Annotated in this window: 54 protein-coding genes and 1 other RNA gene (2 of these 55 running past the window's edge); 18 read left to right on the top strand and 37 right to left on the bottom strand. The window is 70.0% G+C overall.

Features of this window, described 5'->3' with window-relative positions:
• Together BM041_RS01865 and BM041_RS01860 are read left to right on the top strand one after the other, a co-directional pair.
• Positions 1–1,562, top strand: the 3' portion of a protein-coding gene (locus tag BM041_RS01865) for an RHS repeat domain-containing protein (protein WP_092954667.1). It extends 1,321 nt beyond the left edge of the window; the window shows 1,562 of its 2,883 coding nt (coding positions 1,322–2,883); its start codon lies off the left edge, out of view; the stop codon is at positions 1,560–1,562.
• Between the two features lie 153 nt (positions 1,563–1,715).
• Positions 1,716–1,931: a hypothetical protein gene (locus BM041_RS01860; protein WP_092954664.1), complete on the top strand. Its 216-nt coding sequence runs from the start codon at positions 1,716–1,718 to the stop codon at positions 1,929–1,931.
• Here the strand turns inward: BM041_RS01860 and BM041_RS01855 are convergent.
• Positions 1,918–3,006 carry a glycosyltransferase family 4 protein gene (locus BM041_RS01855; RefSeq protein WP_092954661.1) on the bottom strand — a complete coding sequence of 363 codons (1,089 nt, stop codon included), beginning with the start codon at positions 3,004–3,006 and terminating at the stop codon, positions 1,918–1,920. The two genes, BM041_RS01860 and BM041_RS01855, sit on opposite strands and share 14 nt — an antisense overlap.
• Positions 3,007–3,198: 192 nt before the next feature.
• On the opposite strand from BM041_RS01855, the gene BM041_RS01850 reads away from it, so the two are divergent.
• Together BM041_RS01850 and BM041_RS01845 are read left to right on the top strand one after the other, a co-directional pair.
• Positions 3,199–4,611, top strand: coding sequence for a leucyl aminopeptidase family protein (locus BM041_RS01850; RefSeq protein ID WP_092954658.1), 1,413 nt, complete (start codon positions 3,199–3,201; stop codon positions 4,609–4,611).
• Positions 4,612–4,789: 178 nt separating this feature from the next.
• Positions 4,790–5,188, top strand: coding sequence for a MarR family transcriptional regulator (locus tag BM041_RS01845; protein ID WP_092954655.1), 399 nt, complete (start codon positions 4,790–4,792; stop codon positions 5,186–5,188).
• A gap of 46 nt (positions 5,189–5,234) precedes the next feature.
• On the opposite strand, the gene BM041_RS01840 is transcribed toward BM041_RS01845, so the two are convergent.
• The 8 genes from BM041_RS01840 to BM041_RS01805 form a co-directional block, all read right to left on the bottom strand.
• On the bottom strand, positions 5,235–6,167 hold the full coding sequence (locus BM041_RS01840; protein WP_092954653.1) for a 2-hydroxyacid dehydrogenase: 933 nt from the start codon (positions 6,165–6,167) through the stop codon (positions 5,235–5,237).
• Positions 6,167–6,628 carry a hypothetical protein gene (locus tag BM041_RS01835; protein ID WP_092954651.1) on the bottom strand — a complete coding sequence of 154 codons (462 nt, stop codon included), beginning with the start codon at positions 6,626–6,628 and terminating at the stop codon, positions 6,167–6,169. Before BM041_RS01835 ends, BM041_RS01840 begins: the two co-directional genes overlap by 1 nt.
• On the bottom strand, positions 6,625–8,238 hold the full coding sequence (locus tag BM041_RS01830; protein ID WP_245761882.1) for an ABC transporter ATP-binding protein: 1,614 nt from the start codon (positions 8,236–8,238) through the stop codon (positions 6,625–6,627). The genes BM041_RS01835 and BM041_RS01830 overlap by 4 nt, the downstream gene beginning before the upstream one ends.
• Entirely contained in the window at positions 8,235–9,269 is a 1,035-nt protein-coding gene (locus tag BM041_RS01825; RefSeq protein ID WP_139225930.1) for an ABC transporter permease, read from the bottom strand. Before BM041_RS01825 ends, BM041_RS01830 begins: the two co-directional genes overlap by 4 nt.
• Positions 9,270–9,486: 217 nt before the next feature.
• Positions 9,487–10,608: a microcin C ABC transporter permease YejB gene (locus BM041_RS01820; RefSeq protein ID WP_092954645.1), complete on the bottom strand. Its 1,122-nt coding sequence runs from the start codon at positions 10,606–10,608 to the stop codon at positions 9,487–9,489.
• A gap of 15 nt (positions 10,609–10,623) precedes the next feature.
• Positions 10,624–12,480, bottom strand: a complete 1,857-nt coding sequence (locus tag BM041_RS01815) for an extracellular solute-binding protein (RefSeq protein ID WP_092954642.1) — start codon at positions 12,478–12,480, stop codon at positions 10,624–10,626.
• A gap of 68 nt (positions 12,481–12,548) precedes the next feature.
• On the bottom strand, positions 12,549–13,328 hold the full coding sequence (gene hisN, locus BM041_RS01810) for a histidinol-phosphatase (RefSeq protein WP_092957334.1): 780 nt from the start codon (positions 13,326–13,328) through the stop codon (positions 12,549–12,551).
• The gene (locus BM041_RS01805) at positions 13,325–13,861 is read right to left on the bottom strand and encodes a c-type cytochrome (RefSeq protein WP_092954639.1); all 537 of its coding nucleotides are present in this window, start codon (positions 13,859–13,861) and stop codon (positions 13,325–13,327) included. Before BM041_RS01805 ends, hisN begins: the two co-directional genes overlap by 4 nt.
• A 222-nt stretch (positions 13,862–14,083) precedes the next feature.
• On the opposite strand from BM041_RS01805, the gene BM041_RS01800 reads away from it, so the two are divergent.
• Complete coding sequence (locus tag BM041_RS01800) at positions 14,084–14,947, top strand: prephenate dehydratase (protein WP_092954636.1); 864 nt, start codon at positions 14,084–14,086, stop codon at positions 14,945–14,947.
• A gap of 30 nt (positions 14,948–14,977) precedes the next feature.
• Here the strand turns inward: BM041_RS01800 and BM041_RS30370 are convergent, their stop codons facing one another.
• From BM041_RS30370 to nudC, 3 genes are read right to left on the bottom strand one after another with little or no spacing between them, the layout of a single operon-like run.
• Positions 14,978–16,369 (bottom strand): hypothetical protein, encoded by a 1,392-nt coding sequence (locus BM041_RS30370; protein WP_175533666.1) that lies wholly within the window; start codon positions 16,367–16,369, stop codon positions 14,978–14,980.
• Positions 16,370–16,372: 3 nt separating this feature from the next.
• A complete protein-coding gene (locus tag BM041_RS01790) occupies positions 16,373–16,660 on the bottom strand; it encodes a hypothetical protein (RefSeq protein ID WP_092954633.1) in 288 nt (95 codons plus the stop codon).
• Complete coding sequence (gene nudC, locus BM041_RS01785) at positions 16,657–17,586, bottom strand: NAD(+) diphosphatase (RefSeq protein ID WP_092954630.1); 930 nt, start codon at positions 17,584–17,586, stop codon at positions 16,657–16,659. The genes BM041_RS01790 and nudC overlap by 4 nt, the downstream gene beginning before the upstream one ends.
• Positions 17,587–17,688: 102 nt before the next feature.
• On the opposite strand from nudC, the gene ffs reads away from it, so the two are divergent.
• From ffs to recR, 4 genes are all read left to right on the top strand, one after another.
• Positions 17,689–17,779, top strand: an RNA gene (ffs, locus tag BM041_RS01780) — signal recognition particle sRNA small type.
• A 49-nt stretch (positions 17,780–17,828) separates the two neighbouring features.
• A complete protein-coding gene (locus BM041_RS01775; RefSeq protein ID WP_092954627.1) occupies positions 17,829–19,766 on the top strand; it encodes a DNA polymerase III subunit gamma/tau in 1,938 nt (645 codons plus the stop codon).
• Positions 19,767–19,774: 8 nt separating this feature from the next.
• A complete protein-coding gene (locus tag BM041_RS01770) occupies positions 19,775–20,101 on the top strand; it encodes a YbaB/EbfC family nucleoid-associated protein (RefSeq protein ID WP_092954624.1) in 327 nt (108 codons plus the stop codon).
• 83 nt (positions 20,102–20,184) lie between these two features.
• A complete protein-coding gene (gene recR, locus BM041_RS01765; RefSeq protein ID WP_092954621.1) occupies positions 20,185–20,784 on the top strand; it encodes a recombination mediator RecR in 600 nt (199 codons plus the stop codon).
• Between the two features lie 226 nt (positions 20,785–21,010).
• Here the strand turns inward: recR and BM041_RS01760 are convergent, their stop codons facing one another.
• Positions 21,011–21,340, bottom strand: a complete 330-nt coding sequence (locus BM041_RS01760; RefSeq protein WP_092954618.1) for an NIPSNAP family protein — start codon at positions 21,338–21,340, stop codon at positions 21,011–21,013.
• A gap of 171 nt (positions 21,341–21,511) precedes the next feature.
• On the opposite strand from BM041_RS01760, the gene phnC reads away from it, so the two are divergent.
• From phnC to BM041_RS01735, 5 genes are all read left to right on the top strand, one after another.
• Complete coding sequence (phnC, locus tag BM041_RS01755; protein WP_092954616.1) at positions 21,512–22,339, top strand: phosphonate ABC transporter ATP-binding protein; 828 nt, start codon at positions 21,512–21,514, stop codon at positions 22,337–22,339.
• Positions 22,340–22,482: 143 nt separating this feature from the next.
• Positions 22,483–23,448, top strand: a complete 966-nt coding sequence (gene phnD / locus BM041_RS01750) for a phosphate/phosphite/phosphonate ABC transporter substrate-binding protein (protein WP_092954613.1) — start codon at positions 22,483–22,485, stop codon at positions 23,446–23,448.
• 2 nt (positions 23,449–23,450) lie between these two features.
• Positions 23,451–24,362 carry a phosphonate ABC transporter, permease protein PhnE gene (gene phnE / locus BM041_RS01745; RefSeq protein WP_245761881.1) on the top strand — a complete coding sequence of 304 codons (912 nt, stop codon included), beginning with the start codon at positions 23,451–23,453 and terminating at the stop codon, positions 24,360–24,362.
• 5 nt (positions 24,363–24,367) lie between these two features.
• Positions 24,368–25,231: a phosphonate ABC transporter, permease protein PhnE gene (gene phnE / locus BM041_RS01740; protein ID WP_092954607.1), complete on the top strand. Its 864-nt coding sequence runs from the start codon at positions 24,368–24,370 to the stop codon at positions 25,229–25,231.
• 47 nt (positions 25,232–25,278) lie between these two features.
• The gene (locus BM041_RS01735) at positions 25,279–25,557 is read left to right on the top strand and encodes a hypothetical protein (RefSeq protein ID WP_217648581.1); all 279 of its coding nucleotides are present in this window, start codon (positions 25,279–25,281) and stop codon (positions 25,555–25,557) included.
• Here BM041_RS01735 and BM041_RS01730 read toward each other — a convergent pair.
• Both BM041_RS01730 and BM041_RS01725 read right to left on the bottom strand, forming a co-directional pair.
• Positions 25,550–26,680: an ATP-grasp domain-containing protein gene (locus BM041_RS01730; protein WP_139225929.1), complete on the bottom strand. Its 1,131-nt coding sequence runs from the start codon at positions 26,678–26,680 to the stop codon at positions 25,550–25,552. The two genes, BM041_RS01735 and BM041_RS01730, sit on opposite strands and share 8 nt — an antisense overlap.
• Positions 26,677–28,056 carry a cytochrome P450 gene (locus BM041_RS01725; RefSeq protein WP_092954602.1) on the bottom strand — a complete coding sequence of 460 codons (1,380 nt, stop codon included), beginning with the start codon at positions 28,054–28,056 and terminating at the stop codon, positions 26,677–26,679. Before BM041_RS01725 ends, BM041_RS01730 begins: the two co-directional genes overlap by 4 nt.
• Positions 28,057–28,128: 72 nt before the next feature.
• Here BM041_RS01725 and BM041_RS01720 point away from each other — a divergent pair, with 72 nt between their 5' ends.
• Complete coding sequence (locus BM041_RS01720; protein ID WP_092954599.1) at positions 28,129–28,875, top strand: hypothetical protein; 747 nt, start codon at positions 28,129–28,131, stop codon at positions 28,873–28,875.
• A gap of 5 nt (positions 28,876–28,880) precedes the next feature.
• Positions 28,881–30,365 (top strand): 1-hydroxycarotenoid 3,4-desaturase CrtD, encoded by a 1,485-nt coding sequence (crtD, locus tag BM041_RS01715; RefSeq protein ID WP_092954596.1) that lies wholly within the window; start codon positions 28,881–28,883, stop codon positions 30,363–30,365.
• Here crtD and BM041_RS01710 read toward each other — a convergent pair.
• The 13 genes from BM041_RS01710 to BM041_RS01650 form a co-directional block, all read right to left on the bottom strand.
• The gene (locus BM041_RS01710; RefSeq protein WP_092954593.1) at positions 30,355–31,899 is read right to left on the bottom strand and encodes a phytoene desaturase; all 1,545 of its coding nucleotides are present in this window, start codon (positions 31,897–31,899) and stop codon (positions 30,355–30,357) included. The genes crtD and BM041_RS01710 overlap by 11 nt on opposite strands.
• A 22-nt stretch (positions 31,900–31,921) precedes the next feature.
• A complete protein-coding gene (locus BM041_RS01705) occupies positions 31,922–32,359 on the bottom strand; it encodes a YqaA family protein (protein ID WP_092954590.1) in 438 nt (145 codons plus the stop codon).
• Positions 32,360–32,488: 129 nt separating this feature from the next.
• Positions 32,489–33,556, bottom strand: a complete 1,068-nt coding sequence (gene pufC / locus BM041_RS01700; protein WP_092954587.1) for a photosynthetic reaction center cytochrome PufC — start codon at positions 33,554–33,556, stop codon at positions 32,489–32,491.
• The gene (pufM, locus tag BM041_RS01695) at positions 33,553–34,533 is read right to left on the bottom strand and encodes a photosynthetic reaction center subunit M (protein WP_092954584.1); all 981 of its coding nucleotides are present in this window, start codon (positions 34,531–34,533) and stop codon (positions 33,553–33,555) included. Before pufM ends, pufC begins: the two co-directional genes overlap by 4 nt.
• 18 nt (positions 34,534–34,551) lie before the next feature.
• Positions 34,552–35,376: a photosynthetic reaction center subunit L gene (gene pufL / locus BM041_RS01690; protein WP_092954581.1), complete on the bottom strand. Its 825-nt coding sequence runs from the start codon at positions 35,374–35,376 to the stop codon at positions 34,552–34,554.
• A gap of 120 nt (positions 35,377–35,496) precedes the next feature.
• The gene (gene pufA, locus BM041_RS01685; RefSeq protein ID WP_092954578.1) at positions 35,497–35,676 is read right to left on the bottom strand and encodes a light-harvesting antenna LH1, alpha subunit; all 180 of its coding nucleotides are present in this window, start codon (positions 35,674–35,676) and stop codon (positions 35,497–35,499) included.
• Positions 35,677–35,742: 66 nt separating this feature from the next.
• Positions 35,743–35,922: a hypothetical protein gene (locus tag BM041_RS01680; protein ID WP_217648580.1), complete on the bottom strand. Its 180-nt coding sequence runs from the start codon at positions 35,920–35,922 to the stop codon at positions 35,743–35,745.
• Between the two features lie 163 nt (positions 35,923–36,085).
• Positions 36,086–37,609 (bottom strand): chlorophyllide a reductase subunit Z, encoded by a 1,524-nt coding sequence (gene bchZ, locus BM041_RS01675; protein WP_092954572.1) that lies wholly within the window; start codon positions 37,607–37,609, stop codon positions 36,086–36,088.
• A gap of 163 nt (positions 37,610–37,772) precedes the next feature.
• The gene (gene bchY, locus BM041_RS01670; RefSeq protein ID WP_456303951.1) at positions 37,773–39,275 is read right to left on the bottom strand and encodes a chlorophyllide a reductase subunit Y; all 1,503 of its coding nucleotides are present in this window, start codon (positions 39,273–39,275) and stop codon (positions 37,773–37,775) included.
• A gap of 27 nt (positions 39,276–39,302) precedes the next feature.
• Positions 39,303–40,322: a chlorophyllide a reductase iron protein subunit X gene (locus BM041_RS01665; RefSeq protein ID WP_175533665.1), complete on the bottom strand. Its 1,020-nt coding sequence runs from the start codon at positions 40,320–40,322 to the stop codon at positions 39,303–39,305.
• Positions 40,319–41,257 (bottom strand): chlorophyll synthesis pathway protein BchC, encoded by a 939-nt coding sequence (gene bchC / locus BM041_RS01660; protein ID WP_092954567.1) that lies wholly within the window; start codon positions 41,255–41,257, stop codon positions 40,319–40,321. The genes BM041_RS01665 and bchC overlap by 4 nt, the downstream gene beginning before the upstream one ends.
• 102 nt (positions 41,258–41,359) lie before the next feature.
• Positions 41,360–42,508, bottom strand: coding sequence for a methyltransferase (locus BM041_RS01655; RefSeq protein WP_217648579.1), 1,149 nt, complete (start codon positions 42,506–42,508; stop codon positions 41,360–41,362).
• Positions 42,509–42,522: 14 nt separating this feature from the next.
• A complete protein-coding gene (locus BM041_RS01650) occupies positions 42,523–43,386 on the bottom strand; it encodes a polyprenyl synthetase family protein (RefSeq protein ID WP_092954561.1) in 864 nt (287 codons plus the stop codon).
• Positions 43,387–43,596: 210 nt separating this feature from the next.
• On the opposite strand from BM041_RS01650, the gene BM041_RS01645 reads away from it, so the two are divergent.
• Positions 43,597–44,937 (top strand): NAD(P)/FAD-dependent oxidoreductase, encoded by a 1,341-nt coding sequence (locus BM041_RS01645; RefSeq protein WP_092954558.1) that lies wholly within the window; start codon positions 43,597–43,599, stop codon positions 44,935–44,937.
• A 116-nt stretch (positions 44,938–45,053) separates the two neighbouring features.
• Complete coding sequence (locus tag BM041_RS01640; RefSeq protein WP_092954555.1) at positions 45,054–45,845, top strand: DUF2189 domain-containing protein; 792 nt, start codon at positions 45,054–45,056, stop codon at positions 45,843–45,845.
• Positions 45,846–45,849: 4 nt separating this feature from the next.
• On the opposite strand, the gene bchJ is transcribed toward BM041_RS01640, so the two are convergent.
• The 9 genes from bchJ to acsF form a co-directional block, all read right to left on the bottom strand.
• Positions 45,850–46,452, bottom strand: coding sequence for a bacteriochlorophyll 4-vinyl reductase (gene bchJ / locus BM041_RS01635; protein ID WP_092954552.1), 603 nt, complete (start codon positions 46,450–46,452; stop codon positions 45,850–45,852).
• A 4-nt stretch (positions 46,453–46,456) separates the two neighbouring features.
• On the bottom strand, positions 46,457–48,151 hold the full coding sequence (gene bchE, locus BM041_RS01630) for a magnesium-protoporphyrin IX monomethyl ester anaerobic oxidative cyclase (RefSeq protein ID WP_092954549.1): 1,695 nt from the start codon (positions 48,149–48,151) through the stop codon (positions 46,457–46,459).
• Between the two features lie 95 nt (positions 48,152–48,246).
• A complete protein-coding gene (locus BM041_RS01625; RefSeq protein ID WP_092954547.1) occupies positions 48,247–49,266 on the bottom strand; it encodes a phytoene/squalene synthase family protein in 1,020 nt (339 codons plus the stop codon).
• A 64-nt stretch (positions 49,267–49,330) separates the two neighbouring features.
• Positions 49,331–50,200 carry an alpha/beta fold hydrolase BchO gene (gene bchO / locus BM041_RS01620; RefSeq protein ID WP_092954544.1) on the bottom strand — a complete coding sequence of 290 codons (870 nt, stop codon included), beginning with the start codon at positions 50,198–50,200 and terminating at the stop codon, positions 49,331–49,333.
• A gap of 6 nt (positions 50,201–50,206) precedes the next feature.
• Positions 50,207–51,985: a magnesium chelatase subunit D gene (locus BM041_RS01615; protein WP_092954541.1), complete on the bottom strand. Its 1,779-nt coding sequence runs from the start codon at positions 51,983–51,985 to the stop codon at positions 50,207–50,209.
• Positions 51,982–53,094, bottom strand: a complete 1,113-nt coding sequence (gene bchI, locus BM041_RS01610; RefSeq protein WP_408735392.1) for a magnesium chelatase ATPase subunit I — start codon at positions 53,092–53,094, stop codon at positions 51,982–51,984. Before bchI ends, BM041_RS01615 begins: the two co-directional genes overlap by 4 nt.
• A complete protein-coding gene (gene hemA, locus BM041_RS01605) occupies positions 53,094–54,305 on the bottom strand; it encodes a 5-aminolevulinate synthase (protein WP_092954538.1) in 1,212 nt (403 codons plus the stop codon). The genes bchI and hemA overlap by 1 nt, the downstream gene beginning before the upstream one ends.
• A gap of 103 nt (positions 54,306–54,408) precedes the next feature.
• Positions 54,409–55,212 carry a putative photosynthetic complex assembly protein PuhE gene (gene puhE / locus BM041_RS01600; RefSeq protein WP_092954535.1) on the bottom strand — a complete coding sequence of 268 codons (804 nt, stop codon included), beginning with the start codon at positions 55,210–55,212 and terminating at the stop codon, positions 54,409–54,411.
• 15 nt (positions 55,213–55,227) lie between these two features.
• Positions 55,228–56,265, bottom strand: partial view of a magnesium-protoporphyrin IX monomethyl ester (oxidative) cyclase gene (gene acsF / locus BM041_RS01595; RefSeq protein WP_245761880.1) — the 3' portion only. Its footprint extends 69 nt past the window's final position; only the last 1,038 of its 1,107 coding nucleotides appear in the window; its start codon lies off the right edge, out of view; its stop codon occupies positions 55,228–55,230.

Here is a 56,265-nt window from a genome sequence, read left to right as displayed (position 1 = left end):
GGTGGGGCACCGTCGGCGGGCAGCCCAGCGGACGCGCCGGCTTCGGCAGCGAATACGACTACATCTGGAACGGCAGCGAATGGGACGATTTCGGCGTCGGTGGCGTCCACCAGGCGAACTACACCATCAACACGCTGCACGCCTTCACCTTCACTGCCAACAGCGGCGACCGCTACACGGGCTGGCTCGTTGAAGACAGCGCGCGCTACGCGGTCGGCAACATGATCGCGACCAGCCAGGGCAGCTATCGCATCACCTGGGAAGGCGACTGGGGCGGCACCCAGGGGCGCGGCAGCATCTGGACCGACAGCTATTTCGACGCGGCATCGGGCCGCAGCTTCGGCACCTATACCTGGACGGCGGGCGGCGGGCGGCCCAGCGGCCAGGCCGGCTTCGGCAGCGAATACGACTACATCTGGACCGGCACCGAATGGGATGATTTCGGCGTCGGCGGCGTCCACCAATCCACCTTCACCATCAACACGCTGCACGCCTTCACCTTCACCGCCAGCAGCGGCGATCGCTACTCCGGGTGGCTGATCGAGGACAGCACGCGCTACGCCGTCGGCGACACCATCACCACCAGCCAGGGCAGCTACCGCATCACCTTCGAAGGCGACTGGGGCGGCACCCAGGGGCGCGGCAGCATCTGGACCGACAGCTACTTCGACGCCGGTACCGGCCGCAGCTTCGCGACCTATTTCTGGGGCACGCTGGGCGCGCAACCCAGCGGCCGCAGCGGCTTCGGCAGCGAATACGACTACATCTGGGATGGCGACGAATGGGATGATTTCGGCGTCGGCGGCATCCACCAGGCCAACGTCACGGTCAACACGCTGTTCGGCTGGACCTTCACCGCCAACAGCGGCGACCGCTACACCGGATGGCTGATCCAGGACGACACCCGCTACGCCGTCGGCGACACCATCGCCACCAGCCAGGGCAGCTACCGGATCACCCATGAAGGCCCCTGGGGCGGCACCGCAGGGAAGAACACGATCTGGACTACCAGCTACTTCGATGCCGGCAGCAACCAGACCTTCGAGACCTATTTCTGGAATACGATCGGCGGCCAGCCCAGCGGGCGCGGCGGCTTCGGCAGCGAATACGACTATGTCTGGGATGGCCGGGAATGGGATGATTTCGGCGTCGGCGGTGTCCATCAGGTCCGGGTGGAGCGCGCGGTCATGGTCAGCTGGATCTTCCGCGCCACCAGCGGCGATGCCTATACCGGCCTGCTGCTGGAGGATGCGGAAACCTACGCTCCCGGCGATACCATCGTCCGCCCCAACGGCACCTACACCATCCAGTCGGAGACCGACACGAACCGCACCGACTACGGCATCGGCACCATCTGGACGGCCGCCTATTACGATGCCGGTTCGGCCACCTGGCTGACCACCCACTACTACGGCTTCTACGACGGCCTGCCGAGCGGTCGCAGCGGCTTCGGCAGCGAATACGACTTCGCCTGGGATGGCGACGAATGGGATGATTTCGGCGTGGCCGGCCTGCACCAGGCGGATGTGGAGCGGGCCTCCGCACCGGAGGTGCTGGGATAAGGTACCGGAGGTGCTGGGATAAGGTACCGGAGGTACTGGCGTAGGCGACCGGCGGCGCCGGGATGGGACAACGGCGGCGCGGCGGCTTCGGCCTTCCGCTTGCCCGGCTGCACGCCATGCGCCAGAACGGCGCATCGCATCGGAAGGCCAGGCATGATCACGGCAGTGCGGATTCTGTGCTTCCTCGGCTTCACCTTCGTCGGGCTGCTGATGCTGGACGCGTCCTTCTGGCGGGCGCTGTTCGGCACGCTGGCGCTGGTGGCGCTGCGGGTCACGCCCGTGCAGCATTCCGTCATCTATGGCATTGGCGCCGTCATCTTCGGCCTCGGCATCCTCCAGTGGAGCAGCGGCATCGTCATCCCGCGCTGAGGGCGGGGCGGATCCCCGCCAGCAGCCGGTCCACCTCCGCCGCCCAGTCCGGCCCGCCGGCAGCGCGCGCTTCCGCGCCAAGGCGCGCCAGCGCGCCGGGTTCAGCCAGGTGCCGCAGGGCATCGGCAAAGGCCGCCGCCGTCACCGCCGTCGCCAGGACGCCCCCATGGCCTTCGCGGACCTGCTCGGCCAGCCCGCCCACCGGTGTCGCCACCACCGGAACGCCGAGCGCGAGCGCCTGCGGGGCGATGCCGGATTGGCTGGCCTCCCGATAGGGCAGCACGACAGCGTCGGCCTCGGCCAGCAGGGCCGCAATGGCGTCCTCCGCCACCCAGCGATGCTCGACCGTGACGCCGGGCAGCGCGGAAAGGCCGGGCGCGCAGGATTCGGCATCCCCCTCCCCCACCACCCGCAGCGTCGCCTCGGGATGCGTGGCGTGGAAGGCGCGGAACGCGTCGCGCAACAGGTCGAGGCCCTTATAGGCCCGCAGACGACCGAAGAAGAGCAGGCGGAGGCCGGCACCGGCCGGGCGTGGCATCGCCACGCCGCCCTGGACCAGCGCGGGCAGCGCCATGCGGACCACGGGCAGGCCCGGCGCGACCCGCGCCAGCGTCGCCGCCACGGCGTCGGAGAGGGCAACCGCGGCGCGGGCGGCGCCCAATTCGCGCCGCAGGCGCCATCCCCAGGCGAAGGCCGGGTCGCCGGGATGGGGCGCGGCGTCATGCACCACGGGGATGAAGGGAATGCCCGCCTTCGCCAGGGCCGGCGCCACCAGCGGCGTCCAGGTGTGGGTCATGCCCGAGAGCACGAGATCCGCGCCCCGCGCCTGCTCCACCAGCCGCCGCGCGAGGCCCGGCACGCGCAGGAGCCCGGTGGCGAATCCGCCGAGGCCGCGATAGGTCTCCACCATGTCGATCGGCGCGCCCAGGGCGCGGAATCCCTCCACCAACTCACCCTGCGCGGACACCGACAGGCTGAGCCCGATGCCGGGCCGGCCCGCCAGTTCACGGGCGAGGCCGAGCGAGAATTGCGCGCCACCGCCGCGCCGCCCCCAATACCAAAGCAGGATCCGCATACCCCGCCCTACCATCCAGGTGGACACCCTGAAAGGGCGCCGGATCGCCGCCACCGACCCCATCACCACCGGCTGTATCGCAACCGTGATCGCACCATCATGGGTTGCAATCATCCAAGCTGTTAACACATCGTTCAGGCTCCATCGGGGAATCTGGACAATCCTGGCGGCCAGGCCGCCATCGGAGACGCGATGCTAGATTGTCTGATCCCGGGCGACGCACCGGCCCTGCCGCTGCACCTGGTGACACGGGGCGGCCTGGCGGGGCTGCTGCAACGCCTGCCGCCCAGCCAGGCGGCCTTCCTGCGCGCCAGCGGCTTCACCGCCAAGGCGCAGGAATGGCGCCTGCTGCCCAGTCTGTCGGCGACCGGCGGGTCCGGGATCGACGGTGCTGTGGCAGGGCTGGGCGATGATGCGGCCTCCCACGCGGCCTCCCCTTGGGCCTATGGCGGCTTGCCGATGGCCCTGCCGGAGGGGACGGATTGGCGCCTGGAGGGCGAGGCCGAGGCAGCGCCCGCGGTGCTGGGCTGGTGCCTTGGCGCCTATCGCTACAGCCGGTTCAAGGCGCCATCCCGGCAGCCCGCGCGGCTGGCGACGCCGCCGGGCACGGAGACGGCGCTGGCGGAAGCACGCGCCATCTGCCGGGGCCGGGACCTGATCAATACCCCCGCCGGGCATCTGGGGCCGGAGGAACTGGCCGCCGCGATCGGCGACCTGGCGGCGGCGCATGGCGCGACCTTCGAGGTGATCGAGGGCGCGGCGCTGGCGGAAGGCTTCCCCGCCGTGGCTGCCGTCGGCCAGGGCAGCCCACGCGCGCCGCGGGTGGCGGTGCTGCGCTGGCAGGGGCCGGATGCCGCGGCGGATGCACCGCTGCTGGCGCTCTGCGGCAAGGGCGTGTGCTTCGACACGGGCGGGCTCGACCTGAAGCCGGCCGCCTCGATGTTGCGGATGAAGAAGGACATGGGCGGCGCCGCCACCATGATCGCGCTGGCGGAGATGCTGATGGCGTCGGGCGCGCCGATCCGGCTGCTGCTGCTGGTGGGGGCGGTGGAGAATTCGGTCTCCGGCGCTGCCTTCCGGCCGATGGATGTCATCGCGACTCGAAAGGGGCTGACGGTCGAGATCGGCAACACCGACGCGGAAGGGCGGTTGGTGCTGGCGGACCTGCTGGCCTTTGCGGCGGAACAGGCACCAGCCCTGGTTCTGGACGCGGCAACCCTGACGGGAGCAGCGCGCGTCGCACTCGGCCCTGATTTGCCGGCACTTTTCTCCGATGACGCGCAGGTGGCGAAAACCATTCTTCGTTTCGGCTTGGACGTGCATGATCCTTTGTGGCAGCTGCCATTACATAGAAGTTACGTTTCTTGGCTGGACAGCAACGTCGCCGATATCAACAACGTTGCCTCGAAGCCGATGGCGGGTGCGGTGGTGGCCGCGCTGTTCCTCCGTCGCTTCGTACCGGACGACCTGCGATGGGCCCATGTCGACCTCTATGCCTGGAACGATCAGACACGCGCCGGGCGGCCGGAAGGCGGGGAAATCCAGACCGCGCGCGCGCTTAGCCGCGCCGTGACAGCCCTTCTTCTTCACCGCGACAACCCTTGACGGTAACGAAATCGAGATGAAACGGGAACTTTCTGCCTCAAAACGCTCTCAGAAGAGCATACAGCGGCAGCACCTTTCACAGAGCGATTCATCGGAAGGGCGCGCCACGGGCCGCCAGGGCGCCCCGTCCAAGGCGGCGCCCGGTAGCCGAAAGCGCGCCGAGGAAGGATTTGAGACCATGGCAACGCAATCATCCCCCGACCAGCTTGTCGGCATTCTTCGCGACACCGTCGTCGCCCTCGTCCGCCGGGATGGGCCAGACCTGTCCGCCCGACAGCTTGGCGTGTTCCTGACGGTCTATCTCACCGACGGCCCGCACACCGTCCGCGGGCTGGCGGCGGAACTCAACGTCTCGAAGCCCGCCATCACGCGGGCGCTGGACCGGCTGGGCGAGCTCGACCTGGCCCGCCGCAAGGTGGACCCGATGGACCGCCGCAGCGTGCTCGTGCAGCGCACGCTGAAGGGCGCGTCCTTCCTGCGGGACATGCGGAGCATCATGGCGCAGGCCGAGCAGACGGCACGCGAAAGCGCACCCGCCGGCGAAGCCGCCGCGACCGAAGCCCGCCGCGCCGGCTGATCCCGCGTGCCGCTCCCCCAGGGGGGCGGCGCCCGGCTTTCCCGGGTCAGTAGCCCGCGCTGAAATCCACCAGGTTCATCAGCGCCTCGCCGGCCCGGGCGCGACGGAGGTTCTCCACGACCTGGGGCGCGGCGCTTTCGGGGATGGTGATGCTCGCGGCATGCGGCGTCATCACCACCTTCGGATGCGACCAGTAGGCGTGATCCGCCGGCAGAGGCTCGGGCTGGAAGACGTCCAGCGCCGCCGCAGCCACCTGCCCCGTTTCCAGCGCCGCCAGCAGATCCGCATCCACCACATGCCCGCCGCGGGCACCGTTGATGAGGAAGGCGCCCTTCGGCAGCCGGGAGAGCAGGGCCGCATCGACGATGCCGCGCGTCTCCGGCGTCAGCGGCAGCAGGCAGACGAGGATGTTCGACTGCGCGGCCATGGCGGCAAGCCCGTCCGCGCCATGGAAGGTCTGCACGCCATCGACCACCTTCGGCCGGCGCGTCCAGCCCATGACCGGAAAGCCGAGGCGCGTGAGCAGCCCCGCGGCATGGCTGCCGAGCTCACCGAGGCCGAGGATGCCGATGCGCGTCTCGGCCGTGACCGGCGCGGGCAGTTCCTCCCAGCGCTTCGCGGCCTGGAGCGCGCGATAATCCAGGTCCTGGCGGTGGAAGCGCAGGACATTCAGCAGCACCCATTCGCCCATCTGCGTGGTCAACATTCGATCCACCAGGCGGGCCACCGGAATGCCCGGCGGCGGCCCCGGCGGGCGCAGCAGGTGATCCACGCCCGCGCCCATGGAGACGATGAGCTTCAGGTTGGGGTAGCGGCGCAGCTCCGCCATGTCATGCGCCGTCCAGACCACCGCGGCCTCGATCTCGGCGGGGTCGCCAGCATCGGGGAACAGGCGGATGGTCAAGCCCGGGTCCACGGCCAGCAGCGCGCGGCGCCACCAATCCATCGTCGCGGCCTTGGTGGAAAGCAGCACAGCCATCACGCGGTTTCCCTGGTCAGCAGGCGCACGAAGACGCGCCAGTCATCCCGCCTGGTGGCGGCGAACTTTCTTCCGTCCGGCACCTCGGCATAGAGGCTGAGCACGCCCTTCGCCCAGAGCGCGTCGAAATTCTCCTCCGACAGGATCGCAAGCGCGGTGGTGCGTTCGAAGACGCCGTCGCGGATGCGCGGCTGCACCTTGAAGATCCACCAGTAGCAGCCGACGGCCAGGATCGCGGCGCCGAGATACCAGTGCACCAGCGCCGTCCCGGCGAAGGACGCCGTCAGGATTGTGGCGGCGGGCCAGATGTTCTCCCCGTAGAAATAGACGGGGCTGCCCGGCGAATTCATCTTGCGGATATGGACGCCGAGCTTGACCGCCTGGCTGTCCAGCAGCGCGCGCAGCAGGATCAGCGGCGGGCGGGGATCGACATCCTCCGCCGGCTCCTTGGCTTCACTCATGTCCGGACGTGGCCCTCTCCCCCGGCGGCGCTCAGGTCGAAGGCCGCCGCCATCAGGGCGCGCGTGTAGGCTTCCCGGGGCGCGGCGACAACCGCCTCCGCCTCCCCTTCCTCCACCACGCGCCCATCCTTCAGCACCACGATCCGATGCGCGAGCGCCCGGACCACGCGGAGGTCATGGGAGATGAAGAGATAGGCGAGGCGATGGCGCGCCTGCAGGTCCCGCAGCAACTCCACCACCTGCGCCTGGACGGAGACATCGAGCGCGCTCGTCGGCTCATCCAGCACCACCAGGCGGGGCTTCAGCACCAAAGCGCGCGCGATGGCGATGCGCTGGCGCTGGCCGCCGGAGAATTCATGCGGGTAGCGCTCGATCATGGAGGGGTCGAGGTTCACCTCCCGCAGCGCTTCCGCCACCCGTGCCGCCTGGTCGGCGGCGGAGAGGGTTTCGTGCACGCGCAGCCCCTCCCCCACGATCTCGCCGACCGTCATGCGGGGGGAGAGGCTGCCATAGGGGTCCTGGAAGACGATCTGCATCCGCCGCCGCAGCGGGCGCAGCGCGGCGCGATCGAGGCCCTGGATCTCCTTGCCCTCGAACCTGATCGGCCCCTCGGAGGTCTCCAGGCGCAGCATGGCCAGGCCGAGCGTTGTCTTGCCGCTGCCGGATTCGCCGACCAGGCCCAGCGTCTCCCCCTCCCGGATCGAGACGGAGACGCCGTCCACGGCCTTCACCGTGGCGACCGTCCGCCGCAGCACGCCGCGCTTGATGGGGAAGTGGACCTTGATGCCGTCGCCGCGAAGGATTTCCGGTGCAGCCGGCTGCACCGGCGCGGGCCGGCCGCGTGGCTCCGTCGCCAGCAGCATCTTCGTGTAGTCGTGCCGCGGATTGTCGAAGACCTCGGCAACCGGCCCGGCCTCCACCGCACGGCCATGGCGCATCACCACCACATCATCGGCGTGGCGGCGCACGATCTGCAGGTCATGCGTGATCAGCAGCAGCGCCATGGACAGGCGCTGCTTCAGGTCCCGCAGCAGTTCCAGGATCTGCGCCTGGATCGTCACGTCCAGCGCCGTCGTCGGCTCATCCGCGATCAGCAGCGCGGGGTCATTGGCCAGCGCGGCCGCGATCATCACGCGCTGGCGCTGGCCGCCGGAGAGCTGGTGCGGGAAGGCACCGAGCCGATCCGCGGCCTTGGGGAAGCCCGCGCGGGTCAGCAGTTCGATCACCCGCTGGTCCAGCGCGGTGCCGGAGAGGGGACGATGCAGCGTCACCGCCTCCGCCACCTGGCGGCCGACCGTGTGCAGGGGGTTCAGGGAGGTCATGGGTTCCTGGAACACCATGCCCGCCACGCCGCCCCGCAGCCGACGCAGCGCCTCGCCCTCCGCCGTCAGCACATCGGTGCCATCCAGCGTGATGCGCCCGCCGGGATTGCTGCCGCCGGGGCCGAGCAGCCGCAGGCAGGACAGCGCCGTGACGGATTTGCCGCTGCCGGATTCGCCGACCAGCGCCAGCGTTCGCCCGCGATGGACCTGGAAGGACACGCCCTCCACCACCGTCTTGCCGCGGAAGGCGACGGAGAGGTTTTCGACGTCGAGGATCGGTCCGCTCACCGCCCACCTCCCGGAAGCTTCCGCGGATCGAAGGCGTCGCGCACGGCCTCGCCCACGAAGATCAGCAAGGTCAGCACGCCGCCCAGCACGCAGAAGGCGGTGATGCCGAGCCAGGGGGCCTGGAGATTGTTCTTACCCTGCGACACCAGTTCCCCGAGGGATGCGCTGCCAGGCGGCAGGCCGAAGCCGAGGAAATCGAGGCTCGCCAGCACCGTCACCGACCCGGACAGGATGAAGGGCAGGAAGGTCAGCGTGGCGACCATCGCATTCGGCAGGATGTGGCGGACCATCAGCGCCGTGTCGGAAACACCCATCGCCCGCGCGGCGCGCACATAGTCCAGGTTCCGGCCACGCAGGAATTCCGCCCGCACCACGCCGGTCAGCCCCATCCAGCTGAACAGCAGCAGAAAGACCAGCAGGGTCCAGAAGCTCGGCTCGATCACGCTGGCCAGGATGATCAGCAGATACAGCTGCGGCATCCCTGACCAGACCTCGATGAATCGCTGGAAGCCGAGATCGACCCAACCCCCGTAATACCCCTGCACCGCCCCCGCCGCGATGCCGATGACGGAACTCACCAGGGTCAGCGTGAAGCCGAACAGCACGGAAATGCGGAAGCCGTAGATGACCCGCGCCATCACATCCCGCCCCTGGTCATCCGTGCCCAGCCAGTTCCGCGCCGAAGGCGGCGCCGGCGATGGCCTGCCGAGATCGCGCACCACCGTGTCATGGCGATACGGAATCGGCGGCCACACCGCCCATCCCCCGCGATCCGCGAATTCCTTCCGCAACTCCGGATCATGCCAGTCCATCGTCACCGGCAAGCCATCCGGCAGGACGTCTTCCTCCGCATAGCCGATCGCGACCGGGAACAACCACTTGCCGTCGACATGCGCGACCAGCGGCCGGTCATTCGCGATGAACTCGGCGAAGAGGGTCAGGAAGAACAGCAGGAGAAAGACCCAGAGCGACCAGAAGCCGCGTCGGTTCGCACGGAAGTTCGCCAGGCGGCGGCGTGTGATGGGGGTCATGCGCGGGTCGCCTCGCGGGGGCTCTGCCCCCGCACCCCCGCCGGGGGGCGTGGCCCCCCCCGGACCCCGCCGGAACTTTCAACGCCGGAGAAGAGGGGGGCACTTCGCCCCCCCTCTTCTCCGGCGTTCAAGGCCTGTGGTCCAGGAGGCCGCTGCCTCCTGGTGGGGGGTGCAGGGGGGCAAAGCCCCCCTGCGAAGCCACCCGCGCACACCCCCCTCACCGCCGCGCCTCGAAGTCGATGCGGGGGTCGATGATGGTGTACATGACGTCGCCGACGATCTGCATGAGCAGTCCGAGCAGGGTGAAGATGTAGAGCGTGGCGAACATGATGGGGTAGTCGCGGCGGATCGCGGCCTCGAAGCCCAGCAGGCCGAGCCCGTCCAGCGAGAAGACGATTTCCACCAGCAGGGCGCCGGTGAAGAGGATGCCGATGAAGGCCGCGGGGAAGCCCGCGATGATCAGCAGCATCGCGTTGCGGAAGACGTGGCCGTAGAGGACGCGGTTTTCCGTGTTGCCCTTGGCCCGCGCCGTGACGACGTATTGCTTGCCGATCTCGTCCAGGAAGCTGTTCTTCGTGAGCATGACGAGCCCCGCGAAGCCGCCGATGACCAGCGCCAGAGTCGGCAGCGCCATGTGCCATGCATAGTCCAGCGACCGCTGCCAGAAGGGCCAGGTTTCGGAGCCTGACGTCGCCAGCCCCCGCAGCGGGAACCACTGGAGAAAGGACCCGCCGGCGAAGAAGACGACGAGCATGATGGCGAACAGGAAGCCCGGGATGGCGTAGCCCACCAGCACGACGCCGGAGGTCCAGAGGTCGAAGCGCGAACCGTCCCTGACCGCCTTGCGGATGCCGAGGGGGATGGAGACGAGGTAGATGATCAGCGTGGACCAGAGGCCGAGGCTGATGGAGACGGGCATCTTCTCAACGATCAAATCCACCACCGGCCGGTCCCGGAACAGGCTGCGGCCGAAATCGAAGGTCAGGTAGCCCAGCATCATCTCCTGGAAGCGGACATGGGCGGGCTTGTCGAAGCCGAACATCTTCTCGATGTCCCGCACGATGGCGGGGTCCAGGCCCCGCGCGCCGCGATAATTGCCGACGGGGCCGCCCGAGCTTTCGCCGGAGGTCATGGAGGGTCCGGCGCTGCCGGGCTGCCGCGTCTCCCCGCCGCCTTCGCCGGTGAGGCGGCCGAGCACCTGGCCCTCCCCGCGCAGTTCCGCGAGCATCTGCTCCACGGGGCCGCCGGGGGCGAATTGCACGACGGCGAAGTTGATGACGATGATCCCGAACAGCGTCGGGATCACCAGCAGCAGCCGGCGAAGGATATAGGCGGCCATCAGGGGTTCTGGTTGCTACAGCGCGCGGCGCGCGTCGGGCAGCGCACGCTCCCGCTCCACATCCACCCACCACCAGTCGAGGGAGAGGTTGTAGCGCGGGTTCCGTTCCGGCCGCATCAGCTTGTCCCAGAAGGCGATGCGGAAGCTGCGGCTGTGCCAGTGGGGGATGACGTAGTTATGGGCCAGCAGCACGCGGTCCAGGGCGCGGGTGCGGGCCACCAGCTCCTCCCGGTCCGGCGCCGTGACGACGAGTTCGACGAGTTCGTCGATCGCGGGTTCGCAGATGCCGGCGACGTTCTGGCTGCCGGGCTCGCGCGCCTTCTCGCAGGTGAAGTAGTCCCGCTGCTCGTTCCCGGGGGACAGCGACTGGCCCATGCTGTCGATGGTCATGTCGTAGTCGAATTCGTCCATGCGCTTCTGGTACTGCGCGGGATCGACGGTGCGGACGCGCACCGCCATGCCAAGCCGTTCCAGCCACTGCACATAGGGCAGCGCCACGCGTTCGAAGGTGGCGCCCTGGAGCAGGATCTCGAACTCAAAGCGCTGGCCCTGGGCATTCACCAGGCGGCGGTCGCGCACCTGCCAGCCGGCGGATTGCAGCAGCGCCAGCGCGCGGCGCAGGCCATCGCGGTTGTTGCCGGAGCCGTCGGTGACGGGCAGGCGGTATTCGCTGGTGAAGACCTCCGCCGGCACGCGGCCGCGGAAGCGTTCCAGGATGGCGAGTTCCCGCCCCTGCGGCAGGGCGGAGGAGGCGAGTTCGGAGTTGGAGAAGAAGGAGCTGGTCCGCGCATAGGCGCCGAAGAAGACATTGGCGTTGAGCCATTCGAAGTCGAAGACTTCCACCAGGGCGCGGCGGACGCGGGCATCCTGGAAGATGGGCCGGCGGAGATTCACCGCCCAGGCCTGCATGCCGGTCGGCAGTTCGTGGCGGATCTCGTCCAGCTTCACCAGGCCGCGGCGGCGGGCGGGGAAGTCGTAGGCCGTGGCCCAGTCGCGGGCGACATTCTCCGTGCGGAAATCGATCTGGCCGGCCTTGAACGCTTCCAGGGAGACGGTGTTGTCGCGGAAATACTCGAAGCGGCGGACGTCGAAATTATGCTGGCCGCGCATGGAGGGAAGGCCCCTCGCCCACCAATCGGTGACGCGGCGATAGACGATGCTGCGCCCGGCCTCGAAACGCTCGATCCGGTAGGGGCCGGAGCCCAGCGGCGGGTCCAGCAGCGGCCGGGCGAAGTCCCGCCCCTGCCACCAATGCTGCGGCAGCACCACCATCTGGCCGAGGATCAGGGCCAGTTCGCGGTTCTGGTCGTCCTTGAAGCGGAAGGTGACCCGGCGTTCCGATTCGGCCACCACCTCCGTCACATCGGCGTAGTAGGCGCGGAAGCCCGGGCGGCCGTGCTGGCGCAGCGTGTTGAAGGTCCAGACCACGTCGGCGGCGGTGACGGGGCGGCCATCATGCCAGCGGGCGGCCGGGTTGAGGTCGAAGCTGACGCCCTTGCGATCCGCCGGCAGTTCCACCCATTGGGCGAGGTAGGGGTATTCGGTGCTGGCCTCGTCCGCGCTTTCCTTCAGCAGCGTGTCGTAGAGCAGGTTGAGGCCCACGGCCGCCGTGCCGCGGATGACGAAGCCGTTGAAGCTGTCGAAGGACCCCAGCGCCGTCAGCGCGACCTCACCCCCCTTGGGCGCATTGGGGTTCACCCAGGGAAAATGGGTGAAGTCGGCCGGCAGCGCGGGCTCCCCCAGCAGGGACAGCGCATGGGTGCGCACGGCCTGGCCCGGGGCGGCGCTGCCGCCGGCGGGGGTGGCGGCATGCGAAAGCCCGGGCGCAAGGCCCAGGGCGGCGGAGAGGGACATCAGGTCGCGGCGGCGCATGCCCACAGTTTGGGGGTTCGCCCTGTTCGCCGCAACGTCCGCCTTCGGCGGAAGCCGCGCGGCCAGCCTCAGCCGGCCAGAAGGCGGGAGATTTCCGGCAGCAGGGCGGCGTCACCCACCGCGAGGACGGTGCCATCGCTGTCGAGGCGGAGCGGCCGGCCCGCCCAATCCGTGCAACGGCCGCCCGCCCCCTCGATGACCGGCACCAGCGCAGCCCAGTCCCAGGGCTTCATGGTGGCATCCACCACCGCATCCACCAGGCCAAGCGCCAGCAGCCCATAGGCGTAGCAATCGCCCCCCCAGGTGGTGCGGCGCGCGGCGGCCTTGGCCGCGGCGAAGCGGGGGGCGGTGGCGGCGTCAAACATGTCGGGGGAAGTGCAGGAAAGCTCGGCCTCGGCCAGTGTGGCGCAGGGCCGGCAGCGCGGCGTGCCGCCGAAATCGGAGCGGAATTCGGTCGCCTGGCCGCTGATGCCGGTCCAGCGTTCGCGCGTGGCGGGCTGGTCGATCAGGCCGAGCACGGGGACGCCCTTGTGCAACAGCCCGATCAGCGTGCCGAACAGGGGACGGCCGGTGACGAAGGCGCGGGTGCCATCGATGGGGTCCAGCACCCAGACCCAGTCAGCGCCCGCATTGGTCTCCCCGTATTCCTCCCCGATCACGCCATGGTCGGGGTGGCGCTGGGCGATCAGGGCCCGGATGGTGCGTTCGGCGGCCTTGTCGGCCTCCGTCACCGGGCTGGCATCGCCCTTGGCTTCGACGAGGAGTTGGGACCGGAAGAGCGGGCGGATGACGGCACCGGCCGCATCCGCCGCCGCTTCGGCGGTTTCCCGGAAGGCTGCCGGGATCAGGGCAGCGGGACCGGGTTCGGCGAGAGGGTGCGGAGGAAGGCGATCAGGTCCGCGCGCTGCGCCGGGTTGCTGACGCCGGCGAAGGCCATGCGCGTGCCAGGCATGGCGGCGGAGGGGCGGGCGATGAAGGCGTTCAGGGCCTCGAAATCCCAGGGCTTGTCGGCCAGGGCGCGGTTCGCGGCGGAGTAGTTGAAGCCCGCGACCTGCGCATGGCCCTTGCCCACGATGCCGTAGAGGTTGGGGCCCACGCCGTTCGGGCCGCCCTGCACGAAATTGTGGCAGGAGGCGCAGAGGCGGCTGGCGAGCGCGCGGCCAGCATCGGCATTGGCGGCGGCCAGCAGCGGGCTGATCGGCTCCAGCGTCGGCGCGGCGGGCGCGGCGGCAGCGGCAGGCTGCGCGGCGGCCGGCGTGGCCAGCGCGCTGGTCTCCAGCTTGCGCGGATGCACGATCAGGTCGCCGATCAGACCGGTGACCATGAAGGCGATGCCGGCCGTCAGCACGGCGGCGGCAACCTTGTTGACTTCCAGACTCATCCTGGAATGGACCCTTCCGAAGCGCTTCACCAACCGGGGACGCCGCGGTGGAGCGGCGCCGCGAACCGGCGTGGACGATGCGATGCCCGATAACCGTTAAGACTGTGCGACGAGGCCGGGCTTGCACCCTGCCCGGCCTGCCGTAAAACCCGCCGGAACATATAGGCCGCCGCCGGCAACGACAACCCGGCTGGTCGCCCACAGGCAGGACAACGCCCTCACATGCCCAACAATTCCGCCGGTGTCATTGCCTTCCAGGGCCTGCCGGGCGCCTATTCGGACCTGTCCTGCCGCAAGGCCTATCCCGGCTGGACCACCCTGCCCTGCCCGTCCTTCGAAGCGGCCATGGATGCGGTGCGGGACGGCCGCGCGGGGCTGGCCATGCTGCCCTGCGAGAACTCGCTCGCCGGCCGGGTGCCGGATATCCACCGCCTGCTGCCCGACAGCGGCCTGCATGTGGTGGGGGAGCATTTCGAGCGCGTCGAGCATTGCCTGTTGGCCCCCAAGGGTGCCTCCATCGCGACGCTCAAGCGCGCGCACAGCCACCCGGTGGCGCTCGGCCAGGTGCTGAAGCTGATCAAGGAGCTGTCGCTGCAGCCGGTGATCGAGGCCGATACGGCGGGCGCGGCGGAACTGATCGCGCAGCGCGGCGGCGTGGAGGACGCGGCCATCGCCAGCGAACTGGCGGCGGAGATCTACGGGCTTGAGATCCTGCGGAAGAATGTGGAGGACGCGGCGCACAACACGACGCGCTTCTACGTCTGCCGTACCACGCCGCTGGAAGGGCCGTTCGAGGCCGGGGACTGGGTGACGAGCTTCGTCTTCCGCGTCCGCAACATCCCGGCCGCGCTCTACAAGGCACTGGGCGGCTTCGCGACGAATGGCGTGAACATGACCAAGCTGGAGAGCTACATGGTCGGCGGCGCCTTCACCGCGACGCAGTTCCTGGCCGATGTCGATGGCCGGCCGGACGACCCCGCCTTGGCGCGGGCGCTGGAGGAGCTGGCCTTCTTCTCCGCCGATGTGCGGGTGCTCGGCACCTATCGCGCGCATCCCTACCGGCTGGCGCAGCGCGAGGGGAACTGAGGGTTCGCTAGCCCGGCTCCGCCGGGTTCGCTAGCCCGGCTCCGCCGAGTTCGCTAGCCCGGCTCCGCCGGGGGGGGGGGCCGGCTCCCTGGCCAGGGTCAGCACCAGGTCGGGCCGGGTGGCGAGGATGGCGGCGGGGTCCACCGTCGCCAGCGCCTCGCTCACCACGCATTCCGCGACGAGGTGGCGGAGCCACCAGCCCGCGAAGGCGGGGCCGGCGCTGCCGCCGAGGCCCGCTTCCGTCATCACAACGACCCGCCAGGGCAGCGGCGCCCCGGGGCTCGCCCAGGCCTCCAGCCCCGGCAGGGGCTGCGCCATCGGGCGGGGGGGCGGCAGGTCATAGAAGATGTCGGCGGTCAGCGCCGGCTCCGTCTCCCGCATCGCGACACCCATGAAGGCGGGGCCTGCGGCCGGGCCGGATCCGTCCGCGACCTCCCGCCGCGGCAGGGCGGCGAGGTCGGCCCGGGCGAGGATCGCGGCGGCCCGGCCGATCTGCTCCGCGGCGTCCGGCCGCAGCACCCGCAGGACGGCGAGCAGCGTCTCCACCAGCGCGAGGCCACCCTCGATGGCGAGGCTCTCCCCGTCCTGCCGCCAGAGGGGGCCTGGATTTGGCAGCCGGGCGAAGGCCTGGCGCAGCGGCACCCAGCCGGCGGCGAGGACGGGCTCCGCGGCCGCGTCCCGCTCCAGCGGCGTCAGGGCCGGATCGGCCTGCGCGGCCAGGACGCTGGCACGGCGCGGCAGCAGGAGATGGAGCGTGGCGACGGGGCCGGCGGCGAGACCGCGGGCGATGCGGTGCAGGGCGCCGAGCGGTGCGGGCAAGGCGGGGTCGCCGGGCGCGGGGGCGGCCAGTGCCGGTGACACGGGCGCCGCCGGCGGCGGTGGCGCGGCGGGCGGGGCGGGTGGCGGCGGCGGCGGCGGCGCGACGGGCGGCGCGGGTGGTGGCGGCGGTGGCGCGACGGGCGGGGCGGGTGGTGGCGGCGGTGGCGCGACGGGCGGGGCGGGTGGTGGCGGCGGTGGCGCGACGGGCGGGGCGGGTGGCGGCGGCGGCGGCGGCGGCGCAGGAGGCGGCGAAGCCGCGCCCTCGGCCTCGGCTTCCAGCGCATCGCGCATGCGCCGCGTCATGGCCAGGGTGGTGGCGACGGGGCGGCCGGGCAGGACCGCGCGCACCCGCACCCGCCCCTCGAGGAAGTCGCGCGGCGCCAGCGGGATGGGGGAACGCAGGCGGAAGCCGGGATTGCCGTCATCACGCTGGATGTCGGCGGTGCATTCGGCCAGCACCTCCACCCCGCGCATCAGGCGGATGGTGGGGCGCGCCGCGGGGTCCTGCGGATCGGCCGCCCAGCCCACCACGATGCAGCCATCGCGCAGCGCATCCAGGAACCCGGCCAGGCCCCGGCTGGGCGGGGGAGCGGCGCCCGACATGCCTCAGAAGCCGGAGCGGCGAACCGGCTCCACGCCGCCGCCGCGCACGATGCCGCGCCGCGTCAGGCAATCCGCATAAGCACGGTTGACGATCTGCTCCCGCTCCCGCTCCACGCGATCACGGTTGTTGACGTTGTCGAGGTTCATGCGGCTGAACATCGCCTGCGCGCCGGGCGACCGCTCGGCTTCCGCGCGGCATTCGGCCATGGCCGGCGTCTCCGCGGGCCGGGGCGCCGGGCTGGCGCAGGCGGCCGCCAGCACCAGGGGCAGGGTGGCGAAAAGGGGCTTCATGCGCCGTGCTCCAGCCAATCCTCGATCAGGCGCCGCGCGATCGAATCGATGCGGGGCAGGGAGAAGCCATGCGCGGCGGCATCGCGCATCTCCTCCCGCGTGAACCAGCGGGCGTCCTGCAGTTCATCAGGGTCGATGGTGACGGTCTCCGACAGCCCCTCCGCATGGAAGCCCAGCATGATGGAGGCCGGGAAGGGCCAGGGCTGGGAGGAGTGGTAGCGGACATCGCCGACATCCACGCCGGTTTCCTCCTTCACCTCCCGCCGCACCGCCTCCTCCAGGCTCTCCCCCGGTTCCACGAAGCCGGCGAGCGTCGAATACATCTTCGAATTGGGGAAGCGGTGGGAATGGCCGAGCAGCGCCTTGTCGCCACGCACCACCAGCATGATCACGGCCGGGTCGGTGCGCGGGAAGTGCTGGGCGTTGCAGGCGGTGCAGACCATGACGTTGCCGGCGCTGCGCGGCGCGCATTCGGCCCCGCAGACGCCGCAGAAGCGATGGCGCGTGCGCCAATGCATCAGGCCGCGGGCATGGGCGAGGACCGAAGCCTCCCCGGCCGGGAGCAGCCCCGCGACCTGGCGGAGATCCGTGAAGCTGCCCATGCCGTCCGGCAGCAGGGGCAGCGGGTCCTCGGCGCCGGAGCAATCGACGGTGAAGACGGGGCGCTCCCCCCACATCCCCAGGAAGGCCCAGGGACCGCCGGCCATGCGCACGGCTTCCGCGGCGGCGCCGGTCAGCAGCACGGCTTCGGGCGTGCCGGCCTCCACGCCCTTCATCAGGCTGCGGCTGCGCCAGACGGGGGTGAAGAGGGTCTCGGGATCGGCGAGGGCCTGGGCGATCCAGTCCGCATCGTCGCGCCGGTGACCGGCGCGATCGAGGGGGCTGCCCGTATAGGCATTGGGACGGCTGGCGGGGACGGAGAGCATCGGCCGGACCCTGCCACGCGGCCCGCGGCGGGTCCAGGGAGGGAGTTCACGCAGTTGGGGGCATTGCCGGCGGGCGCCGGAGCCCCGATATTGGGGGTGGAAGGTCGGCGACGGACGTGCTCCTCGCCAACCCGGTCAGGTCCGGAAGGAAGCAGCCGTAACGAGTTCTCGCGCGGGTCGACCGCCGATCTTCCACCTGACCCTGGCCCTGCCTCCGGGCCCACGCTAACCCGGACAACCGCATGGCCAGCGATATCTTCGGCAACCCGCTACCGCCTGACGAGGATGAGGGGCTGCCGCCGCCCCCGCCGCAGGAAGGCCCGGGGCTGTTCGGGGAGCCCGATCCGCCGGCCGCCGCCGCGCCGCCACCGCCCCCCGCACCACCTGCCCCGGTCGCCGCTTCCGGCACGCCGTATCGAGTTCTCGCGCGGAAATACCGGCCGCAGAACTTCGCGGACCTCATCGGGCAGGAAGCGCTGGTAAAGACGTTGCGAAACGCCTTCGCGCAGGGGCGGGTGCACCACGCCTTCATGCTCACGGGCGTCCGCGGCGTAGGCAAGACGACGACGGCCCGCATCATCGCCCGCGCGCTGAACTGCATCGGCCCGGACGGCACGGGCGGGCCGACGCCGGAGCCCTGCGGGGTCTGCGCGGAATGCCGCGCCATCCTGGCGGACCGGCACCCCGACGTGCAGGAACTGGACGCCGCCAGCAACAACGGCATCGACGATGTGCGGGAGCTGCGCGAACGCCTGCGCTTCCGCCCCGCCCAGGGCCGCTTCAAGGTCATCATCCTGGACGAGGTCCACATGATGTCCACGGCCGCCTTCAACGCCCTGCTGAAGACGCTGGAGGAACCGCCGCCGGACGTGAAGTTCATGCTGGCGACGACGGAATTGCGGAAGGTGCCGACCACCATCCTCTCCCGCTGCCAGACCTTCCACCTGCGCCGCGTGCCGCAGGACCAGCTGCTGGCGCATTTCGAGCGCATCTGCGCGGCCGAGGAGGTGCCGGCGGAGGGCGAGGCGCTGGCCATGGTGGCGCGCGCGGCCGATGGATCGGTGCGGGATGGGCTCTCCATCCTCGACCAGGCGATCGCCATGGCGGGCGGCGGCGGCGTGACGGCCGAGGCCGTGGTGGACATGCTGGGCCTCGCCGAGCGGGGGCTCGCCGTCTCGCTCATGGAAGCGCTGATGGCGGGGGATGCGGCGACCGCGCTCGGCCTGTCGGAACAGGCCCATGCGCGGGGCACGGACCCCGGCGTGGTGCTGTCCGACCTGCTGGAGCTGACGCATCTGCTGAGCCGGATGAAATCCGTGCCCGCACTCCGCAAGGATCCGGCGCTGCCGGAGGCAGAGCGGGTGCGCGGTGCGCAGCTGGCCGATCGCCTCTCCATCCCGGTGCTGGCGCGCTGCTGGCAGATGCTGCTGAAGGGGTTGCAGGAGGTCGCGCAGGATGGCGTGGACCGGCGCGCGGCGGCGGAGATGGTGCTGATCCGCATCGCCCATGTGGCGGAGCTGCCGACGCCGGGCGACCTGGTGCGGCGGCTGACGGAACAGGGCGCCGCCGCGCCCGCCGGGCCTTCGGCACCGCCGCCGGGTGGTGGCGGGCTGCGGGCCATTGCCGGCGGCGGCGGCGCGGCGGTGGCCATCGCGCAACAACCCGTGGAAGCCGTGGCCGCGGCGCCCGCGGCGCCGGCGGTGCCGGTGGTGGCCAGCTACCGGGACATCGCGGCGCTGGCGCATGGGCGGAAGCCGATGCTGCACGCGCACCTGGTCCACAGCGTCCATCCCGTGAAGGTCACGCCTGGCCGGGTCGAGATTCGCACCAAGGCGGACGCGCCGCGCGACCTGGCGCAGCAGATCACCGCGCTGCTGATGGAGACGACGGGCACGCGCTGGACCGTCGCGCTGTCCAATGCGGAAGGCGAGCCGACGCTGGCCGAGCAGGGCCGCGCGGCCGAACAGGATCGCCGCGCCCTGGCCCGCACCCACCCGCTGGTGCAGGCGGTGCTGGACGCCTTCCCGGGCGCCACGATCGAGGCGGTTCGTGATGCCAGCCTCGACAATTACGGGTTGCCCCCACCCTCGGCCTTCGACGACACCGATCCAGGCCGTGACTTCGCGCCGCCGGATGCGGAGCCGGCGGGGCTTGATGACGACATCTCACCGGAGGATTGACCGACGCCATGAAGAACCTCGGCAACATGCTGAAGCAGGCGCAGCAGATGCAGACGCGCATGCAGGAGATGCAGGCGAAGCTGGAGGCCGCCGAGATGGAGGGCGCCTCCGGCGGCGGGATGGTCAAGGTGCGGCTGTCCGGCAAGGGTGACCTGCGCCGCCTGACCATCGATCCCTCCCTGATGGATGACCGGGAGGTGCTGGAGGATCTGATCGTCGCCGCCCATGCCGACGCCAAGCAGAAGGTGGAGGCGATGATGGCGGAGGAGATGCAGAAGGCGACGGCGGGGATGAACATCCCGGGCGGCCTCGGCGGTCTCAAGCTGCCATTCTGATCTGACTGTCCGGGGTGGGCGCTGTCCCACCCTCACCCCGACCCTCTCCCGCCCTGCGGGAGAGGGAGCGATAGGGCCTGCTTTTGTCACTGCCGAACGATCCCATCGAGCGCCTGATCGCGCTGCTGGCGCGCACGCCCGGCCTTGGCCGGCGGAGCGCGCGGCGCGCGGTGCTGCGCATGCTGATGAAGCCGGAGGAGACGATGCTGCCGCTGGCGGAAGCGCTGACGGCGGCGGCGGAGGCGGTGCGGCCCTGCCAGGTGTGCGGAAACCTCGACGCGCAATCCCCCTGCGGCATCTGCACGGATCCGCGGCGGGACCGGCACCTGGTCTGCGTGGTGGAGGGGGTGGCCGACCTCTGGGCGCTGGAACGCGCCCATGCCCATCACGGGCTGTACCATGTGCTGGGCGGCACCCTCTCCCCACTCGCGGGCATCGGGCCGGAGGAATTGTCCATCCAGCCGCTGCTTCGACGGGTGGAGCAGGAGGGGGTGACGGAGGTCATCATCGCCCTGCCCGCCACCGTCGATGGCACGGCGACGGCGCATTACCTGACGGACCGCCTCAAGCCCGCCGATGTGGCCGTGACCAGGCTGGCGCAGGGGGTGCCGATGGGGGGCGCGCTGGATGTGCTGGATGAGGGCACGCTGGCGGCGGCGCTGCGGGCGCGGCGGCCGGTGTGAATGTCCGGGTGTGACTTTTTAGTCGCTTAGTGACTTAAGCCGATTATGCCGTTTATGCGCGTTTAGCACCGTTTTCGCGGGGGGCGCAGAAGGGTGGCGGCGCAGTGAACATAGCCGGAACCCATGCGCGGCGCCAGAGGTTTCGCGGGTCATGCCTGGCGGTCCAGGGTCGCCTTCGACCCTGGCGTGGGGGGTATCGGGGGGAGCGGCGCTCCCCCCGGGCGGATCAGCCGGCCTTGAACTTGCTGTAGAACCCCGTCGGCCGCACGAAGCGGTTTTCCTGCTTCACCAGCAGCCCCCGCGCAGCACCCTCCTTCAGATAGGCGCCCCAGGCCGGGTCCGCCGCCATGGCGGTGCGGCGGCGGTCGCGATCCGCCAGGTCGGCATAGCCCCAGAGGTGGACGACGGTGTTCAGCTCCCCCTCCACCGTCGTGTACCAGCCCAGGCAGTTCTCCAGGTATTTCAGCTGCAGCGGCCAGGCCATGGTCTCATACAGCGACACGAATTCGGCCAGCTTGCCGGGTGCCGTGGTGTAGATGCGCAGGTCGACGATCATCGGGCGGTTCCCCTGGTGTTGCGGGGGCGGAGGATCGCGCGCCCCGCCCCGGGGCGGAAGGGGCCCCAGGGGGAAAACCGCCGCCGATTCGCTGACACGGGACCATCATTCCCCTGCAACATCCGTGTCATCCGGTGCATGTATAGGCCGTCTCATCAAAGGGCGGCGGGGATGCTGGAGCTTCAGGGTCTGACACGTCGGTTCGGGGCGGTGACGGCGGTGAATGATGTCCGCCTCTCCATCCCGGACGGGCAGATGGTGGGCGTGATCGGCCGGTCCGGCGCGGGGAAATCGACCCTGCTGCGGATGATCAACCGGCTGACCGAACCCTCCGAGGGCCGGATCATCCATGATGGCCAGGACATCACCGCGCTCCGCGGCGCCGCGCTGCGGCGCTGGCGGACGGACTGCGCGATGATCTTCCAGCAGTTCAACCTCGTGCAGCGCCTCGATGTGCTGACCAATGTGCTGGTGGGCCGGCTGAACCACCGCCCCGGCTTCATGGGCACGCTGACCAGCCTGCTCTGCCTGTTCACGGCGGAGGAGCGGGCCCTGGCCATCCAGGCGCTGGACCGCTTCGACCTGGCGGATACGGCCTTGCAGCGCGCCGACACGCTTTCCGGCGGCCAGCAGCAGCGCGTCGCCATCTGCCGGGCGCTGATGCAGGAGCCGAAATTCATCCTGGCGGATGAGCCGATCGCGAGCCTCGACCCGCGCAATGCGCGGACGGTGATGGAGGCGCTGCGCCAGGTGAACCGGGAGGACGGGATCACCGTCCTGACCAATCTCCATCACCTCGACACCGCGCGGCATTATTGCGACCGGATCGTCGCCATGCAGGCAGGCCGTGTGATGTTCGATGGCCCGCCCGCCGCGCTGACCGGGGAGAAGGTGCGCGAGATCTACGGCGTGTCCGAGGACGAGTTCGACGAACAGGCCGAGGAGGCTGTGAAGCCCAAGGTCCAGCGCGCGCCGAAGGCCGGCCTCGCCATCGCCTAGGGCTTGCGGCGTCATCCCCGACAGGGTCAGCGCGCCGGATGGGCGGCGCGGCCGGGACGGGGATGGGGCTTCAGGCCCGGCCTGAAAGGGCCAGGGGCGGCGGGATCGGCGGCGTTTTTCCAACCCCACTGGGAGAGACCCCGATGATCACCCGTCGCCTGATGATGGCTGCCGCCAGCCTGATGCCCTTTGCCGCAGCGGCGCAGACAGCCGCCCCCGCCATGCCGGCCGCCGGCCGCCGCCCCTGGGCGCAGCAGGTGCCCCAGATCCGCATCGGCCTGCTGGGCGGCGAGAATGAATCCGACCGGCTCGGCCGCTACGACGCCTATCGCCAGTTGATCGAGACGACCTTCGGCGTGCCAGTGCGGCTGTTCCCGGCCTCCGACTACGCCGGCGTGATGCAGGCCTTCAGCGCCCGGCAGATCGAGATGTCGAGCATGGGCGCCTCCGCCTATGCCGGCGCCTGGCTCGACACCAATGGCGCGGTGGAGCCGCTGTTCGTGGCGCGGGAAGCCGATGGCAGCATCTCCTACATCTCCGTCATGGTGGTGCGGGCCGATAGCGGCATCACCAGCCTGGAGCAGCTGCGGGGCAAGTCCCTCGCCTGGGCCGACCCGAACAGCACCAGCGGCTACCTGGTGCCGCGGAGCGAGCTGCGCGGCGCCGGCATCGGCACGGAAAGCGGCCAGTACTTCTCCCGCACCGGCTTCGGCGGCGGGCATGAGCAGGCGGTGGTCGCGGTGCTGCAGCGCCAGTATGATGCGGCCGTGACCTGGGCCTCCGGCCAGGGCGACGAGGCGCAGGGCTTCACCCGCGGCAACCTTCGCGCCATGGTCGAGAAGGGGATGCTGAACATGCGCGACCTGCGGATCATCTGGCGGTCCCGCCCGATCCTGAACGGCCCCTGGACGGTCCGGAAGGACCTGCCGGATGCCTTCAAGGCCGACATCACCGCCTTCCACCTGGCGCTGGCGACCTCCCACCCGCAGATCTACGCGCAGGTCGAGCGCGGCGGCGGCCTGGGCTATGCCCGGGTGACGCATGAGCAGTTCGAGCCGATCGTGCAGCTGCGCCGCGAGGAAGCGGCCGAGCGGCGCCGGCGCAGCTGAGCGTGTCGGCGGCGCTCCCCCTTTCCCGTCCCGGTGCGGTTCCACGCATCGAGGCGGATTTCCAGGCGGCGCGCCGCGCCCGACGCAACGCCACCCTGCTCTGGGGTGGCGTCCTGCTGGTCTGCATCTATGTCGCGGCGCTGGTGAGCGAGGCCTCCCCCGCCGCGATCCTGGCCGGGCTGCCGCGCATCGGCGAGTATTTCTGGCGGACCCTGCCGACCTTCCGGTGGGAGGTGTTCTTCGCGAATTGGGAGACGGAGGGCAGCTTCGCGTCCTGGATGTACCGGGCCGACAAATGGGCCTGGCTGCTGTTCGAGACGGCGCAGATGGCCCTGCTGGCGACGCTGGCGGGCACGCTGGGCGCGCTGGCGCTTTGCTTCCCCGCGGCGCGGAACATGGCGCCCAACCCTTGGGCCTACCACCTGTCCCGCCGCTTCCTGGAAGTGTGCCGGACGGTGCCGGAGATCGTCTTCGCGCTGATCTTCGTCTGGGCCTTCGGCATCGGGCCGCTGGCGGGCATCCTGGCCATCGCCATCCACACGCTGGGCGCCAATGGCAAGCTGTTCGCGGAAGTGGTGGAGAATGCGGAGCCGGGGCCGGTGGAGGGCATCCGCGCCGCCGGCGGCAACTGGTTCCACCGCGCCCGCTTCGGCATCCTGCCGCAGGTGGCGCCCAACTTCCTCAGCTACGCGCTGCTGCGGTTCGAGGTGAATGTGCGCGGCGCCAGCGTCATCGGCTTCGTCGGCGCGGGCGGGATCGGCGCGGAACTCTACCAGGTGATCGCCTTCAACTATTACGAGGAGATCAGCGCCATCGTCGTGCTGATCATCATCGCGGTCGCCATGATCGACGTGGTGTCGGAGAAGCTGCGCATGGGGTTGAACGCTTCCGCCACGCGCGGCAGCGCGGGCTGACGGCGATGGCACTCGCTCAACCCACGCCGGACCAGATCGCCGCGCTGCGCGCGCGCTATCCGCGGGCCTTCGGCGCCACGCCCCGCACGCGCGCGATCCGCGCCGTGGCGGGGGCGGCGGCGCTGGGGTGGCTGGTGTTCCTGTTCTGGTGGTTCGACATCACGCCCCAGCGGCTGTGGAACGGGCTGTCGGGGCTTGGCGTCATCGTCACCCTCATGATCCCGCCCTCACCGGGCGAACAATGGGTGGAGATCCTGAAGGGCATCGCGGAGAGCATCGCGATGGCCTTCCTCGGCACGCTTTTCGCCGCGATCATCGCCGTGCCGCTGGGGTTCATGGGCGCCAACAACGTGGTGACGAACACGCTGGCGCATTTCTCGCTCCGGCGCATCTTCGACGGCTTCCGCGGCGTGGACCAGCTGATCTGGGCGCTGGCCTATGTGCGGGCGGTCGGCCTCGGGCCGCTGGCCGGCGTGCTGGCGATCGCGACCGCCGACATCGCGGTACTCGCGAAACTCTATGCAGAAGCGATCGAGAATGCGGAGAAGCGCCAGGCGGAGGGGATCGATGCCGTGGGCGGCAACCGCCTGCTGCGCACGCGCTTCGGCCTGCTGCCGCAGGTACTGCCGGTGATGGTGGCGCAGGCACTGTATTTTCTCGAATCCAATACGCGGTCGGCGGCGATCCTCGGCGTGGTGGGGGCGGGCGGCATCGGGCTGCAGATCGCGGAACGGATCAAGGTCCGCTACTGGGACGAGGTCGCCTTCATCATCATCCTGATGATCGCGGCGGTGGCGCTGATCGATACGCTGTCGTCCCGCATCCGCCGCCGCCTGATCGGGGACCGCGAAGGCATCGCGAAGCGCTGAGAATCATGACGGGGAACGGGGGCGCTTGAGCCTGCGTTCCGCCCCGCATGATCCTGCAACTCGACCCGCCGCTGCCGATGACGACGCCGAAGGGCGAGGGCATCGCGCATTTCCTCATCGACTATGGCGCGGAGACGCACCTGATGTGGGTGGTCTTCATGGATGAGGACGGGTCCTGCTGGACGGTGCCGAACCCCGAAGTGCGGATGGCACCGAACTGGTCGCTCGGCAGGCGGCCGCTGCGCCCGGGGCGGATGCAGGCGGCGAACGGGGCGCCGGTCGATCCCGGTGCCGTGGCGCGGGCCAACGGCATCCCGATCAAGTAGCGCCTTCGTACCAGCCGACATCCAGCGTCGCGACCTCTCCGAAGGGGACGCCCTTCTTCGCGGCGTCGCGGATGATGGGCCAGGCGGTATAGGGCATGGCCAGAAGCGGCCAGGGGTCCCGCGCCTGCCAGCAGACGTCGCGCGTGGTGAGAAGCCGCTTCAAATTCGCGCGGAAGGGGCCGCCCTTGAACAGGGAGAGCTGCGTCTCCGTCAGGCAGGACCAGAATTGTTGCAACGTGCGTTCCGGCCGGTGACGGGGCGGCGGGGCCGTCGGGTCGGCCAGGCTGCGCGCGATGTCGGCGGACTCGAAGAAATGCAGGCCGCTGGTGGTGCGCGGGTTGCACTCGATGCCCCAGGGCGTGCCGGCATCGTCCACGATCAGGTCGAAGCTGATGAAGCCGGACCAGTTGCTGGCGGCGATGAAGCGGGCGGCCCAGGATTCGATGGCGGGATGATCCACCCGTTCGAAGGAGACGGCGACGGAGCCCGACATCTGCGCGCCGCGATAGACGGTGGTGCCGAGGACGCGGCCCTGATGGGCCAGCGAACAGGTACTGAATTCCGCACCGCGGATGAAGCGCTGCACGAGATGGGGGTCGGATTCGGCGGGCAGCGCATCGCCGGCGGCCAGGATGCGGACACCGCGGCCGGAGCAGCTGTGGACGGGCTTCACCACCACGGCGCTGTGACTCGCGAGCCCGGCCGCTTCGGGCGTGCCGAGGGGCAGGCTTTCGGGCACGGTCAGGCCGTAGGCCAGGCCGGCATCGACGAAGCTGCCCTTGTGGTGCAGAGCGAGCACGCGGTCCGGCGGCATGGTGGCGACGCGCGCGCCGGGCGGCAGCAGGGGCGGGAGGTGCGCGACATGCATCGTCTCCTCCGACACCGGCACCACAAGCTCCGCTGATTCGTCGCGGACCACCTTGGCGAGGGCTTCGAGATAGGCGCGCTTGCCCTGGGAAGGCGGGGGCAGGCGAATGGAGCGCGCGACGTCGCGGGAGGAGCCGCAGAGATGGCGTGCGAAGGGCTCCGCGACCACGACGCGCCAGCCGGCCGAGGCGAAGCCGCGGGCAAGGTCCAGCGCCTTCGGCAGCCGGCCCAGCGTGAGCACGACGGTACGGGTCATCCCGCGCTGGCCACCCGGCACATGACCTGCCGCGTCGGCCGCGTGGTGAGGCGCGCGGCGGGGCGGACGGCCTCCGGATTCTCGACCGTGAAATCGAAGTGGCGGAACAGGCGGGCGATCAGCAGCGTCGCCTCCACCGTCGCGAAGGCGGCGCCGGCGCAGATGCGGGGACCGATGCCGAAGGGGATGTAGGCGCCCTGGACAAGTTCCGCCTTCCGCTCCGCCGTGAAGCGATCGGGGTCGAAGACGTTGGGGTCCTTCCAGTAGAGGCGATGGCGGTGCAGCACCCAGGGCGCCACCATGATGAGGGCGCCGCGCTTCACCTTGTAGTCGCCTATGCGCGTGGCTTCGTTGGCGACGCGCGGCAGGAAGGTGATGGGGGGGTAGAGGCGCAGCGTCTCGTTGAACACGTTGCGGGTGAAGACCAGGCGCTTCGTGTGCTCGAAGGTGACGGGTCCGTCGCCGCAGACCTCCGCGACTTCCGCGCGGATGCGGGCCACCAGTTCGGGGCGCGTCGCCAACAGGTAGAAGCACCAGGTCAGCGCGCTGGCACTGGTCTCATGCCCCGCCAGGAACAGCACGCCGAGCTGGTCGATCAGCTCCTCCCGCGTGAAGGCGCGGCCCTCCACATCATGGGCGGCGACGACGGCGCTGGCGATGTCGTCGAAGCTCTGGCCGGCATCGAGGTGGCTGTCCAGCAGGTCGCCGAGGCAGCGGCGGATCAGCGCGCAGCTTTCCAGCACCGCCTGCGTCTGGGGGATCTTCGTCCAGGCGCGATCCATGATGAGGCGGCGGATCTCCACCTGCGCGACGCTGCGTTCGAAGAAGGTGAAGGCGTCGAAGACCTCATGCGCCACGGTGGTGGCGAGGGAGGTGGAGAAGACGGAGCGGCAGATGATGTCGGCTGTCAGGTGGCTCATCGCCAGGTCGAGGGAGAAGAGTGCGCCGGATTGCGCCTGGCGATGCAGCGTTTCCTCGTATTCGGCGGCGCCGGCCTCCATGCTGGCGAAGGCGCGGTTGACGCGCATCAGGGTCAGCGCCGGGTCCATCATGGCACGCTGGCGCTTCCAGGTGGGGCCGCTGGACACGAAGATGCTGTCGCCGATCAGCGGCTCCAGCGCATTCACCATCAGGTCCGATTTCGGGAAGATCCCCTGCGGGTCCACCAGGACTTCGCGCACCAGCTTCGGTTCGTTCACGACGACGATGGAGCGGCGGGAATAGCCGAGCGGGCCGATGGGCATCCGGTAGGCCTCGGCCGGCAGCAGGCCGAGGAGATTGCCCTCCCCCTGCAGCACCGCGCGGAACAGGGACACGATCGGCGAGCGGGGCTGCGGATGCGGCGGGATGAAGGGGGCGGTCGACGAGATGGGCATGCCCGCATATCCCTCGCTTTACACCAGGAAGTGTCAAGTGGCATTGTCACTTCGTCATACGGGAGGCGAGGGATGGAGCTGCTGGTGTTCCATGGCCTCATCGCGGCGCATATCGTCACGGGCACCACAGGGGCGATTGCCTTCTGGGTGCCGGTGATCGGGCGCAAGGGCGGCGTGAACCATGCGCGCTGGGGGAAGGTCTTCGCCTACGCCATGATGGCGACGGGCAGCTTCGCCGTCTGCATGAGCCTGATGACGCTGGTGGACCCCTTCGGCACGCATCCGCACCTCGCCGATCGGTTCGATGCGAATTTCATCCGCGGGCTGTTCGGCTGGATGATGCTGCATACCGGCATCCTGACCATCAACCTGGCCTGGTACGGCTGGCTCGCCATCCGCAACAAGGGGCGGCATGCGCTGAACCGGCATCCCCTCAACGTCGCGCTGCAATACGCGGTGATCGCCGCGGCGCTGGCCTGCGCGGTGGATGGGTGGTTCATCGGGCAATACCTGATGATCGGCATCGCGGTGGTCGGCGTCGCGACGGGGCTGACGAACCTCTGGTTCATCCACAAGCCGCAGATCGAACGGGCGGATTGGCTGAAGGAGCATATCAAGGCGTTGGTGGGGGCGGGCATCAGCGTCTACACCGCCTTCATGGCCTTCGGCTCCGTCCGCGTGTTTCCTGAACTGGCCTTGCATCCCGGCATGTGGTCGGTGCCGCTGATCGTGGGGCTGGCCATCATCATCTGGCACCGGCTGGATGTGGACCGGAAGGCGCGGCAGGTCCGCGCCCGGCGGGTCGGCGCGGCGGCCTGACCTTCATGCGCGTGGTGGTGATCGGCGCGGGGATGGGCGGCCTGGCCGCGGCCACCGATTTGGCCCGGCGCGGGGCCGAGGTGACGGTGCTGGACCGCGCGGCAAGCGCCGGCGGCAAGGCCCGGCATGTGATGGTGGATGGCGTGGGCATCGATGGCGGCCCCACCGTCTTCACCATGCGCTGGATTTTCTCGGGCCTGTTCGAGGATTGCGGGCGACGGCTGGACGAGTTCGTTGAGCTGTACGCGGCGGAGACGCTGGCGCGGCATGCCTGGCGGCGGGGCGGTCGGCTCGACCTGTTTGCCGATGTGGATCGCAGCGCCGACGCCATCGGCGCTTTCGCGGGGGCGGCGGATGCGCGGGGCTACAAGGCGTTCGTCGCGCGCAGCACGGACATCTTCGCAACACTGAAGGACAGCTTCATCGCGGGGCAGCGGCCATCGCCGGTGGAGCTGGTGCGGCGCGTCGGGCTGTCGCGGATCGATGCGCTGTGGCGGACGATGCCCTGGGCGACGATGTGGCAGGCCCTCGGGGGCTACTTCACCGACCCGCGGCTGCGGCAGCTCTTCGGGCGCTACGCCACCTATTGCGGCTGTTCCCCCTTCCTGGCGCCGGCGACGCTGATGCTGGTGGCGCATGTGGAGCAGGACGGCGTCTGGCTGGTGAAGGGCGGCATGAAGCGCGTGGCGGAGGCCATCCGCGAATTGGCGGAAACCCAGGGCGCGCGGTTCCGCTTCGGCACGGAAGCCGCGGAGATCATCGTGGAGGGCGGGCGCGTCATCGGCGTGCGGCTGATGGATGGCGAGCGCATCGAGGCCGAAGCCGTGGTCTTCAACGGCGATGTGGCGGCACTCGGCCAGGGGATGCTGGGGGAGCGGGCGCGGCGCGGCGTGCGGGATACGCCGCGCGCGGCGCGATCGCTGTCCGCCATCACCTGGTGCGTGAAGGCGCCAACCGGCGGCTTCCCCCTGACGCATCACAACGTCTTCTTCGCGGAGGATTACGCGGAGGAATTCGATGCGGTGTTCCGCCGCCGGCAGGTGACGGCGGCGCCGACCGTCTATCTCTGCGCGCAGGACCGGGGACATGGAGAGGTGGCGGCGGGTGCTGCCGAGCGGATGCTGCTGCTGGTGAACGCGCCGCCGGATGGCGACCGGGGCGAACCCGACCCAGTCGTGCTGCGGGACATCGAGGCACGGAGCCTTGGCCTCCTGCACGATTGCGGGCTGGAGATCGCGATGGACAGCCGCAACAGCGTGACAACCACGCCGGCCGGTTTTCATCGGTTGTTCCCCGGCACCGGCGGCGCGCTGTATGGCCGCGCCAGCCATGGCGCCACGGGCACCTTCGCGCGGCCCGGCGCGAAAGGCGGCGTGAAGGGCCTCTATTTCGCGGGCGGGTCCGTGCATCCGGGCCCGGGCATCCCGATGGCGGCGATGTCCGGGCGCCTCGCGGCCGCGAAGCTGCTGGAAGACAGCGCTACGCGGTAGCCCTCGCCAAGGTCGCGCCATGCGGCACGACCTGGTCGAGAATCTTCGCGCTGCTCACCACGCCGGGCACGCCGGCGCCGGGATGCGTGCCGGCACCGACCAGGTACAGGCCGCGCACTTCCTCGCTGACATTATGCGGGCGGAACCAGGCGGACTGGAACAGCTGCGGCTCCAGCGAGAAGGCGGCACCATTCACCGACAGCAGCCGGTCGCGGAAATCCTGCGGCGTCAGCATGCGCGACGTCACGATCGAATCGCCAAGGCCCGGCAGCACGGTGGATTCCAGCCGCTGCTGGATGGCGGCGCGATAGGGTTCCGCCTGCTGCGCCCAATCCGTCCCGCTGCCGAGATGCGGCACCGGCGACAGCACGTAGAAACTGTCGCAGCCCGGCGGCGCCAGCGAGGGGTCCGTCGCCGTCGGCCGGTGCAGATACAGGGAAAAATCCTTCGCCAGCTTCTTCCGCTTGAAGATATCCGTCAGCAATTCGCGGTAGCGCGGGCCGAGCACCATGGTGTGGTGGTAGACATTGTCGAAGCGGCGGTTGGTGCCGAAATACCAGACGAAGAGCGACATGGAATAGCGCGTGCGCGCGACCTTGGCATCGGTCCAGCGCCTGCGCGGATGTTCGCTGAGCAGCTTCGAATAGGTCCAGCCGACATCGGCGTTGGAGACGACGACATCGGCCGCGATCGTCTCCCCGCCCTTCAAGCGCACGCCCTTGGCGCGGCCATCGGCCACGGTGATCTGCTCGACCTCCGCATTGAAGCGGAAGCGGCCGCCCTGGCCCTCGATCAGCCCCGCCAGGCCGTTCACCACCGCGCCCATGCCGCCCATGGCGTAGTGCACGCCATGCAGGCGTTCGAGATGGGCGATCAGGCAGTAATAGGCCGTCGTCGTCAGCGGATTGCCGCCGATCAGCAGCGGATGGAAGCTGAAGGCGATGCGCAGCTTGTCGTTGGTGAAGTAGTCGCTGACCTTGCCATAGACCGTGCGCCAGCCGCCGAGCTTCATCATGTCCGGCACCGCGGCCAGCAGGGTGGAGAGCTGGTGGAAGGGCTGGTCGGCGAGCTTGGCGAAGGCGATGTCGAAGATGCGTTCGCTGACGGCGATGAAGCGCTCGAAGCCCGGCAGGTCCTCCGGCGCGATGCGCGCGATCTCGGCCCGCGTGGCATCGAGGTCCGCGGAGCAGTTCATCACCGTGCCGTCGTCGAAGCGGATCTGGTAGAAGGGATTCATCGCCCGCAGGTCGAGATCATCGGCCATGCGGCGTCCGCACAGCGTCCAGAGTTCCTCCAGCAGGTAGGGCGCGGTGATGATGGTGGGGCCGGCATCGAAGGTGAAGCCGTCCTGCCGGTAGACATAGGCGCGGCCGCCGGGCGCATCCAGCTTCTCCAGCACCGTCACGCGCCAGCCGCGCGCGCCCAGCCGGATGGCGGCGGCCAGGCCGCCGAAGCCGGAGCCGATGACGATGGCGTGCGGGCGCGGATCCTGCGCGGCCTCGGCCAGTCCCTGGAAGGCGATGCCATCCATCATGGTGACGTTTCCTGGAAGGAGTTCAGGCCAGGCTCAGCGTGGCCCAGGCGAGGACGACGTAGCGGCCGGTCTTGGCGATGGCGACGAGCAGCAGGAAGGTCGGCAGCTGTTCCTTGAGCACGCCGGCCACCAGCGTGAGCGGATCGCCGATGATCGGCGCCCAGCTCAACAGCAGGGACCAGCGACCCCAGCGGTGGTACCAGCCGGAGGCACGGTCCAGCGCGGCGGGCGGCACGGGAAACCAGCGCCGGTCGCGGAAGCGGTCCACCTGGCCGCCGAGCCACCAGTTGAGCACCGCGCCCAGCGTGTTGCCGATGCTGGCCACCAGCACCAGCAGCCAGGCGGGGATGTCGCCCAGCAGCAGCAGGCCGACCAGCACGGGTTCCGATTGCAGCGGCAGCAGGCTGGCGGCGCCGAAGGCGGAGGCGAAGAGCCCGAGCAGGGAGAGGAGTTCGGTCATCGGCCTGGATATGCCCCATCGGCCGATGGCCCGGAAAGCGCTGCGGCCGGCCCCCCGGGATGGGGAACCGGCCGCGGCAGTGGAGGCACCGATCCGGCGCCCGGCCAGCGCGGCCGGGCGCCGCGCCGGTCATTCGGCGGAAGCCGCCCTGGCCGGGCCCGCACTGATGAGGCGCAGTTCCGGGTACCCTTCCAGCATGGGCGCCCCGTAGAAGGGACGGTTGGCACCCTGGTGGCAGGTGGCGCAGTTGATCTTCAGCGCATCACCGCCCGGGCCAAGGCGCGCACCATGCGGGCCATCGGCCGGACCACGCGGATTGGCGGCCCAGAGGGGCTGCAACGGCGTGATGTAGGCGGTGTTCAGGTCCCGCACCATGCGGATGCCATGCCATGCCGTCAGTCGCGCCGGCGGGCTGGTTTCCCAGTTTCCGAAGGAACGGCTGTTGTGGCAGTGCGTGCAGTTCACGCCGAGCCCTTCGCTCATCGACATCATGAGCGAATAGGTCCACTCCGCCTGCATGACATTGGCCGGGTTGCGGCCAGGCAGGGAGGAGTTGCTGATCACGCGAATCTCGTTCGCCTGCAGCAGGAAGGGCGTGAAGGGATCACCGGGCAGGGAGCTGTCATTCGCGACCGGCGCCGGGTGGTTCTGGCCACGCTGCGCCTGCAGGCCGGAATGCGGGAGCACCGCGGTGGCCCACACCTCGGCCGGGACAGGCTGGCCGCGGTGGCAGGTGTAGCAGGTGACGCCGACCTGGCCGACATGCGCCGTCCAGTCCGTGTTGATCCGCCGCGTCATCTGCAGCATCCGCCGGGAAACGACCTTCGTATAGATCTCGTCGGAGGCCATGTTCTCGGGGTTGTGGCAGTAGGTGCAGCCCTGGGCAGGCGCGATCCATTCGGTCATCGCCTGCATGATGCGGCCGAATTGCGCGACGCTGAGTTCGCCCAGCACCTGGACGTTCTCGAAGGTCTCGGACGCCTTCGGGCCATCGGTATCGGCGGCCTCCGGGACGGCCGGCAGCCGGTTGGCGGCCACCCGCACCGCGAGGGTGCGGGGGTTGGCGACATCCTCCATCGCCACGCCGCGATAGCCGATCTGCGTGGTGCGGACGGGAGGACGTTCGAAGGTCAGCACGATCACGACCGTGCAGACCAGCGCGGCGAGGCCGAGCAGGACCTGGGTGGAGAACCTCATCGCGGGGCTCCTTGCAGGGCTGCGGGATCGGCCACCGGTGCCCAGAGGGCGGGATAGGACGGTGCGAAGTGCCGATCGACGGCCCAGAGGTACCAGTTGTCGACGACCGTGCCGGTCAGGAGGATGCCGATGCCGCCCGTGATGGGGCAGAGAACGGCGAACCACCAGGCCCAGCGGTGGATGCTCTCGAAGCTGGCGTTGAAGCCCATGGTCCAGCGCCAGAACAGGCCACCGCGTTCAGCCGCGGTGCCGCGGTCCAGCACCAGCTCGATCTCACGTTCGCCACCGTAGCGGCCGAGCGCCAGGATCGTCGCGGCATGCATCGCGAAGAGCAGCGTGGAGCCGTAGAGGAAGACGATCGAGAGCGCGTGGAACGGGTTGTAGAAGAGGTTCCCGTAGCGGATCGAGAAGGCGGCGGTCCAGTCGAGGTGCGGGAAGATGCCGAAGGGCACCGCCTCGCTCCAGGAGCCCATCAGGATCGGGCGGATGAAGCCCAGCACCAGGTAGAGCCAGATGGCGGCCATGAAGGCCCAGGCGACATGCGTGCCCATGCCGAGCTGCCGTGCGCGGCGATAGGTGCGCGCCCACCAGAGCAGGATGGACAGCGTCAGGAAGAAGCCGGCGACCAGCCACCATCCACCTTCGCGGAGCGGCGGCATCCGCAGGCCGTAATGGGCCGGCGGCGGTTCGAGCGCCAGCCAGAACAGCTGCCGGATGAACTGGCCGAGATCCCAGTTCACCGAGGCCAGCATGTTCAGGCCGATGATCTCGAAGGCGATGAAGCCGAAGAAGATCGACAGGATGCCGAGCTGGCCGAGGTAGATCGGGCCGACCTGCGCGTCACCGAAGTAGCCGAAGAGGGTGACGTTGCGGGAGCCACCTTCCCGCGGCACGTCGCCGCGGGGAAGGGGGACGCCGGGGTAAGGGGTGGGACCCCTGACCTGCACCCGTGTGAAGAGGTTCTGATATTCGGGCATGGCTGTTTCCTCCTCGCCTCACTTCCAGATCGGCATGTTGAGCCACCAGCCCCACCACTCGGGCCAGCCACGCGTCCAGAAGGGCCCGCTGATGACGATGCAGACCGCGCTCCAGAACCCGGCGGAAAGCGCCAGGAACAGGCCGAGGCGATGGATGCCCAGCGTGCCGATGGAATAGCCGATCAGGTCGCGGAAGTAGGTATTCTCATGCTCCGCCGTCTTCACCGGCTCGCCCTTCGGCGGGTTCAGTGCGGACAGCACCAGGCCACCATGCATCGACAGCGCCAGGACGGTCGTGAAGAAGAAGGTCACGGCGATCATGTGCGCGGGGTTGTAGTGAAAATGCAGGTGCTGGTAGCCGACGTTCGACACCCAATCGAGGTGCGACCAGATGCCGTAGGGGAAGCCGTGGCCCCAGGCGCCCATCAGGATCGGCCGGAACACGACCAGGGTGATATAGGCGAACACCGCGACGCCGTAGGCGATCGGGATGTGATAGCCCATACCGAGCTTGCGGGAGATCTCCGCCTGGCGCAGCGCCCAGGACACGAAGGCCCCGATCGCGCAGACGGTGATCGCCTGCCAGAGCCCACCTTCCCGCATCGGCGCCAGGCGCAGGCCATAGGCCAGGTCGGGCGGCGGGATGTTGATGAGCCATGGGTTGAAGGTCCCCTGGATCGACGCCCCCATCAGGATCAGCCCCACACCGATGAAGGTGAAGAAGGCCGTGGTGATCCCGAAGAAGCCGATCCAGAACGGCCCTATCCAGAAGTCGAACAGGTCACCGCCCACCAGGGTGCCCCCGCGGACGCGATATTTCCGCTCAAAAGTCAGCATCGCCATCGCTTGACGCTCCCATCAGGGCGGGACCAGTGCCCGCCGTGCCGTGCCGTCCTCGACAGCGGGCGAAGCCCGCTGTGCTTGCCTCGCCCGCTGTCGCGGAGCGACACTGGCGCGTTCCGCCTATCGCCCCACGGGTTGCCCCGGGGTGAAAGTCGGCGCCGTCGCGCACCAACCGACGTGGTCGCAGTAGCGCGGCGAGCTGAGCACCACGATGTGGATCAGCGCCGCGACGGCGACGACACCAACCATGGCGAGGAACAGCGATCGGCGGGGATCAACCACCATCCAGATCTTATGCATGGATTTTCTCTCCTTCGTTTCGTCGTGTCCGGGCCTGCGGCCTCGAGCCGTTGGCCCGGCTCAGCCTCAGAAGAAGCGCCAATCCGGCGGGACCACGGAGTTGCCGTAAACCAACGGCCGCCACAGCCACGTCAGAATATGCGCGCCCATCGACGCGAAGACGGAGAACGCCCAGCCCTGAATCAGGAGGCGGTGGATCTCGCGCGCTTCGCCTTCGGTCAGGCCGGTCCTTGAACCTTCGGCCATGATGATGACCTCCAACTTGCCTTTCGGCCGTTACCGCGCTTTGCCCGCGCGGCAGGGTACGGCGTGGCGGGAAACCGCCATGGCCGACCCGAGGTCCTGGTACCGACGACGAAAGCTGTCGCTCGGGTGGGGACAACGGGATCGGAAGGACGCAGGGGCATCGTCATGCGACGCCCTCCGCAACGTTCGCCGCGGCAGGATCGCCGGCGGCTTTGTTCCCGGTGCCGGCAGCCGGTGGCTCGGCGATCGCGGATGCGACCACCTCCCCCAGCGTTGCCAGCACGCGTTCCTGCACGATGCGCGGCTCCCCAGCCTCGCGCGCCGCGCGTTCCACCTGTTCGCGCAGCCGCTTGGAAGCGGAGATGCGAAGCAGGAAGGGCGCGGCATCCACATGCGCGTCCAGCAGCGCCACCGCATCATCGTCCCAGGGCTCCGCCTTCCTGACCGGCGTGGGCTCCACGCGATCGAGATCGGTGCCGAGGGGCAGGATGTGGAAGAGCGCGTCGAACAACGCGTTGCAGTATTCCTGGATGATGTAGGTCGCGCCCGCATAGCCCATGAAGGGCGTGCCGGTGGCGCGACGGATGATCGCCCCAGGGAAAGAAGCGGGGATGTAGGCGGCGCGGCTGTGCAGCTCCGCCGCGTACATCCGTTCGTTGAAGCTGCCGAAAAGCACCAGCGGCGGCGTCTTCTTCATGGCGTCGCGGACCGCGGCGTTGTCCGGCTTCTCGCCGGCCTTGCGGCTGAAGGCGAAGGCACAGGGAACGCCCATTTCCTCACCGAGGAAACGCTGCAGGCCGCGGGTGTAGGTATCCGTCGCCACCACCGCGAAGCTGGCGGTGGCGTAGAAATCCTGCGTGACGCTGCGCCAGAGGTCCCAGATCGGCTTGATCGTGGTGTGCTTCTCGCGCTCGATGAAGGGCTCGGGGTCGAGGCCCGTCATCTCTCCGAGCTTGCGGAGGAAGTTGGTGGTCGCGAAGAGGCCCATGGGGGCGCGGAGCCAGGGGCGTTCCAGCTCCTCGCACAGCTTCTGGCCGAATTCGCGGTACATGCAGATATTGACGTCGGCGTCGGGCAGCTTGGCGATGTCATCGACATGGCTGCCCAGCGGGAAGACCAGGTTGATCTCGCAGCCGATGCCTTCGACCAGGCGCCGGATCTCGGCCAGGTCGGACGGCATGTTGAAGGTGCCGTAGATCGGTCCGATGATGTTGACCCGCGGCTTCGGGCCCAGCTTGGCGTTGCGCGCACGCATCTTGCGGCCACGCGCGCCGAATTCCGTCCAGAGCCACATGATGGCGCGGTCGGCGGCCTGCCACTGATCCTCATCGATCGTGCGGCAGATGAAGCGCTGGAGGTTGCTGCCCTGCGGAGTCACGCCGCCGCCGATCATCTCCGCGATCGAGCCGGTGACGACGACGGCGGGAAGATCGGGGTCCTGCGTCGCGGCAGCGCGGCGCATGGAGCCCTCGGTGCCGTTCTTGGAGAGGCTGTCCTCATCCAATCCCGTCACGACGATCGGCAACTCATGCGGCGGCAGCGCGTCCGTGTAGTGGAGCACCGCCGTCACGGGCAGGTTCTCACAGCCCACCGGGCCGTCGATCACCACGCGCAGGCCACGCACGGCGGAGAAGGCGTAGATGGCGCCCCAATAGCCGCCGGCGCGATCATGGTCGAGGACGAGCATCGTCAGACCGTGCCCCCTGCCCGCACGGCGATGAGCCGGCGAAGGATCTTTCGGGCTGGCCAGGAGGACGGCGCAGCCGATGCTGGTTGCATCGGCAAGCCGGCCGACGCCGCCAGGACGGAAGAGACGAGCCGGATCGCGCCGGTGCGGGTAGGGGGCACGGTCATGTCCCCACCGATTCTTCGGCCTTGGCCTTGGCGAGACGCAGCTTGCGCTGGCGGTCGCGGAAGCCGGGCGGATCGACGGGCTTGTCCTTGAAGCCGTAGCCCGCGCCATCCGGCGTGCCGACACCTTCGAAGAAACTCACCATGCGGGAGAAGCGTTCGCGCCCCTTGGTCTGCGCGGCCACGATCGCGGCCATGGAGCCGGCGCCGGCGGGGCCGAAGAGCGGCCTCGCGGAGACCATGTTGGTGAAGTAGAGCGCGGGGATGCCGAGCTCCTTCGCCTTCTGCACCAGCGGCGTGGTGCCGAGCGCGAGATCCGGCTTGGCGTCGCGCATGGCGGCGACATCCTGCTCCAGGCTCGCGCGGTATTGCACGTGTGTGCCGCGGGCTTCGAGCCACTGGCGATCTGCCTCGCTCCACTCCGTGCGGGGGCAGGCGGTGCCGACATAGGGGACCTCGGCACCGGCCTCGCTGAGCAGGCGGGCGACGAGAAGCTCGGAGCCTTCGTAGCCGGAGACGGTGACGCGGGCCTTGATGGGCGCGTTGGCCAGCGCCGCGCGGATCGCGGGCAGCACGCGCTGCTTGGCGAGATCGACGACGCTGTCGGGGATTCCCGCCGCGCGGCCGATGGAGGCCAGCCAGGCTTCCGTGCCCTCCAGGCCCACGGGGCCGGAGCCCACCACGGGACGGCCCGCGGCGCGGAATTCGCGGATGGAGGCGGTGTAGAAGGGATGCACCGCGGCGGCGACTTCGCAGTCCAGCGCGGCATAGAGGTCGCGCCATTCGCGGGCCGGGGTCTGCGGCGCCAGCGCCAGGCCCATCGGGGCCAGCATGGCGCCGACGCCCATCGGGTCCGCCGGGAAGAGTTCGCCGATCAGGGCGACGGTACGTTCGCCATCGACCATCTGGCGGGGGCGGGCGACGGGGCCGGATTCGGCCTCGTTCCTGGCATAGCGGAGCATGGCGCCGGCCAGGACATCCTTGGCTTCCGCATGCGTCGGCACGCCGAAGCCGGGGACGTCGATGCCGATGATGCGCACGCCGTCGATCTGCTTCGGCAGCAGGTCCAGCGGCACACCGGAAGCCGTGGGCACGCAGAGATTGATGATGACCACCGCGTCGTAGTCTTCCGGCTTCGCCGTGGCGTGCACGGCGTCCCGGATATCCTCGAACAGCTTGCCCGTCACAAGGGTTTCGCTATTGAACGGCACGTAGCCCACGGTGCGGCGGGCGCCGTAGAAATGGCTGGTGAAGGTCAGGCCATAGACGCAGCAGGCACTGCCCGAGAGGATCGTCGCCGTGCGGCGCATGCGCAGGCCGACGCGCAGCGACCCGAAGGCGGGGCACATGGATTGCGGCTGGTCATGGGGGCCCTGCGGGTAGTCCGCGGCCAGCTTGTCCATGGTCGCGGACTTGCCGGCGGCTCGCGCCGCGGCGTCCAGCGTCTCCCGGCCGCCATGGCAGCCGGAGCCGGCCGCCAGGGGGGCGGCTGCTTCAGGCACGGCGGTAAGGGGGAGCTGGTCCATGGGTCAGGCGCCCTCGTAGACCACTTCGAGGGAAGGCTTGTTCAGCACATCCGCCGCGCACATGTCTTCCATCGTCGCGGGGTCGAGCACCACGCCACGGCCCACGGCCTCGCCCTTGAACAGGCCGAGCAGCGCGTCATGCGTGAGCGGCTTCGGGCGCAGCGGGGGCGCTTCCGCCACCTGCGTCGCCAGCTGTTCGAAGACGCTGGCCCAGGGGCCGCCGGGGACGCCGACGATCTCGTAATTCGCGGACTTCCGGCGGATGTCGTCATCGGCGGGGATGGCGGACAGGATCGGAATGCCCGCGGCTTCCGCGAAGGCATGCGCCTCACCCGTGCCGTCATCCTTGTTGATGACCATGCCGGCCACGCCGACATTGCCGCCGAGCTTCTTGAAGTACTCGACCGCGCTGCAGACGTTGTTCGCGACGTAGAGGGATTGCAGGTCGTTGGAGCCGACCACGATCACCTTCTGGCACATGTCGCGGGCGATCGGCAGGCCGAAGCCGCCGCAGACTACGTCGCCCAGGAAGTCGAGCAGCACGTAGTCGAAATCCCACTGGTGGAAGCCGAGCTTCTCCAGCAGTTCGAAGCCGTGGATGATGCCGCGCCCGCCGCAGCCGCGGCCGACTTCCGGGCCGCCGAGTTCCATGGCGAAGACGCCATCGCGCTTGAAGCAGACATCGCCGATGGCAACCGGCTCGCCGGCCGCCTTCTTCTTCGACGACGTCTCGATGATCGTCGGGCAGGAACGGCCGCCGAAGAGCAGGCTGGTGGTGTCGGATTTCGGGTCGCAGCCGATCAGCAGCACGCGCTTGCCCTGCTGGGCCATCATGTAGCTGAGATTCGCCAGGGTGAAGGACTTGCCGATGCCGCCCTTCCCGTAGATGGCGATGATCTGCGTTTCCTTCTTGGGCGGCGCGGTGTGCACGGGATCCGGGCCCTGGTCGGCTTCGGCGCGCAGCGCCTCGGCCATCGTGGACTGGGCCGAACGCACGGGCGTGATGGCGGTGGGGCCGTTCATTGCGTCTGTCTCCAGTCGAGGATCATCTTGAGGCAGGCGGGGTCCCCGAAGGCCGTGCGATAGGCCTCCGGCGCGGCGGCCGCGTCACGCGTATGGGTGATGAGACCTTCGAGGCTGAGCCTGCCCTCGGCGATCAGGTCACGCACGGCGATGAGGTCGGGCTCCCGCCACTCGGCCGCGATGCGGAAGCGGGCTTCGCGCATGAAGGCGGGCGGGAAAGAGAAGCTGATGGGCGCGCTGTAGAAGCCGGCCAGCACGATCTCCCCCTGCGGGGCCAGGCGCTGCACCAGCAGGTCCATCAGCCCGGCATCGCCGGAGACGTCGCAGATGCAGCGATAGTCACGCTTCGGGTCGTCTTCCGGCTGCATGACCTGGTAGCCGATGGCACCATCGGCGCGGGTCGGGTTCGTCTCCCACACCGTGGGCGCCCCGCCAGCGGCGACGACCAGGCGGGCAACGAGGCGACCCAGCACACCATGGCCGACGATGAGGTCCGGCAGCACCGAATGCTCCGCCGCAATGGCGTGGCGAGCGGTGGCGGCCAGCGCCATCAGCACACCATCGGCGCCGAGGCGTTCATCGATCGGCACGGCACGCGTGCCAGGCACCACGAGGCGGGCGGCAGCGCCGCCGAACAGGCCGCGCACCTGGCCGAAGCATTTGGCGCCGGCGACGAAGACGCGTTCGCCGATGCGGCGGTCGGCATGGATGCCGACGGCGCTGACGCGGCCGACGGTCTCGTAGCCCGGGACCAGGGGGTAGCCCATGCCCGGGAAGGGCGGCATGCGGCCGGACCAGAGCAGGCGCTCCGTGCCGGTGCTGATGCCGCTCCACTCCACATCCACCACCACGTCGTCATCGCCCGGGGGCGAGAGTTCGAGGCGGCTCAGGATGAGGCGCTCGGGCGCTTCGAGAATGACTGCGACGGTGTCCACTTGGACTGACCGCTCCCTCTGATTATTTGTCAGGGTAGATTGACGGTGGGGGATGTCAAGCGAAACTGACACACCTTCGTCAGGCCGGCACGACAGAGGCTTTCAGGCCACACCGGCTTCGGCCACCAGCACGCGCGTCAGCAGCGGCGTGCCGGTGGGAATGAGGCGCGAGGCGGCGAAACCGGCGGCGGCCAGCATCGCCTGCAGCTCCGCCGGGCGGCGCGGGCGGCCACGGCCCATGGCGAGCAGGTAGAAGCCGAAATAGGCATCGCCCATCGCCTCCGCCCCCGCGGTGCCGGCCATCGGCTCCGCCACAAGCAGGCGGCCATGGGGCGGCAGGGCTTCGCGCACGCGTCGCAGCAGGCCCATCACCACGTCGTCGTCATGGTCGTGCAGCACGCGCACCAGGCTGATGAGGTCGGCGCCGCGCGGCAGGTCATCGGTCGTGAAATCGCCGCCGAAGGTCTGCGCCCGGGGCGCCAGGCCCTTCTCCGCGAAGCGGGCGGCGCCGCGGGCGGCGACGGGGGGCAGGTCGAACAGCATGAGGCGCAGCGCGGGCGCGGCGGCGGCCACATGGGCCAGGAAGGCCCCCTCCCCGCCACCGACATCCAGCAGGACCTGGTGGCGGCGGAAATCGAAGGCGGCGATCACCTCCTCCGCCACCATGGGCTGGGAGGCAGCCATGAGGGCGGAGTAGTCGGCGACCTTGTCCGGGGCGAGCCCGCCCGGGCTGTCGGCGCCGGAATAGGCCCAGTAGGCGGAGAGCGCATTGCCGCCGCGTTCCCGGCGCAGCATGCCGACGGGGTCGGCGAGATCCGCATAGAGCAGCGCGTGATGCTCCACCATCGCGCTGATGCCGGGATTGCCGATCATGGCGGCACCCAGCGGCCCGAGCGTCCAGAGCCCGTCATCGCGGCGATGCGTCAGTTGCAGGGCGGCGGCGGCGTTGAGGAGGCGGGAGGCGCCTTCCGGCGGCAGGGAAAGGCGGTGGGCCAGGGCCGCTTCCGTCAACGGCCCCGATTCGTGCAGCAGGTCGAAGATCTTCAGGCGCACGCAGGCGAAGAGGACCTGCGAATAGACGAATCCGGCGCAGAGGTCGAAGAGCTGCCCCGCCCGCTTGCGCGCCATCGGGCGCGTCAGCGGGAAGCGGGCGGCCCAGGCGCGGAAGCGCGGATTGGCGGTGACGCCTTCGCGGAATTCACGGAAGCGGTCTCGCCATCCGGGCGCGGGGGCGGGCATGACGTCCGACATGCGTGGCGCCGGCGTCAGGCGGCCAGCTTCTGGGGCACGAGGCGACCGGCCTCCTGCAGGATCAGGCCGCGCAGCATGGCCTGGCCGCGGCATTCGGGGATGCTTTCCACCGCATCCTGGGACAGGCGGCGCAGGCGGGCGACGGCGCCCATCAGGCCGAACTCGGCCACCGCGCTCGGCCGGCCCAGCGCCTTGTCGACGCCGACGGGCTTGCCGAGCGTCGCCTCATCCTCCACGGCGTCGCGGAGGTCGTCGGCGACCTGGTAGGCCTCTCCCAGCCGGTCGCCCAGCAGGCGCCAGGCCTCGGGCTCCGCATGGGCGCAGGCGGCGGCGCCGGCGATGGTGGCAGCGGCGAAGAGGCTGCCGGTCTTCTGCCGCTGGTACTCGGACAAATCGGCGCGCGGTTCGCATTCCCAGGCCTGGCCGGCGACGATGCCGAAGGGCACGCCGACGCCATCGCCCACCGCGATCATCAGCGCACCGAGTCGCTCCGGCGCGCAGGGGGCGGCGCGGGCCAGCGTCTGGAAGGCCAGCACGATCAGCGCATCGCCGGCCAGCACCGCCAGGGGCTCGCCGAAGGCGCGGTGGACGCTCGGCTTGCCGCGTCGGGTCGCCGCATCGTCGAAGCAGGGCAAATCGTCATGCACCAGGCTGGCGCAGTGCAGGAGTTCGATGGAGGCGGCGGCGGCGGAGGCCAGCGCCGGCTTGTCATCCCCGCAGGCGGCGGCGACGGCCAGCGTCAGCCGCGGGCGGATGCGCCCGCCCTTGGGGAAGACGGCATGGCGCAGCGCGGCCGCGAGGCGCGGGGGCGCGCCGGCGGCTTCCGCGTACAACACCGCATCGGCGAGGCTCGATTCGATCCGCGTCATGGCATCCATGCGGGGAATCCTCCATCCTTCGGCCGCGGGTGGCGGCGCGCTTGACCGCCCCCGGCGGGTCCGCGGATGCGGTCCCGGGGCGGCGATGGGGCCGTGAAACAATCGACCGTCATCTTTGCTTGTCAGTTTCTAGTGTCAGTCTATCCTTACACTCAAGTCAACGGCTTTCCGCTCGACAGCCCGTGGCCCCCCATCCCCAGGAGCATTCCCATGGAAGCAGGCGCCTCGGCCAAGGGGCCTCCGGATGGGCCCCATCGCATCGTCGTGGTGGGGGGAGGCGCCGCGGGGCTGGAGCTTGCGACGCGGCTCGGCGACCGGTACCGGGATGGGCGGCGCGCCACGGTGACGCTGGTGGAGAAGGCGCGCACCCATCTCTGGAAGCCGCTGCTGCACGCCGTGGCGGCCGGCAGCATGGACCGGGCGCAGCATGAGCTGAACTACCTGGCCCAGGCGCATTGGCACCACTTCACCTACCGGTACGGGGAGATGGTGGGCCTGGATCGCGCGGCGAAGGCGATCGAGTTGGGCGCCATGCTGGATGATGAGGGGCGGGAGATCACGCCGGCATCGCGGCTGGGCTACGACACGCTGATCATGGCGGTGGGCAGCGTGACCAATGATTTCGGCACGCCCGGCGCCGCGCGCCACGCCATCCCGCTGGAAACGCCGGAACAGGCGAGCCGCTTCAACCGCCGCCTGGTGAATGCCTGCCTCCGCGCCAATGCGCAGGAGGAGCCGGTGCGGCCGGGGCAGCTGCACATCGCCATCATCGGTGCCGGCGCGACCGGCACCGAACTGGCGGCGGAGCTGCACCGCACCGTGCGCGCGGTGGTGGCCTATGGCCTCGACCACATCAAGCCGGAGAAGGACATCCGCATCGTGCTGGTGGAGGCCGCGCCACGCATCCTGCCGGCGCTGCCGGAACGCATCTCCGACGCCACGACGAAGCTGCTGGAACAGATGGGCGTGGAGGTGAAGACCGGCACGCGGGTGGCGGAGGTGCGCGCCGATGGGGTGGTCTTCGCCGATGGCGCGCTGCTGCCGGCGGAGCTCGTCGTCTGGTCCGCGGGGGTGAAGGGGCCGGATTTCCTGAAGGAGGTCGGCGGGCTGGAGACGAACCGCATCAACCAGATCGTCGTCCAGCCCACGCTGCAATCCACGCGAGATCCATCGGTCTTCGCCATCGGGGATTGCGCGGCCTGCCCGCGCGGCGACGGCGCCTGGGTGCCGCCGCGGGCGCAGGCGGCGCACCAGCAGGCGAGCCACCTGTTCACGCAGATCGAGACCATCATCGCGGGCGGGACGCCGGCGCCCTTCATCTATCGCGACTTCGGGTCGCTGGTCTCGCTGGGCAAATACAGCACGGTCGGCAGCCTGATGGGGTTCCTGGTGGGCAAGTCCATGTTCATCGAGGGCTATTTCGCGCGGCTGATGTACCGATCGCTGTACAAGATGCATCAGACGGCCCTGCATGGCAGCGCGCCGACCCTGTGGCGGACCCTGGCGGGGCTGGTGAGCCAGCGGGCGGAGCCGGGCGTCAAACTCCATTGACCGCGATCACGGCGGGTTGAAGCGGCGCGGGCGGGATTCGCGCCAATCTCCGGGGATGCGGGGTCTGGTGCTCCGGCAGCGGGCCGTCCGCGCAACCCTCCCCGGAGGATCTCGCGATGGCTGCGGCTTGGACCACGGCGACGGCACCCCTGGTGGCCGATCGTCCCGAGGTGCGTCGGATCGGCATGGCGGCGCTGGGCACCGCGTTGCAGCGGGGCTGGGCGGATTTCGCCGCGGCGCCGACGCAGCTTGTCTTTCTCTGCGTGCTGTATCCGGTGATCGGACTGGTCGCCGGCACGCTGGCGGCGGGGGGCGATGCGATGCATCTGCTCTATCCCATGGCGGCCGGCTTCGCGCTGGTCGGGCCCGTGGCGGCGCTGGGGCTGTACGAGATCAGCCGGCGGCGGGAGCGTGGGCTGGCCGCGGGCTGGCGGAACGCCTTCGACGTGCTGCGATCCCCGGCACTCGGCGCCATCGCCGCGCTGGCGCTGCTGCTGGCGGCGATTTTTCTCGGGTGGCTCTGGGTCGCCGACATGATCTTCGCGCGCACCGTGGGCACGCTGCCGGCGGATGCCGGTGATGCGATGCGGGTGGTGTTCGGTACACCGGTGGGTCACCGGCTGCTGCTGTGGGGCAACCTGGCCGGACTCGGCTTCGCGCTGGTGGTGCTGGTGCTGACGGTGGTGTCCTTCCCCATGCTCCTGGACCGCGATGGCGGCGTGGCGCGGGCGGTCGGCACCTCGCTGCGCGCCGTGGCGGCGAATCCGGCGCCGATGCTGGGCTGGGGCCTGGTGGTGGCGGTGCTGCTGCTGCTGGGGTCGCTGCCGCTGTTCATCGGGCTGGCGGTCGTGCTGCCGGTGCTGGGGCACGCGACCTGGCACCTGTATCGGATGGTCGTCGCGCCATAGGGCGCTACCAGCGCACCTCGAAGACGCAGGAGGGGGCGCCCATGGCGGTGCAGTGGGTTTCCACCACCTCCGCCTCGGCATTGACGAGGGCGCGGAACAGCGTGCCGAAGGTCGCGGTGTAGAAATCGCAGACCGGCTGTTCCGCGGGCCCCGCCAGCGCGATGGGCCCGCCGGCGATTTCCAGCACCAGGGGGTTGCCGTGCCGCGCGCTGAAGCGGCCGCTGCCGGCGAAGGTCCAGGCATGGCGGGCGATGGCGGCGACGAGAAGCCGCGCGGCCAGCGGCGCGGGCAGCGCGCGCATCAGCCATTGCGCCGGCTTCGGGATGCGATGGGCCAGCAGATACTGGCCCGTCAGCATGCCGGCGCGGCGGGCGAGTTGCGTGGCGTGGGCCGTGCCCAGCGCTTCGCGGGCCGAGCGGTGCAGCAGCGTGACCTCCCGCTCCGGCACCATCGCTGCCGGCGGATGGTCGAGCCGCGCCTCCAGCCCCGCGGCGGCAAAGACCGCATGGGTCCGCGCATCGCCGATGGAATGGCGCATGGCCTCCGCCATGCGGGTGATGGCGTTGGGGCCGATGCGCCCGCCCGCCACCGCAACCCCGCCATCCATGGCGCTATTCCCGCGCCGGGGAGGGGACGGATTCGGGTAGTTGCTGCGTACCGCCGCCGCAGGCCTTCATCCGGGGGGCCTCATCCTCCTCGAACTGTTCCTTGCCGCCGCCACAGGCCATCGCGGCACTGGCAGCATTGGCGGCGGGGAGCTTCACCTTCGGCCGGTGCATGGTCTTCCACATCGCGTTGTGCGGGATGGCGACGGGATTGCGGGCGGCCAGCGTCCGGCTTTCGTCGAAGTGGAAATCCACCTGCTTCTTCGATTGCGGCCCCCAGTAGCCGACCTTGCCGAGATCATAGAAGGTCCGCTGGAAGCCCGATTTGAGAAAGGCCTTGAGGCAGCCGACGAGGTAGCTGCGCCGCCGCTTGTCCCTCTCCCACGGATATCCCAGGAACGCCTTGCGCATGTAGAAGCGCCGGTAGTTGGCCATGGTCCGGTCCAGCAGCGTGGCGCGGTCCATCGCATCCGGCTTCATGATCGGCGTGACGAAATTGTATTTGGAGAAGTCGAAGACCTCCACCTTGTCGCCGAGTTCCTGGAACAGGTCGCTGAAGGGCCAGGGCGTGTACATGGCCCAGTTCGCCATGTCCGGATTCCAGTCCAGCGCCATCCGGTAGGTTTCCTCCAGCGTCTCCACCGTCTCGTTCTCGAGCCCCACGATGAACTGGGCTTCCGTGACGATGCCGGCTTCGCGCAGCAGCTGGATGGCGCGCTTGTTCTGGGCGACGGTGGTTTCCTTGTTGAAGCGGTCGAGCTTGAGTTGCGCGGCGGCTTCCGTTCCGAGCGAGACATGCACCAGGCCGGCCTTGCGGTAGAAGGGCAGCAGCGCCTCGTCCCGCAATATGTCCGTGACGCGGGTGTTGATGCCCCATTGCACCTTGTCGGGCAGGCCGCGGGCGATCATCTCCTCGCAGAACTGGACGAACTTCTTCTTGTGGATGGTGGGTTCCTCATCGGCCAGGATGAAGAAGCCGACCTCATGGTCGCGGACCAGCGTCTCGATCTCATCCACCACCTTCTTCGGATCGCGCACGCGGAAGTCGCGCCAGAATTTCCACTGGCTGCAGAAGGAACAGGTGAAGGGGCAGCCGCGCGCCATGTTGGGGATGGCGACGCGCTTGCCGGTCGGGATGTAGATGTATTTCTTCCAGTCGAGGATGCCCCAATCCGGCTGGATCAGGTCGAGATCCGCGATGGGCTTGGCGGCCGGGGTGGCGGTGACCTTGCCGTCCTCGAGATAGGCGATGCCCTTCACCGTGCCGCGTTCCGTGGCCCAGGCGCCGCGATCGATGCAGCGGACGAGGTCGAGCAGCACCTGCTCGCCCTCTCCCCGCACCACCACGTCGATCCAGGGCGCTTCGGTCAGCACCTGCGGGTACATGAAAGTGCCGTGGATGCCGCCCAGCACGGTGACGGCCTTCGGGCAGCATTCCTTGGCGAGTTGCAGCAGCGACTCGGCGGCGTAGATGGCGGGGGTGATGGCGGTGGCGCCGACCAGGTCGGGCTGCAACAGGCGCAGCGCGTCGCGCAGCTGGTCGTCACTCATGTGGTCCGTCATCGCGTCGATGAAGGTGATGTCGGTGTAGCCCGCGTTCTTCAGATAGCCCGCGAGGTAGGCGACCCAGGCGGGCGGCCAGTTGCCGGCGATCTCCGCACCGCCGGAGTGGTAGTTCGGATGGACCAGGACAATGCGCATCGACGCCTCCCTCCGTTGGCCGGCGGGGGAAGTCTGGTGCAGGGGGCGGCGATCAGGCCTTGATGTGTGTCAACTCGGAACGACACAGGGGCGCGTCAGCGCGCGTAATGGCCGGGATCATTGTCCAGCCGGTCGAACAGCTGCACCGCCCAGGCGATGCGGTCCGGCAGGCGCTGCGGGGCGGTGCGATCGCCCGGCGCCGCGGTGGCGGTGACGGCATCCACGAGGAATCGCGTGGCCGGCAGCGGGGGCGCCGAATCTGCCGCGGGGCGCAGCGCGAAGGACCCGATCGCGCGCGCCAGCAGCAGCGCCTTGCGGCGGCCGGAGACGGTGGCGCGACGGCTGATGGAATCGAGGCCCTGGCGTTCCACGGCGCGGCCGATTTCCGCATAGACATGGCGCGCGGCGCCGATGCCCGCGCGGCAGTCGCGCGGCAACAGCGGAATGCCCTGCTCCGCCCGGTCATACAGCGCATCCGCCGCCTCCAGCAGCCGCTGCACCACGCGGCCGAGGCCGGGGGTGAAGACGGGGTCGGCCAGGAAATCGGCGGGGTTCACACCCTCCTGCCGCATCCATTCCAGCGGCAGGTAGAGGCGACCGTTGCGCGCATCCTCGCCCACATCGCGGGCGATGTTGGTCAGTTGCATCGCGACGCCGAGGTCGCAGGCACGCGCCATGGCCACGGGATCGCGCACGCCCATCAGCAGCGTCATCATCGCGCCGACGGCGGCGGCGACCCGCGCGGCATAATCCTGCAGGGCAGCGAGGTCGCGGTAGTGCCGCCCCTCCGCATCCCAGGCGAAGCCTTCCAGCAGCGCATCCGGCAGGACGCGCGGAATGCCGAAGGCCGTGACCACGCCGGCGAAGGCGCGATCCGCGGCATGCGCCTGCGGCCGGCCCGCATAGATGTCGTCGAGCCGGCGATAGAGCCCCTCCAGCGCATCCTGCATCGCCGCGGCCTCATCGATCGCATCATCGGCAACCCGGCAGAAGGCGTAGAGCGCGGCGGCGGGATCGGCGATGCGGGACGGCAGCAGCAGGGACGCGGCGCGGAAGGATTTCGACCCGCCCGCCAGCAGGCGATGGCAGACGGCAAGGTCCTCGGCGTTCGTCATATCGGACCTCCCTGCCACAGGGGCAGGCTAGCGCGCGGGCAAGCGGGACGCGAGCGTGAAACGATCATGGGGCGGCTTCCGCGATGATGATCGCGGCGGCCTGGTCCGGCGCTTCCTCGTGCGCGAGGTGGCCGAGGCCAGGCAGCGTGATGATGCGCGCGGAGGGCAGCCGCGCTCGAACCCGATCCGCCTGCGCGGGCGGCACCGCGCGGTCCTTGGCCCCCACGACGAGGAGGAGTCGCGGCACCAGGCGCGGCAGGTCCCGCAGCAGCGGCACCAGGTCCCAGTTCGCCATCATGCCGAGTGCCGCCGCCAGGTGCCCGGACTGGCGGAACAGGCGCGCGTAGTAGTCCACGCCCTGCGCGTCGATCCGGCTGCCCGTATCCGTCAGCAGCCGCTCCGCCACTGCCTTGTCCGCTGCGCGCCAGGCGAAGAGGCTCGGCACGAAGGGCAGGCCCACCAGAAGCCGCGCCGTGCGCGTGAAGAAGGCGGCGTGCTGGTCGCCCAGCGGCTGCAGCGCGCCGTTCAGGCTGACGATCGCGTCGGGCGCGATCCGCTGGTCCAGCGCCATGCGCAGCAGGATGGCGGCGCCGGCGGAATGCCCGGCGACGAGGGTGGGCTTCACCTGCATGACCTGCAGCAGCGCGCCGACGGACGCCGCCATGCCGGGCAGGGAAAGCCGCGGCCCCGTCACGGGTTGCGTGAAGCCATGGCCCGGCAGGTCCGGCGCCACCACGGTGAAATGCTCGGCCAGCAGCGGCATCAGGTCGCGCCAGGAATGGGTGGCGGCGGCGGTGCCGTGCAGCAGCAGCAGCGCAGGCCCCTGCCCCATCACCTGCACATGCCAGCGCAGCCCGGCGGCCTGGACGAAGCGGCTGGCGTGCCGGTTCGGCCAGTCGCGGCCCTCGCGTTCCCATGCCGGATATTGCGGCATGGCGCGTCACGCCGCGCCGCGGGTGGCGGCGACGGCGGCGGAGAGTTTTTCCGAACTCACCGCGGGCAGCGCCAGGTAGCGCGCGCCCATGGCGGTCGCCATCTGCTTCGCGAAAGGGGCGGGGCGCGGCGAGGTATCCACCAGCAGCGCGGAAATGCCGGCGAGTCGCACGGGAATGGCGGCGGAAAGCGCATCGGCCTCCGCCTGCGGACGGCCCGGCGTGCCGGACCGGCCGATATTGGCGCGCCCATCCGTCAGCAGGATCATCAGCGGCGTGCGGCCGCGGCGCTGCTCCTCCGCCGCCAGGGCCATGGCGGCATCGAGGCCCAGCGCGAGCGGCGTGGCGCCGCCACCCGGCAGCCCCGCCAGGCTGCGCTTGGCGCGGACGAGGGAATTGGTCGGCGGCAGCAGCAATTCCGCCGCCTGGCCGCGAAAGGCCACGACCGCCACGCGGTCCCGGCGGACGTAGCAATCGGCCAGCAGCATCTCCACCGCACCCTTCGCCTCCGCCAGGCGGTTGAGGGCGGAGGAGCCGGAGGCGTCGACCACGAAGATCGCTGTCGTCTCCGTGTTCTGCTGGAAGCGCATCAGGCGGATGTCGTCGCGCTTGACCAGGATGCGTGGCCCGGGGCGGCCGGCGCGTTCGCGCAGGCGCAGCGGCTGCCAGGGGGCGGCGCTGCGCAGCGTCTCCACGATCGACAGGCGCGCGCCATCGCGCAGCGCGCCGGCGCGGGTGCCGATGGGGCGGCCGCGGAGCTGGGATTTGCGGCGCTGGCCCTCCCGCCCCTGCGCGCCGGCACTGCGGCGGGCGGCGTTGCGGGCATCCGCGCCGAGGGCCGCGAGCAGGCCGGAGGGAAGCGCCGCCTGGGTCGCAGCCAGCAGCATCTCCTGCAGTGTCTGCGGGTCCGGGCCGCCTTCGGGCTTCTGGTCGGCGCTGTTCTCCGCATCCGGTGGCGGGGGCTCGGGCGGGGGTGGTTCGGGCGGTGCTTCGTCCTGCGCCGGCATGCGCGTGGCGCGGGGGCCATAGACCAGGCGGGCGGCGAGGCCGGCGTCTTCCGAGGCCACCTCCGACCGGCCTGCCAGCGCGGCCGCGGCGCGGGCGGCGCGCAGCGCCAGCAGGGGCGCGCGGGCGCTGTCGATGCCGAAGGCGAGGGCGGCGGCGACCAGCGCCTCCAGCACCGTCTCCGGCACCGTCACATCGGCCAGGCGGGCGCGGGCGCCAGCGATGGCGGCGCGGTCCGGCACGGGCCAGCGCAGCACGGACTGCTGCGGCAATTCATCCAGGAACAGGCGGAAGGCGAGGCGTTCCAGCAGCGCGGGGGGCGGCTGTTCCTCCTCCGCCGCGCCTTCATCCAGCGCCACCAGGCCGATGCGGGCGGGGATGGTCACGCCGAGCCCGTCGCGCTGGACCGCAACCTCCCCGGCATCCAGCACGGCGGCGATCTTGGCGGCGGTGGCGCTGTCCATCCGCTCCGCCATCGCGGCCAGCACCAGGCCGCCATGGGCATCGGCCAGCACGCCGCGTTCGACGATGGGCCGACCGGCGCTGAGCGTCGCGGTCAGGTCGAGCCCGCCCAGCAGGCGGCTATCCGGCACGCCGGTCGGCAGGCGCTTCATGGCCGTGCCTTCCGGCAGCGCCACGCGCAGCAGGCCGAGCCAGCGGTCACGCGGAAACCCAGGCGCGCAGCGCAGCGCGGCACCGCCGAGGCCGACGGGATCCACGGCCAGCAGAAGCGCGGCGCGGGCCGCATCCTCGGCCGGCGGGTGGCCCGCCGCTTCCGTCACGCGCCGAACACTTCCACCAATGCGCGTTCCACGCGGGTGGTGGCGACGGCCTCATCCAGCGGGTTGCGGCGCAGGCGGTGGCGGAGCGCGGGGGCCGCGATGCGGCGGAGATGGGCGAGGCCGACCTCGCGGTCCCCCTCCAGCGCCGCCAGCGCGCGGGCGGCGCGGATCAGCGTGAGTTCGCCGCGCAGCCCATCGGTGCCGAGCGCGAGGCAGAGGCGCGCGGCATTCTCCACCGTCGCGTCCGGCACGGTGATGCGCGGCAGCAGGCGGCGGGCGGCGAGGATCTTCTTGCGCGTCACCTGGGCGGCGCGGTGCCAGCGATCGACGAAGCCGGCGGGGTCATGTTCGAAGGAATCGCGGCGGCGCACCACCTCCACCCGCGTCGGCAGGTCGGTGGGGGTGCGGACATCGACGCTCAGGCCGAAGCGGTCCAGCAGCTGCGGGCGCAGCTCCCCTTCCTCGGGGTTGCCGGAGCCGATCAGGACGAAGCGCGCGGGATGGCGGATGCTGATGCCCTCGCGCTCCACGACATTCTCGCCGGAGGCCGCGACATCGAGCAGGAGGTCGACGAGGTGATCCTCCAGCAGGTTCACCTCATCGATGTAGAGGAAGCCGCGATGGGCGCGGGCGAGCAGCCCGGGTTCGAAGGCCTTCACCCCTTCCGCCAGCGCGCGTTCGATGTCGAGCGCACCGGCGACGCGATCCTCCGTCGCGCCGAGCGGCAGATCCACCACCGGCACGGGCACGGTCTGCACGGGCGGGGCGGACAGGCCACGGCAATGCACGCAATCGCTGGCGGGCTTCGCCGGGTCGCAGCCGAAACGGCAGCCGGCCACGACCTCCATCGGCGGCAGCAGCGCCGCCAGGGCGCGGACCGCGGTGGACTTGCCCGTGCCGCGGTCGCCGAAGACGAGCACGCCACCGACCGAGCCATCGACCGCGGCGATGAGCAAGGCGAGCTTCATCTCGTCCTGCCCCACGATCGCGTCGAAGGGGAAGACGAGCTTCCCCGTGGGCGCCGGCGGCGCGAAACGACGGCGCCGCGTCGCGGTGCTGGCCATCGTGTCTTCCCCCTTGGCGGGGAGCGTGCCCGGCGCCTGGTCCATCAGGCGGCCCGCCTGAGGCTGAATTGCGACCAGACGGCGGAGAGGCTGTTCACGAGGTGATCCATATCAGCATCGCTATGCACCGGGCCGGGCGTGATGCGCAGCCTTTCGGTGCCGCGCGGCACGGTGGGATAGTTGATCGGCTGCACATAGACGCCGTGTTCGTCGAGCAGGATGTCGCTGATCGACTTGCAGACCACGGGATCGCCCACCATCACGGGGACGATGTGGCTGGGGTTGTCGAGATGCGGCACACCGATGGCATCCAGGCGCTTGCGCAGCGTGGCGGCGCGTTCGTGCAGGCGCTCCCGCTCGGTGTTCGAGACCATGAGGTGTTCGATGCTGGCACGGGCGCCGGCCGCGACGGCCGGCGGAAGCGCGGTCGAGAAGATGAAGCCGGACGCGAAGCTGCGGACGAAATCGCACATCGCGTTGCTGCCGGCGATGTAGCCGCCGATCACGCCGAAGGCTTTCGCGAGTGTCCCCTCGATGACGGTCAGGCGGTGGGAGACACCGTCGCGGTCCGTGATGCCGCCGCCATGCGCGCCATAGAGGCCGACGCCATGCACCTCATCGCAATAGGTCATGGCGCCGTACTTGTCGGCGACGTCGCAGATGGCGGCGATGGGGGCGATGTCGCCGTCCATGGAATAGACGCTCTCGAACGCCACCAGCTTGGGGCAGGAGGGGTCGAGTTCCGACAGCACGCGCTCCAGATCCTCCACGTCGTTGTGGCGGAACATGCGGCGCTGGGCGCGGCTGTGGCGCATGCCCTCGATCATCGAGGCATGGTTCATCTCGTCGGAGACGATGACGCAGCCCGGCATGCGCGAGGCAAGGGTGGAGAGCGAGGCCCAGTTGGACATGTAGCCGCTGTTGAACAGCAGCGCGTCCTCCGTCCCGTGCAGGGTGGCGAGCGCGCGTTCCAGCAGGACATGTTCGTGGTTGGTGCCGGAGATGTTGCGCGTGCCGCCCGCGCCGGCGCCGTAGCGATCCAGCGCCGCATGCATCGCGGCCAGCACCTTCGGGTGCTGCCCCATGCCGAGATAGTCGTTGGAGCACCACACCGTCACTTCGGAGGTGCGGCCATTGCGGTGGCGGATGGCCTTCGGGAAGTCGCCGGCCTGGCGTTCGATATCGGCGAAGACGCGGTAGCGGCCTTCGCGCCGGAGACCATCGAGCTGGGCACGGAAGAAGGACTCGTAGTTCATCTCGGACCCCCCATGGCCGGTCTGGCAGCCGCCGGGAACCGCCCCGGCGGGTTAGTCTCAGGCGCAGCCTGGCGGCTTCGTGCCGCCTTGGCCTTGCGCCGCATCAAGCCACGGGCGCGGGCGCGGGGCGCCCTTCCCGTTGCGCGGCGGAGCGGGAGGCAAGCCCCCAGCGCCACAGCGCGTCCGCGGGCACCGGCAACACCATGAACCAGTGTTCCAGCAGCCCGAGGGCGACGAGGCTGGCGAGCAGCGAGTAGCCCGCCACCTCATGCGGTGTCGCGCCCACGGCCGCCGCCTTCATCGACAGCAGCACGCAGGCCGCGGTCCCGGCGATGACCGAGACCGGGAACAGCGCATTCATCCGCCGCCGGCGGAAGAAGGTTTCGAGATAGCGCAGATGGTCGGGAAGAAAAGCCTCCGCCAGGTTGCGCACACCGAGATAGACGTTGAGCTTGGCGCTCTGCCGCATCACCCAGAAGGCGATGAAGGTCCAGAATCCAACCTGGTTGGATCCGCCCCAGGTGACGGCCAGGATCAGCAACGCACCGGCAATGATGGCCAGTTCGTGCCACAGGATCGCCGCCAGCGCCGCCCGCAGCCGGACCCACCCGGTGGCGCCGGGCGGGCAGGCCAGTCGGGACGGGCCCGTGACCATGCCGGTCAGGAAGGCTGTCTCGATCCAGCCCCAGACCAGCACGCCGCAGACGAAGCCGAGATAGGCGCCCTGCGTCGTGGTGTCCCAGGCCGTGGCATGCAGGCCGGCGAGGCCGGCCAGGGCAAGGGTGGTGGCGCCGAGCATGGTCCAGCGAAAGGTCTCCTGCCGAAGACCATCGAGGTAGAGGATCACGCCCGTGCTGAACCACCACAGGAACAGGGTGAACAGCGCGGGCAGACCATGCTCCGCCATGGCGATTCGTCCCGCCTACCAGGCCGGCGCCAGCCGGGCATCGTCCGGCAGGGCGTGGCGCCTGGGCTTCAGGAAATAGAGGCGCGCGAAGCTGGCGGCCGCCGCGGCGGACAGGCCGATGCGCTTGATGCCGCCGACCACGCCGCCCTGGCGCTTCGCCTCACCGAGTGCATCCGCGATCTTCCGCAGGCGCTCCAACCCCCGCAGGAAGGACGGGTTGTCGATGTCGAGCGTCGCCGGGAAGACCTGGCGGCAAATTTCTTCCGTGATGCGGAAGACCTTCATGTCGTAATCCGTCGGCGTCATGCCGAGGGCCTTGTGGAATTCCGGGCGCGCATGGTCGCGCACATACATGGTGGCGAAGACCGCGAGCTGGAAGAACCGCACCCAGTAGGTATTGAAGCCGTGCAGCAGGTGCGGGTTGGCGCGCATCAGCAGGGCGAAGGCCTCGCCATGGCGGAACTCGTCATTGCACCAGTTCTCGAACCACTTGAAGATCGGGTGGAACCGCAGTTCCGGGTGACGTTCGAACTGGCGGAAGATGGTGATGTAGCGGGCGTAGCCGATCTTCTCGCTCAGGTAGGTGGCGTAGAAGATGAACTTCGGCTGGAAGTAGTGGTACTTCTTGGCCTTGGTCAGGAAGCCGAGGTCCACGCCGACGCCGAGATCCTTCAGCGCGTCGTTGATGAAGCCGGCATGGCGGCTTTCATCCCGCGCCATGACGCTGAAGATGTCCTTCATGTCGGGATTCGTGACGCGCTTCTTGATCTCCGCGTACAGTACGCAGCCCGAGAACTCGGCCGTGACGGAGCTGACCAGGAATTCCAGCAACTCCTTCTGCAGCGGCTCCGGCAGGGCCTTCAGGTCGAACTCGTCGAACTCCGATGTGCGGGTGAAGTGGCCGCGATTCGGGTCGGCGTGGAATTCCGCCATCATCTTGTCCCACTGCTCGCGCACGGGCTCGATGCTGATCTTGTCCATCGCGGCGAAATCGGTGGTGTAGAAGCGGGGCGACAGCACCGTCTCGGTCAGCGCCATTTGCGTCGCGACGCC

Origin of the sequence: Falsiroseomonas stagni DSM 19981 (assembly GCF_900114315.1) — a bacterium.
Classification (GTDB): Bacteria; Pseudomonadota; Alphaproteobacteria; order Acetobacterales; family Acetobacteraceae; genus Falsiroseomonas; species Falsiroseomonas stagni.
This window is presented reverse-complemented; position numbering and strand designations above follow the sequence as displayed.

Coding starts and splice junctions, on each gene's coding strand:
- BM041_RS01860 (WP_092954664.1), top strand. CDS start 1,716: ATGATCACGGCAGTGCGGATTCTGTGCTTCCTCGGCTTCACCTTCGTC.
- BM041_RS01855 (WP_092954661.1), bottom strand. CDS start 3,006: ATGCGGATCCTGCTTTGGTATTGGGGGCGGCGCGGCGGTGGCGCGCAA.
- BM041_RS01850 (WP_092954658.1), top strand. CDS start 3,199: ATGCTAGATTGTCTGATCCCGGGCGACGCACCGGCCCTGCCGCTGCAC.
- BM041_RS01845 (WP_092954655.1), top strand. CDS start 4,790: ATGGCAACGCAATCATCCCCCGACCAGCTTGTCGGCATTCTTCGCGAC.
- BM041_RS01840 (WP_092954653.1), bottom strand. CDS start 6,167: ATGGCTGTGCTGCTTTCCACCAAGGCCGCGACGATGGATTGGTGGCGC.
- BM041_RS01835 (WP_092954651.1), bottom strand. CDS start 6,628: ATGAGTGAAGCCAAGGAGCCGGCGGAGGATGTCGATCCCCGCCCGCCG.
- BM041_RS01825 (WP_139225930.1), bottom strand. CDS start 9,269: ATGACCCCCATCACACGCCGCCGCCTGGCGAACTTCCGTGCGAACCGA.
- BM041_RS01820 (WP_092954645.1), bottom strand. CDS start 10,608: ATGGCCGCCTATATCCTTCGCCGGCTGCTGCTGGTGATCCCGACGCTG.
- BM041_RS01815 (WP_092954642.1), bottom strand. CDS start 12,480: ATGCGCCGCCGCGACCTGATGTCCCTCTCCGCCGCCCTGGGCCTTGCG.
- BM041_RS01805 (WP_092954639.1), bottom strand. CDS start 13,861: ATGAGTCTGGAAGTCAACAAGGTTGCCGCCGCCGTGCTGACGGCCGGC.
- BM041_RS01800 (WP_092954636.1), top strand. CDS start 14,084: ATGCCCAACAATTCCGCCGGTGTCATTGCCTTCCAGGGCCTGCCGGGC.
- BM041_RS30370 (WP_175533666.1), bottom strand. CDS start 16,369: ATGTCGGGCGCCGCTCCCCCGCCCAGCCGGGGCCTGGCCGGGTTCCTG.
- BM041_RS01790 (WP_092954633.1), bottom strand. CDS start 16,660: ATGAAGCCCCTTTTCGCCACCCTGCCCCTGGTGCTGGCGGCCGCCTGC.
- nudC (WP_092954630.1), bottom strand. CDS start 17,586: ATGCTCTCCGTCCCCGCCAGCCGTCCCAATGCCTATACGGGCAGCCCC.
- BM041_RS01775 (WP_092954627.1), top strand. CDS start 17,829: ATGGCCAGCGATATCTTCGGCAACCCGCTACCGCCTGACGAGGATGAG.
- BM041_RS01770 (WP_092954624.1), top strand. CDS start 19,775: ATGAAGAACCTCGGCAACATGCTGAAGCAGGCGCAGCAGATGCAGACG.
- BM041_RS01760 (WP_092954618.1), bottom strand. CDS start 21,340: ATGATCGTCGACCTGCGCATCTACACCACGGCACCCGGCAAGCTGGCC.
- phnC (WP_092954616.1), top strand. CDS start 21,512: ATGCTGGAGCTTCAGGGTCTGACACGTCGGTTCGGGGCGGTGACGGCG.
- phnD (WP_092954613.1), top strand. CDS start 22,483: ATGATCACCCGTCGCCTGATGATGGCTGCCGCCAGCCTGATGCCCTTT.
- phnE (WP_092954607.1), top strand. CDS start 24,368: ATGGCACTCGCTCAACCCACGCCGGACCAGATCGCCGCGCTGCGCGCG.
- BM041_RS01735 (WP_217648581.1), top strand. CDS start 25,279: ATGATCCTGCAACTCGACCCGCCGCTGCCGATGACGACGCCGAAGGGC.
- BM041_RS01730 (WP_139225929.1), bottom strand. CDS start 26,680: ATGACCCGTACCGTCGTGCTCACGCTGGGCCGGCTGCCGAAGGCGCTG.
- BM041_RS01725 (WP_092954602.1), bottom strand. CDS start 28,056: ATGCCCATCTCGTCGACCGCCCCCTTCATCCCGCCGCATCCGCAGCCC.
- BM041_RS01720 (WP_092954599.1), top strand. CDS start 28,129: ATGGAGCTGCTGGTGTTCCATGGCCTCATCGCGGCGCATATCGTCACG.
- crtD (WP_092954596.1), top strand. CDS start 28,881: ATGCGCGTGGTGGTGATCGGCGCGGGGATGGGCGGCCTGGCCGCGGCC.
- BM041_RS01710 (WP_092954593.1), bottom strand. CDS start 31,899: ATGATGGATGGCATCGCCTTCCAGGGACTGGCCGAGGCCGCGCAGGAT.
- BM041_RS01705 (WP_092954590.1), bottom strand. CDS start 32,359: ATGACCGAACTCCTCTCCCTGCTCGGGCTCTTCGCCTCCGCCTTCGGC.
- pufC (WP_092954587.1), bottom strand. CDS start 33,556: ATGAGGTTCTCCACCCAGGTCCTGCTCGGCCTCGCCGCGCTGGTCTGC.
- pufM (WP_092954584.1), bottom strand. CDS start 34,533: ATGCCCGAATATCAGAACCTCTTCACACGGGTGCAGGTCAGGGGTCCC.
- pufL (WP_092954581.1), bottom strand. CDS start 35,376: ATGGCGATGCTGACTTTTGAGCGGAAATATCGCGTCCGCGGGGGCACC.
- pufA (WP_092954578.1), bottom strand. CDS start 35,676: ATGCATAAGATCTGGATGGTGGTTGATCCCCGCCGATCGCTGTTCCTC.
- BM041_RS01680 (WP_217648580.1), bottom strand. CDS start 35,922: ATGGCCGAAGGTTCAAGGACCGGCCTGACCGAAGGCGAAGCGCGCGAG.
- bchZ (WP_092954572.1), bottom strand. CDS start 37,609: ATGCTCGTCCTCGACCATGATCGCGCCGGCGGCTATTGGGGCGCCATC.
- BM041_RS01665 (WP_175533665.1), bottom strand. CDS start 40,322: ATGAACGGCCCCACCGCCATCACGCCCGTGCGTTCGGCCCAGTCCACG.
- BM041_RS01655 (WP_217648579.1), bottom strand. CDS start 42,508: ATGTCGGACGTCATGCCCGCCCCCGCGCCCGGATGGCGAGACCGCTTC.
- BM041_RS01650 (WP_092954561.1), bottom strand. CDS start 43,386: ATGGATGCCATGACGCGGATCGAATCGAGCCTCGCCGATGCGGTGTTG.
- BM041_RS01645 (WP_092954558.1), top strand. CDS start 43,597: ATGGAAGCAGGCGCCTCGGCCAAGGGGCCTCCGGATGGGCCCCATCGC.
- BM041_RS01640 (WP_092954555.1), top strand. CDS start 45,054: ATGGCTGCGGCTTGGACCACGGCGACGGCACCCCTGGTGGCCGATCGT.
- bchJ (WP_092954552.1), bottom strand. CDS start 46,452: ATGGATGGCGGGGTTGCGGTGGCGGGCGGGCGCATCGGCCCCAACGCC.
- bchE (WP_092954549.1), bottom strand. CDS start 48,151: ATGCGCATTGTCCTGGTCCATCCGAACTACCACTCCGGCGGTGCGGAG.
- BM041_RS01625 (WP_092954547.1), bottom strand. CDS start 49,266: ATGACGAACGCCGAGGACCTTGCCGTCTGCCATCGCCTGCTGGCGGGC.
- bchO (WP_092954544.1), bottom strand. CDS start 50,200: ATGCCGCAATATCCGGCATGGGAACGCGAGGGCCGCGACTGGCCGAAC.
- bchI (WP_408735392.1), bottom strand. CDS start 53,094: ATGGACCAGGCGCCGGGCACGCTCCCCGCCAAGGGGGAAGACACGATG.
- hemA (WP_092954538.1), bottom strand. CDS start 54,305: ATGAACTACGAGTCCTTCTTCCGTGCCCAGCTCGATGGTCTCCGGCGC.
- puhE (WP_092954535.1), bottom strand. CDS start 55,212: ATGGCGGAGCATGGTCTGCCCGCGCTGTTCACCCTGTTCCTGTGGTGG.